62 protein-coding genes and 1 pseudogene (2 of these 63 cut by a window edge) are annotated in these 57671 nt (G+C 38.2%); 40 read left to right on the top strand and 23 right to left on the bottom strand.

Annotated elements, in window-relative coordinates:
* A protein-coding gene (locus ACA100_RS07915; RefSeq protein ID WP_481077164.1) for an MATE family efflux transporter crosses the window boundary here: on the bottom strand, positions 1–656 show its 5' end (the start). 706 nt of this gene lie to the left of the window's left edge; 656 of the gene's 1362 nt are visible here — the first part of the coding sequence; it begins with the start codon at positions 654–656; its stop codon lies beyond the left edge, outside the window.
* A gap of 108 nt (positions 657–764) precedes the next feature.
* Between ACA100_RS07915 and ACA100_RS07910 the strand changes: the two genes are divergently transcribed.
* The 4 genes from ACA100_RS07910 to ACA100_RS07895 all read left to right on the top strand — a co-directional run bounded on the left by ACA100_RS07910 (position 765) and on the right by ACA100_RS07895 (position 6167).
* Entirely contained in the window at positions 765–1247 is a 483-nt protein-coding gene (locus ACA100_RS07910; protein WP_481077163.1) for a hypothetical protein, read from the top strand.
* 259 nt (positions 1248–1506) lie between these two features.
* Positions 1507–3774 carry a formate C-acetyltransferase gene (pflB, locus tag ACA100_RS07905; protein WP_481077162.1) on the top strand — a complete coding sequence of 756 codons (2268 nt, stop codon included), beginning with the start codon at positions 1507–1509 and terminating at the stop codon, positions 3772–3774.
* Between the two features lie 77 nt (positions 3775–3851).
* Complete coding sequence (pflA, locus tag ACA100_RS07900) at positions 3852–4730, top strand: pyruvate formate-lyase-activating protein (RefSeq protein WP_481077161.1); 879 nt, start codon at positions 3852–3854, stop codon at positions 4728–4730.
* Positions 4731–4763: 33 nt separating this feature from the next.
* Positions 4764–6167: an alanine/glycine:cation symporter family protein gene (locus ACA100_RS07895; RefSeq protein WP_481077160.1), complete on the top strand. Its 1404-nt coding sequence runs from the start codon at positions 4764–4766 to the stop codon at positions 6165–6167.
* Between the two features lie 68 nt (positions 6168–6235).
* Here ACA100_RS07895 and ACA100_RS07890 read toward each other — a convergent pair whose 3' ends face one another.
* From ACA100_RS07890 to ACA100_RS07880, 3 genes are read right to left on the bottom strand one after another with little or no spacing between them, the layout of a single operon-like run.
* The gene (locus ACA100_RS07890; protein ID WP_481077159.1) at positions 6236–6496 is read right to left on the bottom strand and encodes a hypothetical protein; all 261 of its coding nucleotides are present in this window, start codon (positions 6494–6496) and stop codon (positions 6236–6238) included.
* Positions 6497–6515: 19 nt separating this feature from the next.
* The gene (locus ACA100_RS07885) at positions 6516–7478 is read right to left on the bottom strand and encodes a hypothetical protein (RefSeq protein WP_481077158.1); all 963 of its coding nucleotides are present in this window, start codon (positions 7476–7478) and stop codon (positions 6516–6518) included.
* A complete protein-coding gene (locus ACA100_RS07880; RefSeq protein WP_481077157.1) occupies positions 7471–9327 on the bottom strand; it encodes an AAA family ATPase in 1857 nt (618 codons plus the stop codon). Before ACA100_RS07880 ends, ACA100_RS07885 begins: the two co-directional genes overlap by 8 nt.
* Before the next feature lie 112 nt (positions 9328–9439).
* Here ACA100_RS07880 and ACA100_RS07875 point away from each other — a divergent pair, with 112 nt between their 5' ends.
* Together ACA100_RS07875 and ACA100_RS07870 are read left to right on the top strand one after the other, a co-directional pair.
* The gene (locus tag ACA100_RS07875) at positions 9440–9736 is read left to right on the top strand and encodes a hypothetical protein (RefSeq protein ID WP_481077156.1); all 297 of its coding nucleotides are present in this window, start codon (positions 9440–9442) and stop codon (positions 9734–9736) included.
* 63 nt (positions 9737–9799) lie between these two features.
* Positions 9800–11160 (top strand): IS3 family transposase gene (locus ACA100_RS07870; protein WP_481076906.1). Its coding sequence is split into 2 segments (ribosomal slippage): positions 9800–10280 and positions 10280–11160, totalling 1362 coding nucleotides; the frame shifts between segments, so codons are not numbered across the junction.
* A gap of 43 nt (positions 11161–11203) precedes the next feature.
* Here the strand turns inward: ACA100_RS07870 and ACA100_RS07865 are convergent.
* Complete coding sequence (locus ACA100_RS07865) at positions 11204–11578, bottom strand: hemerythrin domain-containing protein (RefSeq protein ID WP_481077155.1); 375 nt, start codon at positions 11576–11578, stop codon at positions 11204–11206.
* A gap of 2 nt (positions 11579–11580) precedes the next feature.
* Complete coding sequence (locus tag ACA100_RS07860; RefSeq protein ID WP_481077154.1) at positions 11581–13236, bottom strand: formate--tetrahydrofolate ligase; 1656 nt, start codon at positions 13234–13236, stop codon at positions 11581–11583.
* A gap of 367 nt (positions 13237–13603) precedes the next feature.
* On the opposite strand from ACA100_RS07860, the gene ACA100_RS07855 reads away from it, so the two are divergent.
* Positions 13604–14929, top strand: coding sequence for a cytochrome ubiquinol oxidase subunit I (locus ACA100_RS07855; protein WP_481077153.1), 1326 nt, complete (start codon positions 13604–13606; stop codon positions 14927–14929).
* Between the two features lie 2 nt (positions 14930–14931).
* The gene (locus ACA100_RS07850; protein ID WP_481077152.1) at positions 14932–15942 is read left to right on the top strand and encodes a cytochrome d ubiquinol oxidase subunit II; all 1011 of its coding nucleotides are present in this window, start codon (positions 14932–14934) and stop codon (positions 15940–15942) included.
* Positions 15943–16082: 140 nt separating this feature from the next.
* Here ACA100_RS07850 and purU read toward each other — a convergent pair whose 3' ends face one another.
* The 4 genes from purU to ACA100_RS07830 all read right to left on the bottom strand — a co-directional run bounded on the left by purU (position 16083) and on the right by ACA100_RS07830 (position 18950).
* Entirely contained in the window at positions 16083–16931 is an 849-nt protein-coding gene (purU, locus tag ACA100_RS07845; RefSeq protein WP_481077151.1) for a formyltetrahydrofolate deformylase, read from the bottom strand.
* A gap of 155 nt (positions 16932–17086) precedes the next feature.
* Positions 17087–17512: an ExbD/TolR family protein gene (locus ACA100_RS07840; protein ID WP_481077150.1), complete on the bottom strand. Its 426-nt coding sequence runs from the start codon at positions 17510–17512 to the stop codon at positions 17087–17089.
* 9 nt (positions 17513–17521) lie between these two features.
* Positions 17522–18202 (bottom strand): MotA/TolQ/ExbB proton channel family protein, encoded by a 681-nt coding sequence (locus ACA100_RS07835; RefSeq protein ID WP_481077149.1) that lies wholly within the window; start codon positions 18200–18202, stop codon positions 17522–17524.
* 22 nt (positions 18203–18224) lie between these two features.
* Positions 18225–18950, bottom strand: a complete 726-nt coding sequence (locus ACA100_RS07830) for an energy transducer TonB (protein WP_481077148.1) — start codon at positions 18948–18950, stop codon at positions 18225–18227.
* 197 nt (positions 18951–19147) lie between these two features.
* Between ACA100_RS07830 and dapB the strand changes: the two genes are divergently transcribed.
* The 5 genes from dapB to ACA100_RS07805 all read left to right on the top strand — a co-directional run bounded on the left by dapB (position 19148) and on the right by ACA100_RS07805 (position 23133).
* Positions 19148–19948 (top strand): 4-hydroxy-tetrahydrodipicolinate reductase, encoded by an 801-nt coding sequence (dapB, locus tag ACA100_RS07825; RefSeq protein WP_481077147.1) that lies wholly within the window; start codon positions 19148–19150, stop codon positions 19946–19948.
* A 5-nt stretch (positions 19949–19953) separates the two neighbouring features.
* Entirely contained in the window at positions 19954–21483 is a 1530-nt protein-coding gene (locus tag ACA100_RS07820) for a B12-binding domain-containing radical SAM protein (RefSeq protein WP_481077146.1), read from the top strand.
* Positions 21484–21657: 174 nt separating this feature from the next.
* On the top strand, positions 21658–22191 hold the full coding sequence (locus ACA100_RS07815) for a pilin (RefSeq protein WP_481077145.1): 534 nt from the start codon (positions 21658–21660) through the stop codon (positions 22189–22191).
* A 154-nt stretch (positions 22192–22345) separates the two neighbouring features.
* Complete coding sequence (locus tag ACA100_RS07810) at positions 22346–22663, top strand: hypothetical protein (protein ID WP_481077144.1); 318 nt, start codon at positions 22346–22348, stop codon at positions 22661–22663.
* 167 nt (positions 22664–22830) lie between these two features.
* Positions 22831–23133 (top strand): putative quinol monooxygenase, encoded by a 303-nt coding sequence (locus ACA100_RS07805; protein WP_481077143.1) that lies wholly within the window; start codon positions 22831–22833, stop codon positions 23131–23133.
* Position 23134: 1 nt separating this feature from the next.
* Here ACA100_RS07805 and ACA100_RS07800 read toward each other — a convergent pair whose 3' ends face one another.
* The 7 genes from ACA100_RS07800 to ACA100_RS07770 form a co-directional block, all read right to left on the bottom strand.
* Positions 23135–23314 (bottom strand): hypothetical protein, encoded by a 180-nt coding sequence (locus tag ACA100_RS07800; RefSeq protein WP_481077142.1) that lies wholly within the window; start codon positions 23312–23314, stop codon positions 23135–23137.
* Positions 23315–23425: 111 nt separating this feature from the next.
* Complete coding sequence (efpL, locus tag ACA100_RS07795; protein ID WP_481077141.1) at positions 23426–23989, bottom strand: elongation factor P-like protein EfpL; 564 nt, start codon at positions 23987–23989, stop codon at positions 23426–23428.
* A gap of 25 nt (positions 23990–24014) precedes the next feature.
* Positions 24015–24662: a carbonate dehydratase gene (gene can / locus ACA100_RS07790; RefSeq protein WP_481077140.1), complete on the bottom strand. Its 648-nt coding sequence runs from the start codon at positions 24660–24662 to the stop codon at positions 24015–24017.
* A 21-nt stretch (positions 24663–24683) separates the two neighbouring features.
* Entirely contained in the window at positions 24684–24953 is a 270-nt protein-coding gene (locus ACA100_RS07785; RefSeq protein WP_008315064.1) for a helix-turn-helix domain-containing protein, read from the bottom strand.
* 22 nt (positions 24954–24975) lie between these two features.
* Positions 24976–25935, bottom strand: a complete 960-nt coding sequence (gene dusB / locus ACA100_RS07780; RefSeq protein ID WP_481077139.1) for a tRNA dihydrouridine synthase DusB — start codon at positions 25933–25935, stop codon at positions 24976–24978.
* The gene (gene prmA, locus ACA100_RS07775) at positions 25932–26825 is read right to left on the bottom strand and encodes a 50S ribosomal protein L11 methyltransferase (protein WP_481077138.1); all 894 of its coding nucleotides are present in this window, start codon (positions 26823–26825) and stop codon (positions 25932–25934) included. Before prmA ends, dusB begins: the two co-directional genes overlap by 4 nt.
* A 166-nt stretch (positions 26826–26991) precedes the next feature.
* The gene (locus tag ACA100_RS07770; RefSeq protein WP_481077137.1) at positions 26992–27228 is read right to left on the bottom strand and encodes an FAD assembly factor SdhE; all 237 of its coding nucleotides are present in this window, start codon (positions 27226–27228) and stop codon (positions 26992–26994) included.
* 208 nt (positions 27229–27436) lie between these two features.
* Between ACA100_RS07770 and exaC the strand changes: the two genes are divergently transcribed.
* A complete protein-coding gene (gene exaC, locus ACA100_RS07765) occupies positions 27437–28957 on the top strand; it encodes an acetaldehyde dehydrogenase ExaC (RefSeq protein WP_481077136.1) in 1521 nt (506 codons plus the stop codon).
* A gap of 85 nt (positions 28958–29042) precedes the next feature.
* Here the strand turns inward: exaC and ACA100_RS07760 are convergent, their stop codons facing one another.
* The 3 genes from ACA100_RS07760 to ACA100_RS07750 all read right to left on the bottom strand — a co-directional run bounded on the left by ACA100_RS07760 (position 29043) and on the right by ACA100_RS07750 (position 33722).
* Positions 29043–31526, bottom strand: a complete 2484-nt coding sequence (locus ACA100_RS07760) for a peptidoglycan-binding domain-containing protein (RefSeq protein WP_481077135.1) — start codon at positions 31524–31526, stop codon at positions 29043–29045.
* Between the two features lie 2 nt (positions 31527–31528).
* Positions 31529–33421 carry a tRNA uridine-5-carboxymethylaminomethyl(34) synthesis enzyme MnmG gene (gene mnmG / locus ACA100_RS07755; RefSeq protein ID WP_481077134.1) on the bottom strand — a complete coding sequence of 631 codons (1893 nt, stop codon included), beginning with the start codon at positions 33419–33421 and terminating at the stop codon, positions 31529–31531.
* 106 nt (positions 33422–33527) lie between these two features.
* Positions 33528–33722: a hypothetical protein gene (locus ACA100_RS07750; RefSeq protein ID WP_481077133.1), complete on the bottom strand. Its 195-nt coding sequence runs from the start codon at positions 33720–33722 to the stop codon at positions 33528–33530.
* Between the two features lie 72 nt (positions 33723–33794).
* Here ACA100_RS07750 and ACA100_RS07745 point away from each other — a divergent pair, with 72 nt between their 5' ends.
* The 3 genes from ACA100_RS07745 to ACA100_RS07735 are packed head-to-tail and all read left to right on the top strand — an operon-like array spanning position 33795 to position 37140.
* Complete coding sequence (locus ACA100_RS07745; RefSeq protein ID WP_481077132.1) at positions 33795–34736, top strand: ABC transporter ATP-binding protein; 942 nt, start codon at positions 33795–33797, stop codon at positions 34734–34736.
* Between the two features lie 10 nt (positions 34737–34746).
* Positions 34747–36129 carry a hypothetical protein gene (locus tag ACA100_RS07740; protein WP_481077131.1) on the top strand — a complete coding sequence of 461 codons (1383 nt, stop codon included), beginning with the start codon at positions 34747–34749 and terminating at the stop codon, positions 36127–36129.
* A 9-nt stretch (positions 36130–36138) separates the two neighbouring features.
* Positions 36139–37140: an LLM class flavin-dependent oxidoreductase gene (locus ACA100_RS07735; RefSeq protein ID WP_481077130.1), complete on the top strand. Its 1002-nt coding sequence runs from the start codon at positions 36139–36141 to the stop codon at positions 37138–37140.
* A gap of 109 nt (positions 37141–37249) precedes the next feature.
* Here the strand turns inward: ACA100_RS07735 and tehB are convergent.
* Both tehB and ACA100_RS07725 read right to left on the bottom strand, forming a co-directional pair.
* Positions 37250–37834 (bottom strand): annotated as a pseudogene (tehB, locus tag ACA100_RS07730) (SAM-dependent methyltransferase TehB); the annotation flags it as partial.
* A 156-nt stretch (positions 37835–37990) separates the two neighbouring features.
* Complete coding sequence (locus ACA100_RS07725) at positions 37991–39007, bottom strand: cytochrome-c peroxidase (protein WP_481077129.1); 1017 nt, start codon at positions 39005–39007, stop codon at positions 37991–37993.
* Between the two features lie 187 nt (positions 39008–39194).
* On the opposite strand from ACA100_RS07725, the gene serS reads away from it, so the two are divergent.
* From serS to ACA100_RS07665, 12 genes are all read left to right on the top strand, one after another.
* The gene (gene serS / locus ACA100_RS07720) at positions 39195–40466 is read left to right on the top strand and encodes a serine--tRNA ligase (RefSeq protein WP_481077128.1); all 1272 of its coding nucleotides are present in this window, start codon (positions 39195–39197) and stop codon (positions 40464–40466) included.
* Positions 40467–40498: 32 nt separating this feature from the next.
* Positions 40499–40750: a YfhL family 4Fe-4S dicluster ferredoxin gene (locus ACA100_RS07715; protein WP_077925451.1), complete on the top strand. Its 252-nt coding sequence runs from the start codon at positions 40499–40501 to the stop codon at positions 40748–40750.
* A 7-nt stretch (positions 40751–40757) separates the two neighbouring features.
* Positions 40758–41744: a L,D-transpeptidase family protein gene (locus tag ACA100_RS07710; RefSeq protein WP_481077127.1), complete on the top strand. Its 987-nt coding sequence runs from the start codon at positions 40758–40760 to the stop codon at positions 41742–41744.
* Between the two features lie 16 nt (positions 41745–41760).
* Positions 41761–42960: a tyrosine--tRNA ligase gene (tyrS, locus tag ACA100_RS07705; RefSeq protein WP_481077126.1), complete on the top strand. Its 1200-nt coding sequence runs from the start codon at positions 41761–41763 to the stop codon at positions 42958–42960.
* A 15-nt stretch (positions 42961–42975) separates the two neighbouring features.
* Complete coding sequence (gene fdxA / locus ACA100_RS07700; RefSeq protein ID WP_481077125.1) at positions 42976–43299, top strand: ferredoxin FdxA; 324 nt, start codon at positions 42976–42978, stop codon at positions 43297–43299.
* Between the two features lie 6 nt (positions 43300–43305).
* Positions 43306–44271 carry a ribosome small subunit-dependent GTPase A gene (gene rsgA, locus ACA100_RS07695; RefSeq protein ID WP_481077124.1) on the top strand — a complete coding sequence of 322 codons (966 nt, stop codon included), beginning with the start codon at positions 43306–43308 and terminating at the stop codon, positions 44269–44271.
* A 183-nt stretch (positions 44272–44454) separates the two neighbouring features.
* On the top strand, positions 44455–45597 hold the full coding sequence (locus tag ACA100_RS07690) for an ABC transporter ATP-binding protein (RefSeq protein ID WP_481077123.1): 1143 nt from the start codon (positions 44455–44457) through the stop codon (positions 45595–45597).
* A 30-nt stretch (positions 45598–45627) separates the two neighbouring features.
* Positions 45628–46647 (top strand): ABC transporter permease subunit, encoded by a 1020-nt coding sequence (locus ACA100_RS07685; RefSeq protein WP_481077122.1) that lies wholly within the window; start codon positions 45628–45630, stop codon positions 46645–46647.
* A gap of 11 nt (positions 46648–46658) precedes the next feature.
* The gene (locus ACA100_RS07680) at positions 46659–47462 is read left to right on the top strand and encodes an ABC transporter permease (protein WP_481077121.1); all 804 of its coding nucleotides are present in this window, start codon (positions 46659–46661) and stop codon (positions 47460–47462) included.
* Between the two features lie 82 nt (positions 47463–47544).
* On the top strand, positions 47545–48573 hold the full coding sequence (locus tag ACA100_RS07675) for a hypothetical protein (RefSeq protein ID WP_481077120.1): 1029 nt from the start codon (positions 47545–47547) through the stop codon (positions 48571–48573).
* A gap of 91 nt (positions 48574–48664) precedes the next feature.
* Positions 48665–48958, top strand: a complete 294-nt coding sequence (locus ACA100_RS07670; protein WP_481077119.1) for a ComEA family DNA-binding protein — start codon at positions 48665–48667, stop codon at positions 48956–48958.
* Positions 48959–48962: 4 nt separating this feature from the next.
* On the top strand, positions 48963–49517 hold the full coding sequence (locus ACA100_RS07665; RefSeq protein WP_481077118.1) for a GspH/FimT family protein: 555 nt from the start codon (positions 48963–48965) through the stop codon (positions 49515–49517).
* Between the two features lie 8 nt (positions 49518–49525).
* Here ACA100_RS07665 and ACA100_RS07660 read toward each other — a convergent pair whose 3' ends face one another.
* Positions 49526–50599 carry an AI-2E family transporter gene (locus ACA100_RS07660; RefSeq protein WP_481077117.1) on the bottom strand — a complete coding sequence of 358 codons (1074 nt, stop codon included), beginning with the start codon at positions 50597–50599 and terminating at the stop codon, positions 49526–49528.
* A gap of 116 nt (positions 50600–50715) precedes the next feature.
* Here ACA100_RS07660 and ACA100_RS07655 point away from each other — a divergent pair, with 116 nt between their 5' ends.
* The 11 genes in view from ACA100_RS07655 to ACA100_RS07605 are tightly spaced (at most 25 nt apart) and all read left to right on the top strand, a layout consistent with a single transcriptional unit that may run on beyond the window.
* Positions 50716–51045 carry a hypothetical protein gene (locus ACA100_RS07655; RefSeq protein ID WP_481077116.1) on the top strand — a complete coding sequence of 110 codons (330 nt, stop codon included), beginning with the start codon at positions 50716–50718 and terminating at the stop codon, positions 51043–51045.
* A gap of 13 nt (positions 51046–51058) precedes the next feature.
* A complete protein-coding gene (locus ACA100_RS07650) occupies positions 51059–51337 on the top strand; it encodes a rhodanese-like domain-containing protein (protein WP_481077115.1) in 279 nt (92 codons plus the stop codon).
* 23 nt (positions 51338–51360) lie between these two features.
* The gene (locus tag ACA100_RS07645) at positions 51361–51792 is read left to right on the top strand and encodes a hypothetical protein (protein WP_481077114.1); all 432 of its coding nucleotides are present in this window, start codon (positions 51361–51363) and stop codon (positions 51790–51792) included.
* 1 nt (position 51793) lies between these two features.
* Positions 51794–52426, top strand: a complete 633-nt coding sequence (locus ACA100_RS07640; RefSeq protein WP_481077113.1) for an RnfABCDGE type electron transport complex subunit B — start codon at positions 51794–51796, stop codon at positions 52424–52426.
* 25 nt (positions 52427–52451) lie between these two features.
* On the top strand, positions 52452–53084 hold the full coding sequence (gene nth, locus ACA100_RS07635; protein WP_481079120.1) for an endonuclease III: 633 nt from the start codon (positions 52452–52454) through the stop codon (positions 53082–53084).
* Positions 53081–53734, top strand: a complete 654-nt coding sequence (gene lipB, locus ACA100_RS07630) for a lipoyl(octanoyl) transferase LipB (RefSeq protein ID WP_481077112.1) — start codon at positions 53081–53083, stop codon at positions 53732–53734. The genes nth and lipB overlap by 4 nt, the downstream gene beginning before the upstream one ends.
* Positions 53721–54677 carry a lipoyl synthase gene (lipA, locus tag ACA100_RS07625; RefSeq protein WP_481077111.1) on the top strand — a complete coding sequence of 319 codons (957 nt, stop codon included), beginning with the start codon at positions 53721–53723 and terminating at the stop codon, positions 54675–54677. Before lipB ends, lipA begins: the two co-directional genes overlap by 14 nt.
* Positions 54678–54694: 17 nt before the next feature.
* Positions 54695–55717 (top strand): cation diffusion facilitator family transporter, encoded by a 1023-nt coding sequence (locus ACA100_RS07620; protein WP_481077110.1) that lies wholly within the window; start codon positions 54695–54697, stop codon positions 55715–55717.
* Positions 55686–56474, top strand: a complete 789-nt coding sequence (locus tag ACA100_RS07615; RefSeq protein ID WP_481077109.1) for a TatD family hydrolase — start codon at positions 55686–55688, stop codon at positions 56472–56474. The genes ACA100_RS07620 and ACA100_RS07615 overlap by 32 nt, the downstream gene beginning before the upstream one ends.
* Positions 56475–57533, top strand: coding sequence for an NAD(P)H-dependent flavin oxidoreductase (locus ACA100_RS07610; protein WP_481077108.1), 1059 nt, complete (start codon positions 56475–56477; stop codon positions 57531–57533).
* Positions 57524–57671: the 5' end (the start) of an alpha/beta hydrolase gene (locus ACA100_RS07605; RefSeq protein WP_481077107.1), read on the top strand. 617 nt of this gene lie beyond the right edge of the window; the window shows 148 of its 765 coding nt (coding positions 1–148); the start codon lies at positions 57524–57526; its stop codon lies off the right edge, out of view. The genes ACA100_RS07610 and ACA100_RS07605 overlap by 10 nt, the downstream gene beginning before the upstream one ends.

The following is a 57671-nucleotide window of genomic DNA, read 5'->3' as shown; positions in this document are numbered from 1 at the left end:
ATGCCAAAAAACAAAAGGTAAAACAACAATGCAACGCCAACCATTCGACCAAGAAGCGTTGAAAATGCCACACCTGACAAACCAATTTGTGGGAAGCCCAATACGCCATATAAAACAAACACATTGCCCACAACCGTCACTATATTCATGATCAACGAAACATACATGGGTGCTTTAGAATAACCATATACGCGCAAACAAGACGCTAATACGATGGCAATCGCCTCAAAGATCAAACAAATGCCCATGATATGGAAATAATCATAGGACATATCCAAAATATCTTCGGGCGTATTCATTGCGATCAATAAGCCATAGCCGAAAAACCAGATGACCAAAAATGTGATGATGCCCAGTAACGCATTTAACGTGATGGAGATGTGAATGGCTTTACGCGTCACCTCTCGATTGCCTGCACCTAAATATTGTGCCACCACAATGCTACAACCAACACCAATGAAGTTTAAAATGGCAATGCTTGTTTCAAAGAACTGATTACTAGCCGCCGTTGCAGCCACCATTTTCATTGAGACATGACTGATCATCCATGTATTAATTAACAAGGTGACAATGTGCAAAAAGATATCAATGAAGATCGGCCAGCTGATGGAAAAAAGAGATCTTTCCGCCACGCTATGAGTTTGAGAGGATGACATAAATTTTTACTGAGCTTATAAAATGGCGCATTATATACTGTTTTGGCTTTAATGATATAATTGAGTGATCAACATCACAATATATTTTAATGTCATAAAGGAAAAAAAATGAGTGAAGCACCAGCAGCACGTCCCAATATTTTTGCATGCGCCATTGGTTGGTTATTTTTAGTGATCGTCAGTTTTGTATTTTCACGACCATCTTTATTATTTCCGATCTCTTTTATCCCTGTGATTACAGTTTTACTCTCTTATGCACTTTATAATGAGCATCCTTCTTTCAGAAGAATTGCTTTTGGCATTGGCGCATTATCATTCTTCTTTAGCGCATTCACTTTTATCTCATCTTCTTACTTAGATATTCTGCCAAACAACCTATTAAACCTAGAATTTAATTACGGTTTTATGTTGATTTTAACCACATGGTTATTTGTTGTCATCAGCGGCACAATCACAACAGTATTCATATTGATTAAGGTCATTCATAAACATTCATCTGCAATGCTCATGCTATTAACCAATTTCATCGTATTTCTTGCGGGTTTTTATTACCTTCGTTGGTTTATTCCGTACATGTTGCAAGGCTCGTGATTTTCTGAAACAATACTGCAAGAAAGAAAGGGATAATGAAACATTATCCTTTTACTTTTCAGGGGTAAACATATATTTACATTAATAAATATACCTTAACAATAAAATTGCACAAAACAAGGATATTTCACACATTAATTGCGCATACATGTAAATTTATTCAATAAAATCGAAAAGAAAACTTCAGAAAAAGAATATAATAGTGGTCAGGTTAATCAATTTTCCTACAACAAAATTTTACCTTTAATTAGGAGTTATTATGAAAAACAATAATACACACAACATCTCAAACTTTGATCTTGCATGGCGTGATTTTAAAGGCACACAATGGCGAGAAAAAGTAGATGTTCGTGACTTCATACAAAACAACTATACGCCGTATGAAGGTGATGACTCTTTCTTAGCAGGTCCAACACAAAGAACAGAACAATTATGGAAAGAATTATCTGCCTTATTGGCTAAAGAACGTGCTTGTCCAGGCGGTGTTTTAGATGTTGCAGACAATGTGGGTTCGCGCATTGATGCATTTGGTCCTGGTTATATCAATAAAGATTTAGAAAAAATCGTAGGTGTGCAAACAGATGCGCCGTTAAAGCGTGGTTTGTTCCCAAACAGTGGTTTCCGTTTAGTTGCAAACTCTTTAGAAGAGATCGGCCGCACATTAAATCCTGAATTGGAAGACATTTATACCCATTACCGCAAAGACCACAACCAAGCAACATTTGATATGTACAACTCAGTCATCCGTGCTTGCCGTTCTTCTGGCGTCATCACAGGTTTACCAGATGCTTATGGTCGTGGCCGAATCATTGGTGATTATCGTCGTGTTGCGCTGTATGGCATTGACTTCCTAATGAAAGCCAAAGAAGCTGAAAAGGCAGAAACTGATAACTGGGAATTCAACGAAGATACTTTACGTTTGCGCGAAGAGATGTCCGAGCAAATTCGTGCGATGGGCGAATTAAAAATGATGGCAATGTCTTATGGCTTTGACATCAGCCGCCCTGCTGAAACAGCACAAGAAGCGATTCAATGGACATACTTTGCATATTTAGCAGCAACTAAAGAACAAAATGGTGCTGCGATGTCATTCGGCCGTGTTTCAACATTCTTAGATGTTTATATTGAGCGCGATTTACAAGCAGGCAAAATCACAGAGTCAGAAGCACAAGAATTAATTGATGATTTGGTGATCAAATTACGCATCATCCGTTTCTTACGCACAGAAGATTACAACCAATTATTCTCAGGCGATCCAACTTGGGTGACTGAATCAATCGGCGGTATGGGCAAAGATGGCCGTACATTGGTTTCTAAAAACAGCTTCCGTTTCTTACACACTTTGTATAACTTAGGGCCAGCACCAGAGCCAAACTTAACAGTTCTATGGTCAACACAATTACCCAAAGGCTTCAAAGATTTTTGCTCTAAAGTTTCCATTGAAACAAGTGCAATTCAGTACGAATCAGATGATCTCATGATGCCAAAATGGGGCGATGATTATGGCATCGCATGCTGTGTATCTGCAATGGCAATCGGTAAGCAAATGCAATTCTTTGGTGCGCGTGCAAACTTAGCAAAAGCATTGTTATACGCAATCAATGGCGGTGTGGATGAAAAATCAGGCAAGTTAGTTGCAAAAGGTTTCGACGCAATCACTGACGATGTATTAACATATGACAAAGTAATGCCAGCTTATGACAAAATGATGGATTGGTTAGCAGAAACTTATGTGAAAGCATTGAATGCTATCCACTATTCTCATGATCGTTATGCTTATGAGCGCATTGAAATGGCTCTGCATGATCGTGACATTCTCCGCACAATGGCTTGTGGTATCGCAGGTTTATCTGTCGCTGCGGACTCATTGGCTGCCATTAAATATGCAAAAGTTAAACCTGTTCGTAATGAGCAAGGTGTTGCAATTGACTTTGCAATCGAAGGCGACTTCCCTGCTTACGGTAACAATGATGAACGTGCAGATGAAATTGCAGTCATGTTAACTGAATCTTTCATGAATAAAGTGAAAGCACAGAAAACATATCGTAATTCTGTACCAACACAATCTGTATTAACCATCACATCTAACGTTGTTTACGGCAAAAAAACTGGTAATACACCAGATGGCCGCCGCGATGGCGAACCGTTTGCGCCAGGTGCGAATCCAATGAATGGCCGTGATACTTCTGGTTTCGTTGCAGCAGGTGCTTCAGTTGCGAAGATTCCTTACGAAGCAGCATTGGATGGCATCAGCTGGACAGCATCAGCAACGCCAGGTGCATTAGGTAATACATTGGCAGACCGCGTGAATAACTTATCAAACTGCTTAGATGGTTACTGTGGCGCTGATGGCTTCCACATCAACGTGAACGTATTTGATCGTGATACATTAGTGGATGCAATGAATCATCCTGAAAAATACCCACAATTGACAGTGCGCGTATCAGGTTATGCTGTTAACTTCATCAAGTTAACTAAAGAGCAACAAATGGACGTTATTAACCGTACATTCCATATGAAAGCATAATATACTGATCATGGTATAAATATGGGGCATACTACGGTATGCCCTTTTATTGCGACAATAATTATTAAAGGTGACGCATGAGCAGAGACCAAACTTCAATCCCTACTATTTCCCTTGCTGAGCTTGAGAAGCTTGATTTCGACAATGTCACCAAACCTGCGGGCATCATTGCACCCGTTGTCATTAATGAAGACAATAAACTCTCTGGCTTCGTTCATTCTATAGAAACTGGCGCCGCTGTGGATGGTCCTGGTGTTCGTTTCGTGATGTTCAGTGCAGGCTGTCAATTCCGTTGCCTGTATTGTCACAACCCTGATACTTGGAAACTGCACAATGGCAAACTCAAAACTGTCGATGAAATCGTGACTGAAATTGGCAAATATGCACGCTTCTTAAAATTTGCAGGCGGCGTGACTTTTTCTGGCGGTGAACCATTAATGCAAGCGAACTTTATCGGTGAAATTGCTTATCGCGTCAAGCAAGACTATAACTTACACATTGCGTTAGATACTCAAGGCTTTCTAGCAGGACATTTAGATGATGCATGGTTTGATAATATTGATCTAGTGATGCTCGACATCAAGCACATTGATCCTGAAAAATACCAAAAATTAACTGCACAACCATTGCAACCCACATTAGATTTTGCGCATCGTTTAATCAAAATGGGTAAACCCATGTGGATTCGTTATGTGTTAGTGCCAGGCTTAACAGATGATCTTAATGATGTGGAAAAACATGCACAATTTGTGAAATCCCTACAAGATAAAGCCATTGAATTACATGACAAAAAACTCATTGAACGCATTGAGGTTTTGCCCTTCCACAATCTTGGTGAATCCAAATGGCAAGAGCTGAATTTAAAATACACACTGTCCGAAACTGAGCCACCTTCGCCTGAATTTGTGAAAATCATAAAAGAAATATATAAGAAATATGGATTACCTGCTGTATAGTTATGCAGTTTTTTCATATTTTAAGGATTGTTTATGAGCATCATCAATTGGCTAACAGGACCTTTTAATAGCTTCATCTGGACCTACATTCTCATCATTGGCCTATTATCATTAGGATTTTATTTCTCTTTCCGCACTCGTTTTGTTCAGATTCGTCTATTTAAACAGATGCTCAAGCAGACAGTGGAGAAAAAATCTGGCTCAGATGGCGTTTCAGCTTTCCAAGCCTTCACCATCAGTGCCGCAAGTCGTGTTGGTACAGGTAATATTGCAGGCGTTGCCATCGCCATTGCAGTGGGCGGCCCAGGTGCAGTATTTTGGATGTGGGTTATCGCCATCATCGGTATGGCAACAGCCTTTGTCGAAAGTACATTAGCACAGGTTTATAAAGTAAAAGATGGCAATACATTCCGCGGCGGCCCTGCTTACTATATGGAAAAAGCACTAGGCTTGCGCAAACTTGGCATCGTGTTCGCTGTACTTTTGGCCATAACATTCGGCTTTATCTTCAACTCAGTTCAATCCAATACCATTGCTAAATCATTCTCTGATGCTTTTGGCTATGATGTTCAAAACATTGGTATTGTTCTCGTGATTGCAACAGCAATCATCATATTTGGCGGCGTTAAGCGCATCGTGACATTCACGCAAGTGATCGTACCTGTGATGGCAATTTTCTATATTGCTTTAGCCATTTATGTTTTGGGCACAAACATCACTCGAGTGCCTGAAATGTTCATGTTAATTGTCACGAATGCATTCGGTTTTAATGAAGTTGTGGGCGGCGGCATTGGCGTTGCTATCATGCAAGGTGTACGTCGTGGTTTATTCTCAAATGAGGCTGGTATGGGCTCTGTACCCAATGCTGCTGCGGCTGCAAATGTAACGCACCCTGCTAAGCAAGGCTTAGTACAAAGTTTAGGTGTATTCTTTGACACGATCATGGTATGTTCCGCAACTGCATTCATCATCTTGTTATCTGGCTTATACACCAATGTTACGCCTGATACATCTGGTGTTGTATTAACACAACATTCTCTCGCATTACAAATGGGCGAATGGGCAAAATACTTTGTTGCAATCGCAGTGATGTTCTTTGCTTTCAGCTCCATCATTGGTAACTATTACTATGGTGAAACTAACATCGAATTCATCAATGGTAATAAAGCAATGCTGTTAATCTATCGCTTAATTGTATTGGCAATGGTAATGGTTGGCGCATTGATCAAAATGCAAACCGCATGGGATTTAGCGGATGTATTCATGGGCTTAATGACGATCATTAACCTTGTAATCATTTTCAAACTCAGCAAAATCGCATTTGCTGTGAGCGATGACTTCAATAAACAATTGAAAGAAGGTAAAGATCCTGTATTTAAAGCATCAAGCATCAAAGGCTTGAAAAATACAGAATGCTGGGGCGATGAAGAGAAGTAACCTTCCCTAACCTCCAAAACAAACAAAAGCCCAGATTAACTGGGCTTTTTTGTGGCTATTATTTTCATTTAGAAAAAGATCAAAGCTTCTAATATGGCTACTAATACAGCAATGAATCCATTTGTGATCATATATTCCTTTTTATGCCTTAATCTCACACTCGCATGACATACAACTGTAACCATAGGAACCATCAAAGCAATACACGCAAAAAATATATGGGTCTGTTTAGCAGAACCTTTTAAAAACAAACTCAAAATTAAATAAATGATAAATATGATGATTAAATGTATGTCTATTTGTTCTGATAATTTTGTCTTTTCATCCATTGTTTCGTTCCTTTTGTAATTATTTTTTATTTAAATCCAGAATATCATGTGCTAACTTGGATAATGGCTTTTGTTTTAACTCTTCCAAATTACCACTGAAACCAAACAATACTTCCCTGATCTCTTCATCACTCAATTTTGGAAAAAACTCTTTTATTTGAGCAATATAACTCGGATTATATAATCGCTGCCTTTGTAATAATCGCTGAGCAAATACGCTGTGATTTTGATACATATTTTTATGATGTAAAGAATCAGCATGAGATTTCTTATCTGAATCTATAAACGCATAATCGATTTCAGGCGGAACATTGCCACGCAAATGATCTAAATCTTCGCTCTTAATCTTAAAATATGGTTTTTGGTTCTCTTCTTTTGCGTTCTTTGCAAAAGGATAAATCAGTTGATTGGCTTTATCGCTTTTGCCTTGATTACATGATGAACAGCTTGGCACAAAGTTATAAAGTGATAATGCATATAATGAAAATTGCTCTTTTGGATAAAAATGATCAAGCTGAGCAATTGCTTTATATCCTTTACCTGACTTTTGAAACATATCAATATATTGGCGATTACAATAAGGGCAAACCTCAACCTTAGAAGCTTCAATAATATATTCGCGCAATGTTTTATTCTTTTTTGAATAATCCATAAATTGTGAATAATTTAATATGGCTGATATATCAAACTTCTTTGCTGATCCTTTAGTTATCACTAATGGATCTTTCCTATTAAATAATGCAAATTGATAATAAACTTCTAAAAGTTGAAATTGCCCCTTACTCATTTTACTAAATGGATTAATTAGCAATGCCTTTAGAAAATCTTCATGTTTGCCAGAATCAATCCTATATTGAGGGTACTTTTTAACAATGCCATTAATGGTTTCAACTAATTTATCTCCACCATTTAGCTTTTCTTTAATCCAATTAAAATATTCCTCTTCAAAATCTTTATATAAATCATGAGCCAATTTAATCATTATTTAGCTCCATCTTTTTCTGTCGTAATTTTTCTTCTAATTCTGCAATATCTTGTTCTATTTGTTGTTTACGAACAGAATCATCGCCATGAGCCAATAATCGCTGTTTTACAGAATTTGATAGTTGTTGTAATTGCTTCTGTATAAACTTATCACCAACAAGAGCAATAATTTTATTCTGTTCCTCTATCGTTTTTAAGCTGTCTTCCACAAATAATGATAATCCATCATGTAGAATCAATTCATCATTTGCTAATTTATCTAAATCATCTGATATACGATTAATTATTTGAATACAGGTATTAATCTTTTGCTTTGCAAACTCACCAATCGTATCATCCAAGAAAAAGCTATCGTTCATAATGTCATAGTAATTACTCGCAAAGCCATAGTTGGATTTTCTAGCTGTACGTTTGCCTGTTTCTTCATTTTTCTCAAGTAAGATAATATTTTCTTTGGGCAAATCACTGATTAAATATGGTGAATGGGTTGTTAAAATCACTTGAAATTTAATACCTAATCGTTCACCTTCAGCATTTAAAAATTTCAATAAATAAGACAAATATTTTCGCGACCATTCAGGATGTAATCTTGCATCTGGCTCATCTAATAAAATTAATAGACCTTGTGAACTATTTAATAAAACTGTTTGTAATATAGAAAAACCATCTAATAATTGCTGCTCACCTGAACTAAATCGACTAAATTTACATTCAAACAAGCCCTTTATTCCTGTTTTATCAGAAAATTCATCCAATAAGCCTAAAAATTTACTAATCTCAAATTGATCGACAGTATCTACATTTAACTTCAACTCTATACCAAAAAAATCATTTTCTTTCCTATCCCTAATCCATTCTATAATGCTATCAATATTTGTTTTTATATCATGACGAGTTAAAATTTTTCCATATAGCTCTATGTATTTATCCTTTAACTCTAATAAGCCATCCATCTTAATAAAATAATCTTTCATATCAGAAATATTATCATTATATAAATCTAAAAATTCCTTAATTTTATCACGATGAGGTACTATAAAATCACCATCTGACTCATAATAATCAATAAGCTTTATCGCACATCTAAAACATAAATTTTCTAAAAAAACATATAAAAAATGTGTGTTTTTAGTCAGACCCTTATCTTTCTTTGATTTAAAAAGAAATTCAATTGATAACACAGATAATCTTTCTATATTACGATTAATCTCAGGCATCCAATGTTGATATGATGCCTTAAGACTAAAAGAGTCTATCATCTCAAAACGATATCCATGTTCACAATTAATCATTACTTCTTGAGGAAAACCTACCTGAAACACCTCTATAAATGTATCTGAAGTCATAAAATGCCATCTAGATAAGTTATTAATAGTTTTATTTTTTCTTATACCTTTAGTAGAAAATATATATTTCTCTGTATCATTCAGTAACTTAGTAATCATTCTCTGTTGAATATCGACATTTTTACCATTAATACTAATCTGAAGCTTATCAGGATAATCATTTTCAAGAGAATCTATATAAAATATATCATCTAGCTTAAACAGCTGAATCATATATATATTTGAAATACGATCTAAAATAGATGTTTTACCAATGCCATTCTTCCCCGCAATAGCAGTTACATTTAAAATATTCTTACCAAAAAAGTCTTTTGGAATATTTGATTCTTTAGGCTGTAAATCCACGTTAATACAAACTTGATTATCTTCATCACGAGAAAAACATAGTTTAATATCATATTCATTCGTGAATGGAATCTCCAACCGATCTTCAAAATCGTTCGGATTATATTCACAGTAAAAAATTAATTCTGGTGTGCCTTCGTATTGTTCTTTTGTCATTCTTCATACTCAGTTAATCAGTCTTGCCATATCATAAGCCTTTAGAAAAATAAAAACATGCTGTATCCTTAGCCACAATAAAAATGACTATGAAAATATTATTAGGTACAAAATGCTGATTACTTTAATTATTACTTTGATTCTATTTGCAGTTTTAATTCTGCTTAAACTATCCATCGTTATGGCTTCTGTCATTGCATTAATCTTTGCAGTGATTTTATATATTATCATTCAAGCTTTTAAATCGCCCTCTAGCACAGGCAATTATGATGATGGCTATTATCACCATCATTCCAATACGAATGATCGCTATGATGACGATGATCATCATGATAATGACAATCGCTGTGATAACGATTCATATTCAAGTTCAGATAATTCGTCTTGTGATAGCGGTGGTGATGATTAAAAAAGCCCCTTGCGGGGCTGAACTGCACCCCAAAAGTTGGACACAACTTTGGGGTGTTTTTATATGGCGAAGTATTCTTTTGATTTCAAATTAAAAGTTGTTAAGTTTTATCAAAAAGGAAATGGATATAGCTCTACAGCTGATCATTTTAATATTGATCACTCCACCGTTAAAAAGTGGGTCAAAGCTTATCAGTATCATGGTCAATCAGGGATTCAGCCAAGAACAACAAAACGATTATATTCTGCTGAATTCAAATATTATGTATTGAAGTTTATGTCAGATCATTATTACTCTGCCCGCGAAGCGGCTTCATATTTTAATATTCCAGCATTTACTTCTATATTAGAATGGCAATCACTGTTTAAAGAAGGTGGTTTGAGTGCACTTGAACCACGTCAAAAAGGAAGACCTAAAAAGATGAGATTGCCCAAAAAACCTGATAATCGCACTGAACAAGAAAAGTTGATAGATCAACTTCAAGCTGAATTAGCCTATCTTCGTGCGGAGAATGATGTGTTAAAAAAGTTTCAGGAATTGGACGAGAAGGAAGAAGCGCTCAGGCGCAAACAATCATCGCAGAAGAACTCAAAGTAAAGCATTCATTGTCATCGTTACTGAAAATCATGAATCTAGCCAAAAGCACTTATTACTATCATAAGGCAGTATTGGCTAAGCCTGATTCAGATGAAAGCCTTAAAGCAAGGATAACAGCCCTTTTTCATGAGCATAAAGGTCGATATGGTTATCGTCGCATCACTGCGATATTACAAAAAGATTTCCCCATTAACCATAAAAAAGTTCAAAGAATCATGCGATTACTGAATCTTAAATCTTTAGTAAGACCGAAGAAATACCAATCTTATAAAGGAAAAGTTGGAAAAATAGCGAAGAATATTTTGAAGCGTAATTTTAAGGCTCAAAGGCCCAACCAAAAATGGGTAACAGATGTCACAGAGTTTAAAGTGAACGGTGAAAAGCTGTATTTATCTCCGATTTTAGATCTATATAATCAGGAAATTATTAGCTATGAAGTTGCTAAAAACTCCAAATATGAGTTGGTGGGTAAAATGCTGAATAAGGCATTGAAGCATTTAAAGTTACATAAGAAAGGACGCAAGAAACTGATTTTACATTCTGATCAAGGTTGGCAATATCAAATGAAACAGTACCAACAATCTTTAAAAGATCACAAAGTTAGACAAAGCATGTCACGCAAAGGCAATTGCTATGATAATGCTGTGATTGAGAACTTCTTTGGTGTTTTGAAATCAGAGCTATTTCATGTGAAAAAATTTGAATCTATCGATCAATTAGAGAAAGAGATTCATGAGTACATCGATTATTACAATAATGATCGAATTAAGCTCAAACTAAAAGGACTGAGTCCGATAGAATATCGAAATCAGTCCTTGTCTTTATAATTTATAAACTGTCCAAGTTTATGGGGTCAGTTCAGGCTTTAAGTTATTGTTCATCTATTTGAGACCAATAAGCCTGAATGGCTTGAAATAACTCTTGCTCTTCAAATCGTGAATGGCTTGTGAGCAAAGCGCCAAATGCTTTCACATCTTCCAAAGTGAATTCTGATTGATGCAGATAACGCCTTAACTTTTTATGATCATCCTCAAAACGATCCAACAAAGCGGGTTTATCAATCTTTCTCACAAGATGAAGTAGATCAACCTCTTCCTCTGCGAAATGACTCAATAACGTACCTTTGAGCTTTTTGATCTCTTTCGTTAACAGTGCCAAATCATCACTATTTTTGATCAACAAACCCAATTTTAAAGCGCTGTGATGTTCTCTTGAAAACTCAACTAACCTAGGATCTCTTTTCATAATTATAACCCTATAATATTGCCATCCTCATCGATGTCGATATTACGATACGCAGGATTCAAACCTAAGCCTGGCATTGTCATCACATCGCCTAATAACACTTTAATGAATCCTGCACCTTTTGCCAATTGTAATGTTTTAACAGGCAAAATAAATGGCGCAGGCACATTTTTAACTTTAGGATCATGGCTGATGGATGCTGGCGTTTTAGCAATACAGATCGGTAAATTGCCATAACCTTCAGCTTCCAATTTTTGTAAAATCGTCATTGCTTCTGACGAATAATCCACTTCAGTTGCACCATAAGTGCTCGCCACTGCGAGAACTTTCTCTTGTAGACTCAACTCATCGCCATATAGCAATTGCGCCTTGTGATCACCTTCACACGCTTTGACAACTTTTTCTGCCAATGCGCTCGCACCTTTGCCACCTTCTGCATAAGCATTGCTGATTTCACAATCTACTGCACCATTTTCCATCGCAAATGCTTTCACAAATGCCAGCTCTTCCGCAGTATCATTTGGGAATGCATTGATGGCAACAATCACAGGCAAACCATAGCGCTTCGCATTGTGAATGTGCCAACCCAAGTTACGCGCACCACATTCAAGCATTTCCATCGCGGTTGGGTTTTCTGTCACGCAGTTCGCTTTAATGCTTTTCACTGTGCTCACAATCACGATACAAGAAGGATAAACGCCGCTTGCTCGCGCTTTAATATTGAAAAACTTTTCCATGCCCATATCAGAGCCAAAGCCTGCTTCTGTCACCACATAATCAGACAATGACAACGCAATATCATCTGCGATGATGGAAGAGTTGCCATGAGCAATATTCGCAAAAGGCCCTGCATGAATAATCACTGGCGTATTTTCCACCGTTTGCATTAGTGTTGGCTCAATCGCTTTTTGTAAAATCGCCGTCATTGCGCCTGCAACTTCTAAATCTTCTGCTGTGATCTCTTTGCCATTCACATCGTAAGCCAATACGGCTTTGCCAATGCGCTGTCTTAAATCTTGTAGGTTTTTACTGAGGGCTAAAATCGCCATTAACTCGGAAGCGGCTGTAATATCAAAAGATGCAGGATGAACATGCTCTAAGTTCTCCGCCATTTTGCCCACAAAAATCTCACGAAGCGCTCGATCATTATGATCCACAACGCGCGGCCAAACGATGGCATTTTTATCAATGTTTAAACGTGGCAATCCGCTTTTTTCAGTGAAGCGATCACGCAAGCGATTCTCATGAAATAAACGGGCATCTAAAGCTGCTGATGCCAAATTATGCGCTGAAGTTAATGCATGAATATCACCTGTTAAATGGAGATTCAATTGCTCCATAGGCACAACTTCTGCTTGTCCACCGCCCGCAGCTCCGCCCTTTTGACCAAATACAGGCCCTAAACTTGGTTGACGAATACAGGCGATTGCTTTTTCACCGATGTAATTCAACGCTTCACTGATGCCGATTGTGGTCACTGTTTTACCTTCACCTTGTGGCGTTGGTGTTGTGCTAGTTACAAGAATCAGTTTGCCTTGCTTGGCGGTAGGATCAATACTTTTTAAGCTAATTTTGGCGGCGTATTTGCCATGAGATGTGAGATGATCAGATGATAAGTGGATAGTGTTGGCAATTTCTTCAATGGGCAATAACTTCATGCGTCGCTCTCTAGAGTAATGGAAAAATGCGTTGTTACTATATCAGCATCGAAGTAAAAATAAAGCCCAATGAACTCAATCAATTGAAGATTTCTTAAATATATTTAAGATTGATCCAAAGCTGATAACCATCATTAAAGATGCTTTCTATATTGATATTTTCTGACAAATATCTAAAAAGTCATGTTTTATTCACTCTTTCAATCACTAAAAACCTTCATTTTAATTACAAATCGTCATCTTTTAAATTTAAATTTCTATAAAAATCAATAAGTTGTTGTTTTTGTGCTTTTTCTTACCTTAATATTTATAAAAAATCTTTTATAATGAGTTCCCCATTTTACCTCAATAAAAAGGCACATCAATCATGGAACTCGATCCAATAGTCATGGCGCGGATACAATTCGCCATTAATATTACATTCCATATCATCTTCCCAAGCATCAATATCGCACTCGCTTGGATCCTTCTATTTTTTAAACTACGTTATCAAAAAACGCAAGATCAATCTTGGTTAAATGCATATAACTTCTGGGTTAAAATCTTTGCATTAAGCTTTGCGATCGGCGTTGTAACGGGCGTGACTATGAGCTTCCAGTTCGGTACAAACTGGCCAGGATTCATGGAAACCGTCGGTAATATCGCAGGCCCATTATTAGGCTATGAAGTATTGACTGCATTCTTCTTAGAAGCAACATTCTTGGGCGTTATGCTATTTGGTCAAAAACGTGTATCACAGCGTGTTCACAATATTTCAACAGCACTTGTGGCGATCGGAACAACTTTCTCCGCTTTCTGGATCATTGCATTGAACTCATGGATGCAAACCCCAGCAGGTTTTGAGATGATCGATGGACAAGCTCACGTAACAAGTTGGTGGGAAGTGATCTTCAACCCAAGCTTTGTCACTCGTTTAGCTCACATGCTATTGGCATCAGGTTTAACAGCAGCATTCATCGTTGCAGGTATTTCTGCATATAAAGTGATGAAAGGTGATAACTCTAAAGCAACGAAAAGTGCTATGAATGTTGGCGTTATCGTGGCTGCGATTTTAATCCCTGTACAAATCTTCATTGGTGATGCTTCTGGTTTATTGGTACTTAAACATCAACCTGATAAATTGGCTGCAATCGAAGCAATTTGGGAAACAGAGCAACCAGCAGCTTTAACGCTATTTGCAATTCCAAACAATGAAACGCGCTCCAATGACTTTCCAATCGCAATCCCACATTTAGGTAGTTTAATCTTGACTCACAGTTGGGATGGTGAAATTAAAGGTTTGAATGAATTTGATGTTCATCCACCTGTTGCACCAGTATTCTTTAGCTTCCGCGTAATGGTTGGTATCGGCTTCTTGATGTTATTTGCATCTTGGGTGGGCGTTTACCAATTATGGCGTAAAAAAGAGCTTTCTCCATGGATGCATAAACTACTTTTCGGTATGACATTCTCAGGCTGGATCGCTGTAGTTGCTGGCTGGTATGTCACTGAAATCGGTCGTCAACCTTGGATCGTTTACGGCTTATTGAAAACATCTGATGCAGTTGCGCCGCACGGCCCAACAGTGATGATCACTTCATTAACCATGTATATCATCTTATATGCGTTCTTATTGGTGAGCTACTTATCAGTATTGTTCTACATGACCAATAAAACAATCAAAAACAACATTGCAGCGGCAAAAGGAGCATAATCATGGATGCAGTAACACTCTTACCCATCATCTTTGCTGTGTTAATGGCAGTTGCCGTATTCTTTTACATCATCTTCGATGGTTATGATCTTGGCGTGGGCTTATTGTTCCCATTCGTCAAAGATCGTGCTGATCGTGATGCAATGGTGGCAACAATTGATCCATTCTGGGATGCGAATGAAACTTGGATCGTATTAGGCGTTGGCGTTTTATTCATTGCCTTCCCGCAAGCTTATGGTGACATTCTAGTCACTCTTTATATTCCAACAGCAACAATGTTGGGTGGTTTAATTTTGCGTGGTTGTGCATTTGACTTCCGTAATACTGCAAAACAAGAACACCAAGGCATGTGGGACAAACTATTTTGTGTAGGTTCTTACATCGCAACAATGTCACAAGGTGTGATGATCGGCTTATATGTCATGGGATTAGAACAAAACTTGATGACTTGGAGCTTTGCAATCCTAACGGGCATCGCAGTATGTTTTGGTTATGCATTATTAGGTTCAGCTTGGTTGATCTTTAAAGCGAAAGATCACATCCGTCAAATGGCGATCAAAGCAATCCGCAACAGCATTTTCTTAGCATTCTTGGCAATCATCTTGGTTTCCATCGCAACGCCATTCACTAACTCAGCGGTTTATGACAAATGGTTCACAATGCCAAACATCTTGTACTTGGCTCCAGTGCCATTGGCATGTGTTGCATTGGCTGCAATCATCTTCATCATGCTACCAAAAATTGCAAAAGACGAAACTTACAAGCACGATTGGGTTCCATACTTATGCGCAGTATTGATTGTATTGTGTTCATTCATCGGCTTTGGCTACAGCATGTTCCCTGACATCATTCTTGGTAAATTAACAATTTGGGAAGCAAGTAGCGCGCCTGCATCGTTAGAATTTACATTATGGGGCGTTGGCTTAGTATTACCATTGATCTTGATCTACACATTCTATGTACATCGCATCTTCAGAGGTAAAATTGAGCACCATGATCACGAAGGTTATTAATTCCTGATCATTATTCAATACTCATCAGTTCCCTGCTTTGGCAGGGAATTTTTTTGTGCCAATAAAATTCATACAATAAAAAATCCCACGGATATTTCACCCGCAGGATTCTCATTCAACTACAATGATTCTAACTTTCTTTAAAACACCACTGTATGATTACCATGAACCAATACGCGATCTTCAATGTGATGGCGTAAACCGCGCGCCAATACAACACGCTCAATATCACGGCCCAAGCGAATCATATCTTGTACATTATCGGCATGGGAAATTCTTGTGACATCTTGCTCGATGATTGGGCCAGCATCTAAATCTTGCGTTACATAATGGCACGTTGCACCAATCAATTTAACACCGCGTTGCGCTGCTTGGTGATATGGGCGCGCGCCTACAAATGATGGTAAAAAGCTGTGATGAATATTGATGATTTGGTGCTTATAGCGCTCACATAAATCTGGTGGAATGATCTGCATATAGCGTGCCAATACGATTGTATCTGCTTTTAATTCTTCAATTAAGCCATTGACTTGACCAAAACTTTCCATTTTACTCATAGGATTCACTGGCACGTGAAAATATGGCACTTTGTACCATTCAACCAAGCTTCTTAAATCATCATGGTTAGAGATCACCCCCACAATGTCACAATCCAATTCATCTGTATGCCAGCGTGATAACAAATCCACTAAACAGTGTGAATCTTTACTCGCCATTAATACAACACGTTTTTTAACAGAAGTATCTGAAACTTTCCATTTCATATTGAATTGTGCTGCAATCGGCGCAAAGCGCTCTTTAAACTCTTCTAAGCCAAATGGTAAAGATTGAGCCTGAATTTCATGGCGCATAAAGAAATAGCCGCTGCCGAAATCCGAATGGTGATTAGCTTCTGTAATCCAGCCGCCGTGCTCTGCGATGAATCCACTGATTCCTGCAACGATTCCGACACCATCTGGGCATGACATAGTTAAACGATACGCGTTCATGACTTGTTCCTTTAAAATTAAAACACCGTAAAAATTTGATAATCTAGAACAATATCAGATTTATATCGATATACAAAAAATAAATAAAAAAAAGGAAGATTCCGAAGAATCTTCAAAGTGCAGGGAGCTGTAAAATTGAGAATTAAGGGGATTTGTCACTCTTTCAATGTTGTTGTGAATCCTATTTTAGAAAGCCCGACTCTTTTAATCTCAATTAATGTTTTAGCAACTGTATCGTATGGCACACTCTCATCAATATTCAATTGAATGATCGGCTCTTGCTCTGCTGAATGACTCTTAATGGCATTCAATTCCTCATGCAAGTTATCCATCGTGACAGATGTTTTGTTCAATAAAATCCCACCATCTTTTGTGATCTCTATGATCTGTGGCTTTTGTTGTTGCTCAACAGGTACTGCAATGTCTGATGTTTTTGGTAAAGATAAATTCACAGACTGTGTCACCATTGGCGCTGTGATGATAAAAATCACCAATAGCACTAACATTACATCGATCAAAGGCACCATATTGATTTCAGCATTTTCAGTATGCGCACCTTCTCTAATTCGTCCTAATGCCATGTGAATCTCCTATCGTTTCTGCGTGCCACCGAGCACAGTTATGAGCTCAAATGCGAATGTATCTAAACGGCCAAGTGCAACTCTATTACGGCGTGTTAACCAGTTGTACGCCATCACAGCAGGAATCGCCACAGCTAAACCGATGCCCGTCATAATCAATGCTTCACCGACAGGACCAGCCACTTTATCAATCGTACCAGCGCCTGTAGCACTGATGGTAATGAGCGCATGATAAATACCCCAAACTGTACCAAATAGCCCAACAAATGGTGCTGTTGCTGCGATTGTTGCTAACACTGATAAGCCATTTTCCTTAGTCATCTGAATTTCATCGAGCGCTGTTCTTAATGTTACCGTGAGAAAATCTGTGAACGATGTGGATTCCAACAATGGAATGTCGCCGCTCTCTTTATAAAAATGAATCGCATCAACACCTTTTCTTGTGAGCATGGAATAATCTAAATTTGATATTTGATCCGCAACCTTGGAAACATCCTCAACTGTTTTTGCTTGTCTGAAAACTTTAAAAAAGCGTGATACTTTTTGTCGTCTCATCATGCCTTCAAAAAACTTGATCACAATGATGCTCCATGAAATCAACGACATTAAAACCAATATTGCCAGCAGTGTTTTACTTAATAGATCTGACTGTGCAATAAAATGCATAAAACCAATGTTACCTGCGTCCATTATTTTTCCTTATACCTTTGTATTAAAATGCGTAATCTATGCGATGTCTAATGGCAATTTTTTGCCCTTGTTCAATGTATGGATGAATTTTAACACCACGTGCGGCTTCAAGTGCAGCTTTATCTAACACATCATGACCTGAAGAGCGTTCTAATACAACTTTTACTGGCATCCCGCGTTGATCAAGCTCTAAAATTACAACACTATTGCCTGTCCATTGATTTCGGTGGGCAATGCGCGGTCTTTTAGGTGCAGGATTTTTAATGAACTTAATCTGTGAAGATGACACTAAAGGCTTGCCACCTTTCATTTGTTGCTTTGCGGCTTGTTTTGCCACATTTTCACTTTGAACAACTTTTTGAACCTTTTTAACTTCTTTAACTTCTTTAACTGGCTTAATTTCTTTAATTTTTTGAGTCACTTGTTTTTTCTCTGGAATCACAACATCTGCCTGATCCACAGATTGAACCGCGACAATCTCTTGCTCAACAACTTCTTCAATCACAGGATGCTCAAACGCCAAAGATTCTGCTATTTCAACTTTTGCATCCACAATGCTCTCTTCACTTTCACCCAAAAAAGCCATTTCCATCACATTGAAGCTCATTGAATTTTCAGTGGGATCTGCTTGGCGAGCAACAGGCGCCTGATAAATCATCGCTGCGACTGCCATTGTGTGCAAAGCGCCAACGCATATAATTAAAATAACATTGACGATGGCACTTTTTTTGAAAAGCTTATTGTTCATAACAATTATCATTAAGAATTAATTAACGTATGAGAATTATTATCATTTAATATTGCTTTGTCAAATATAATCATGAAATATTTTGATCAGTCCCATTAATTTCCTTTAAGTTATCGGGACAATTTCTCGACTAATAAGCAATACTTTTCCCTGCTTTATCGCTATAATGAAAGCATTTTATTTGAGAGGTTGATATTATGATTCGGATTGGTATTATCGGTGTCGAAGGCAGAATGGGCATGAGCATTCTGCAATTAGTGGCAGAAGCTAATGACTTAACTTTAGGCGCAGCCATTACCCATAAAGGCAGCGACAATATCGGCAAAGATGCTGGCGATTTATTACGCAGTGCACCTTTGAATATTTCATTAACGGATGATGTGGCTACGACAACAAACAATGTGGATGTTTACATTGACTTCACATTACCAGAAGCAACCATGCACAATATCAGCACAATTGCCAAAGCTAAAATCCCAGTTGTGATCGGTACAACAGGTTTATCCAATGATGATTTGGCACAATTACAGGAATACGCAAAAGAGACAGCAATCCTACAAGCACCAAATATGAGCTTGGGTGTGAATTTGGTTTATGCACTGCTTGAACAAGCATCCAAAGTTTTGGGCAAACAAGCAGATATCGAAGTATTAGAAATGCATCATAGATTCAAGAAAGATGCGCCTTCTGGCACTGCATTACAAATGGGTAAAGTGGTTGCCAAAGCCATGAATGAAGACTTTGATAAAGTCGCTGTTTATGATCGACATGATATGGATCGTGAACGTGGTGCTGGTGAAATCGGCTTTGCAACATTGCGCGGTGGCAGCGTTGTGGGTGATCACACTGTAATTTTTGCAACATTGAAAGAGCAGATCGAAATCACACATAAAGCGAAAGATCGTACTTTATTTGCGGATGGCGCAGTTTATGCTGCTCGTTGGTTACATGCTAAACCTGATGGCTTGTATTCAATGCAAGATACATTGGTGATGTAACTGCAATGAATATTTTAATCAGTACTTTAAACGCCCGCTTTTCTCATGCATCTTTAGCAACTCGCTATCTATATGCCAATATGGAAGAGATTCAATCACAAGCTGAAATCTGTGAATTTACCATTCAACAAGATACAGATGACATTCTCACAACGATTCATGAGAAAAATCCAAAAATTCTATTGTTGGGCGTTTATATTTGGAACATCAATGAAACCACAAAGCTTGTACGTGAAATCAAAGCATTAATGCCTGAACTCATCGTTGTGATTGGCGGGCCAGAGGTTTCTCATGAGTATCAAGATACTGTCATTTTTAATGCTGCTGACTATTTAATCACAGGCTGGGGCGATATCAGTGCTTATGAATTATGCCGTGATATTTTGGCAGGCAATGCACCTGAAAACAAAGTCATCACTGGTTTACAGCCAAAGCTTGAACACATCAAAATGCCGTATGATTATTACACGGATTTTGATATTCAGCATCGTACAGTTTATGTAGAGGCTTCTCGCGGTTGCCCTTTTAAATGTGAATTCTGTTTATCGAGCTTGGATAAAACAGCTTGGACATTCCCATTGGATGAATTCCTTGCTGCAATGGATCGCTTATACGAGCGCGGCTTGCGTCAATTTAAGTTCATTGATCGTACCTTTAACTTAAAGCGTGAATTCACTGTCAGTATTTTGAATTTCTTCTTGGGTAAATTGGCGAAAAATCCTGAAGAATCACTCTTCTTGCATTTTGAATTAGTGCCAGATTTCTTACCTGATGAAATTAAAGATCTGATCTTAAAATTCCCTGAAGGTAGCTTACAATTTGAGATCGGGATTCAAACATTGAACCCTGAAACGCAAAAGCTCATTTCACGTAAAACGAATCTCGTGAAAGCTAAAGAGAATATCTCTTGGTTATCTAAACACACAACCGTGCATCTACATGTGGATTTAATTGCAGGTTTGCCAGCGGAAGATTTAGAAAAATTTGCAGATGGCTTCAATGAGCTTTGGTCGTGGGAACCGCAAGAAATCCAATTGGGAATCTTAAAACGTTTAAAAGGCACACCAATCGCGCGTCATACTCAAGAGTTTGATTTCAAATACAGTCCTGAAGCGCCTTATAGCGTTTATGAAAATAAGGATATGGATTTCGCAACCATGAATCAGATGAAACATGCTGCTAAATTCTGGGATTTAATTGCAAACTCAGGGCGCTTTAGCCAAACATTGCCACTGTTATTCAATGAAAAAGCCTTTGAAACTTTATGGGAAATTTCAGAATACATGGTGAGCAAGTTTAAGCGCACACACAGTATTCCATTGGATAAGCTCTTTGCCGAAGTTTATGTGTATTTAACAGAAATCAAACAATTACCATTGGAAGAAGTCCGTGAATTGATGGGGCAAGATTTCTTGCGCATCGGCTTACAAGGCTGGCCGAGATATTTGGGCGATAAACCCGAAGGCTTTGAGGATCGCTTTAAAAACCGTATCCCTAAAACCGCCACACCAAAACGCCAACAGCAACATTTGTAATATTATATAAAAAATTTAAATACACAAAACTAATAACCTTATTATACTTATAGTAAGGTTATGTTTTGTATAAAGAAAACAAAAAATATAAATCATTGATGGATTTTTATAATATACATAGTTAATATATGTAAGAACAATTAACAATAACTAACAATATTATAAGGAGTTGCCATGAAGCGCGGATTTACATTAATTGAGCTTATGATCGTCGTTGCGATTATTGGAATTTTATCCATGATTGCTCTTCCCTCCTATCAAGACTATACCAAAAGAACATATGTATCAGAAGGCTTAGCATTAGCCTCTTCAGTCAAATTATCTGCCATGGAAACTTTTGCTACAACAGGAACCTGGCCTATGAGAAATGCTGATGCAGGCCTACCAAATGGCGATCAAATTTCAGGACAAGCTACCCATTCTATTTGGTTATCACCTTTGGCTATAACCAATGAGAATACACAAGAAAATACAACTATTTCATCTATATTAATTTTTTACAATAAGAAAGTTGTACCCAATGCTGATACCTTCCCTACAAATAACCCTGGATATAATGGCAACAATTTTTTGTCCATGTACCCAAAAAGCTTTGGCCCCCAATCTCAAAGCAATGAAGGCTCCATAGAATGGACATGTTGGTTTACTGGTGATGCTCTATTACACAGATGGGTACCTGCTAATTGCAGAAAACAGATGGAACCTTAAATATAAAATGTTTTTAACAATTATCTTTTTATCCGAATGATTACAATGCCATCATGATAAATCATACTGTAATTAGGCTCGTTATTTATATTATAACTAATACTTTCACTTACTTATGATATAATTCAGCACACTAACGACATAGAGATACCAAATGAACTATCTAGAAAATGCACAAACTGAGATCGATGATTTTGCTTCAGACAACAACGAGCTTGCTCAAGAATTTGCAATCAAATTAAGCCAGCAACTTCATGGGCTTTTTAGAGATGATTGGGACAGTGATATTCACACCAAAGAAGATGTTTTGATGGTGGTTCTCGAAGAGAATGATGTATTACAAAAGTTTTGCGATGATAATAATATCAACATGCAAAATGAAGATGACGATACAGATTTTGATTTGCAATATGCTAGAGAACTACAACATGTCATCATCGATGCTGTCGCTGAATTCTTTGAATTGGAATAAATGATTACAGATCATTCAATCCACAAATATAAAAGGCTGATCATTCAGCCTTTAATTATTGATATATGACAGCGTTCCAAATATATAACAAGCCGTCCTATCATTGGCTATTTTCTGAATGTCATCACTGTGTTTACAATATATTTTTTAATTGCACGAGATAATATATGATCACAGCCATTGTTAAAGCAGCTATTTTACCAGAACGAATTGAAACTCTTCGTAACATTGCCAACATCCTACAACACGAATATGCAGCCAATGAAGAAGGCTGCCAGCGTTATGAATCATTCATTGATGGCGATACATTCATCACAATAGAAATTTGGGAAAATCAGCAACTATTGGATATCCATTTAGAGCAAGAACATGTAAAAACATATGTGCCTCAAATGAAAGAATGCATTGTTGATGGCATTTTTCATGTAACTTTCATCCATAGCGATGACATTACACAGATCACTATTTAAATCAGCAATTGCCTTTCTTAGCTTGTCCTGGTGGACAATGGCGATAAGCACCATTATTTTTATGACTATTATCTATTGTGACAGTACCATCAGAATCAATAGTGACTCGCTTTGGTGGCTGCGCTGTCACAGAACAAGCCGATAAACTCAATGCAATAACGGCGATGACTAAATATCTCATTGATTTCCCTCTTTGACGATCAATTCATGCTAAAACAGCACTATAACAATTCACGATACAATAAAAAAGGCTGATATATTTCAGCCTTTTTAAACTAATTTGGGGGAGAAATTATTCTCTACCCATGAATTCACCTGTTTCTGTATTCACACGAATTTTAGTACCATTTTCGATGTAATCAGGTACTTGAACATCAATACCTGTAGACATGCGTGCTGGCTTCGTGCGTTTTGTTGCACTGCCACCTTTTAATTCAGGCGCTGTATCAACAATTTCCAACACAATGCTTTGTGGTGGTGCTAATGCGATAGGATTTTCATCAATCAAAGAAACATAATAACCTTCTACGCCTTCGACGATATAACCTTTAATATCAGACACAATTTTTGCAGACAAAATATACTGTGTGTAATCTTCCACATCCATGAATACATAATCTTCACCATCCATGTATGAGAAAGTTGCTTCGCGCTTACTTAAATCAACAGATTCTAGATCATCATCTGCTCGCAAAGATAAATCGACTTTGTGTCCATCAGGAATAGAAAACATCTGAATGCGGTAAGTTGTATTACCACCACGCGCTGTCGGAGCTGATTTCTCCACCTCGCGAACCACATAATAAAGCCCATTATGAGCCAAAACCGTATGTTTTTTTACCTCATTTGCTTTCATACATCATTCCTTATTTAACAAATTCTTAACGACATTTCGCATGAATCAACGTAGTTGCATGTTGATATGCTTCTTCTACTTGGTCAGGGCGGCTGACATGGAAATTGAGATCATTCAAATGACCATCAGCTAAACCATAAATACAACCATGAACCGTAAAGCGCTGTCCGCGCTCCCAAGCATCCTGTACGATGGTCGTTTGCGTAATATTATAAGCCTGTTCAATGGCATTTAACTCACATAAACGATCATGACGAGAAGTCACATCTTCACATAAATATAAAGAGTGCTCTTCATACACATTGCGAACATGCAAAAGCCAGTTGTCCGCTAAACCAACGCGTTTGCCTTCCAATGCAGCTTTTACGCCAGAACAGCCATAATGACCAACCACTAATACATGTTTCACTTTAAGGATATCGATGGCAAATTGAATCACTGATAAACAGTTAAAATCACTGTGCACAACAACATTCGCAATGTTACGATGCACAAAAACTTCACCTGGTGCAATGCCCGCAATTTGGTTAGCAGGTACACGAGAATCGGAACAACCAATCCATAAATACTCTGGTGATTGTTGATCCACTAAAGATTCAAAAAATCCTGGTGATTCTTCTTTAACTTTAGCAGCCCAAGCTCTATTCTTTTCAATGATCTTTTCAAATGCCATCTTATGAGTCCTTATGGATGTTTAGCCGATCGATTTCGCATCGATGTCATAATAATCCAATTTCTTTTTCAAAGTTGAACGCGTAATGCCTAAAATTTCAGATGCTTTAGACTGGTTACCATTTGTGTACTCTAACACTTTTTCAAATAATGGGCGCTCAACTTCCGATAATACTAAACGATATAAGTTAGGTGGATATTTTCCATCTAATTGCAGAGAAATCTCATTCAATGCGGTTTTTACAGATTCACGCAATGGGATATGACTTTTGATTCTGCGTTGTGCGATCATTCTTTGTTACTCCTAAAATAAATTACGCAACAATCGGTTGATTGTTAATTAACGATGTCAAAATATGGTGTTGTTCATCCCTGCTCCGCGCAGCCATTAATGTGGTTCGCCAATCTTTCCCATTGTCAAACCAAGATGAATACCATAATAGATGTTTACGTGCGACTCGAACGCCTTTCTCGTCACCATAAAGCTTATATAAACCATCAAGGTGAGTTGTCATCACCTCAAAAATTTCATCTGTCGATGGTTGATATACTGTGTCTTCCACTAAGGAGCGGAAAATCCATGGATTACCAAAAGCGCCACGACCTATCATTAAGCCGTCCGCTTGGGTGACTTCCAATACATGGCGTGCTTTTTCAACGCTTGTAATATCACCATTGGCAATCACAGGGATAGAAATTTGAGATTTAATGTCACGAATGGTTTCATATTCAGCTTCACCTGAAAAACCATCCTGACGTGTTCGGCCATGAATTGTTAATGCTTGAATGCCAACTTTTTCTGCAATTTTGGCAATGTTTAAAGCATTTTTATTCTCATGATCCCAACCTGTACGAATTTTTAATGTGACAGGCACATCCACAGCGCTCACAACGGCGGTTAAAATATCTTTAACCAATGCTTCATCACGCATCAATGCAGATCCTGCAGCTTTTTTACACACTTTTTTTGCAGGACAACCCATATTAATATCAATGATATCTGCACCTAAACTCACGTTATAACGTGCAGCATTCGCCATATCTTCTGGCTCTGTCCCTAAAATTTGAATAGAAATCGGGCCTTGCTCGCCATCTAAGACAACACGATTTTTACTTTTATCTGTGTCCCACAAGTTTTCTTGCGCATTCACCATCTCAGACACCGCTAAACCAGCGCCCTGAGCACGGCATAACTTGCGAAATGGCAAGTCAGTAATGCCTGCCATTGGTGCCATAATGAATGGATTATTGAGAGAAAGCCCGCCTATTTTCATGCACGTTTAATTCCATGCACTAAAGCCCAACCATCAATTGTATTGAAAGGCTCTACAAAATCAAACCAAGGAGAATATGCTTCTTTAATCATATCGATATCAGAGATCAAAATTCCCGCCAAGATAATGTTCGCATTAGGCTTTGCTAATGATGCTAATTTCTCTGCCAAAGCCGTCAAAGGCAAAGCCAAGATATTTGCCATCACCAAATCCACAGGTTCAGCGACAAATTCATTAGATAAAACGCAGTCGATTGTCACGTTATTGCGTTCAGCATTTTCATGGGTTGCTTTAATTGCTTGAGGATCAATATCCGTTGCATCACAACTTGCCGCACCCAAAACACGCGCTGCAATCCCTAAAACACCTGAACCACAACCATAATCGATGGTTGTATGATTAGCCACTTGAGCTTTATGGTTAGATAACCATGTCAAACATAATGCAGTGGAAGGATGCGTGCCTGTACCAAATGCCAAACCTGGATCTAACATCACAGTTGCACATTCTGGTTCTGGTGGTGATAAATGCGTTGGGCAAATCCAAAGATTTTCACCAAATTTCATAGCATGGTAATGATCCATCCATGAGCGTTCCCAATCAGTATTTTGTAAATGATTTTCTTTTACAACTGGCAACGCATTGATTTCTGTTGATAAAACACTCGCCACACACGAGAAAATCTCTTTCTCATCACAAGGTGTTTCAAATAACCCTGTCACTAATGTTTCTGGCCACAATGGCGTTTCACCTGGCAATGGTTCTAATACTGGGTGATCTTCGGCATCGCTGTACGTTACAGCAATCGCGCCTGCAGTTAATAGCGCTTTATCTATTTCATCTGGTGAATATTGACCAGATTTTAGAGTAAGCTCAAACCATTCCTTCACGATGTAACTCCTGAAAAGTGTCTAATAAAAGGGCAATGAATACTATCGAAATTTTTACAGAAGTCAAGAAGGCTCCTCACAATAACGAATAAGTATTGTATATAAATTGCGCAAAAAATCCTATTTAAAATATAATTTCAAAGGAAATTTTTTTCTTAAAAAATTTTTACAAATTAGGATTTAATTTTCTGATGAGCTGTTCTTGTGCATCAGATTTCGCTGGCACTCTTAGCAATAGAAGGTCAAATAGTTCAGGATCTTGCATCTCTAAAAGCTCTACAAGTAGTGCTTTTTCCTCTGCGGGTGCAGTTGGGTAATGGTTATCTAAATATTGATCAAACAAACGGTCCATTTCACGCATGCCTCTGCGCGCACGCCATCTAATCTTAGGTAACTGATCCATAACTAATCCTTATCAAAACAGGGGCGAGTATTCTAGCATGGTTCTATTTGAACTGCCTCATCATTCGGATGGTAATTTATTTCAAATAAAAAATATTTCGAATAATGAACGAAAACTATTAAATTTTGTAATAGAATGAATCCGCATTACCTTATTGTAATGTATTTGTAGTTTATCGGTTTCTCACTATTTTAAATGAGGAGTATGTATGACAACAATTTCACCCGCAACTTATGGTTTTCCTGTTCAACTCAAGAAAAGATATGAAAATTTTATTGGTGGTCAATGGGTTCCTCCTGTCAAAGGCGACTACTTTGAAAATATCACCCCATTAACAGGAAAAGCAATTTGCGAAGTCGCATCATCATCCGTAGAAGACGTAGAAGCTGCCTTAGATGCAGCACATCATGCCCAAAAAACTTGGGGCAAAACATCTCCAGCAGAGCGTGCTTCTATCCTTAATCGAGTAGCAGATCGTTTAGAAGCGAATCTAGAGTTATTAGCCTCTGTTGAAACATGGGATAATGGCAAAGCCATCCGTGAAACACTCGCAGCAGACATCCCTTTAGCCATTGACCATTTCAGATATTTTGCAGGCTGTATCCGCGCACAAGAAGGTGCTTTAAGCCAAATCGATGAAAATACCGTTGCTTATCATTTCCATGAGCCCATCGGCGTTGTTGGGCAGATCATTCCTTGGAACTTTCCGATCTTAATGGCCTGCTGGAAGATAGCACCTGCACTCGCCGCAGGTAACAGTATTGTACTTAAACCTGCAAAATTTACGCCCATCTCTATTCTCGTATTTGCTGAATTAATTCAAGACATTTTACCCCCTGGAACACTCAATATAGTCAATGGTTCTGGTGCTGTCATTGGTGAACATTTAGCAAAATCACCACGCATTGCCAAAGTTGGCTTTACAGGCTCAACAGAAGTTGGGCAAACCATCATGCGTTGCGCTGCTGAAAATGTCATCCCTGTCACATTAGAATTGGGCGGTAAATCCCCAAATATCTTCTTTGAAGATGTTATGGCTAAAGATGATGGCTATTTAGATAAAGCTTTAGAAGGCTTTGCAATGTTCGCTTTAAACCAAGGGGAAATTTGCACTTGCCCAAGTCGAGTATTAATCCAAGAATCCATCTATGATGCATTTATCGAAAAAGCGATCCAGCGTGTCAAAGCCATTCAACAAGGTAACCCGATGGATCGTACAACGATGATGGGTGCACAAGTTTCCATGCAACAAGTCAATACCATTATGAACTACATTCAAATTGGTAAAGATGAAGGCGCAGAACTTTTAACAGGTGGTCATCGCGCAGATCTCGGCGATGATTTATCAGAAGGCTTCTACATTGAACCAACTGTATTTAAAGGCACGAATGATATGCGTATTTTCCAAGAAGAAATTTTCGGCCCTGTATTAGCTGTCACAACCTTTAAAGATGAAGAAGAAGCCTTAGCAATCGCTAATGATACAATTTATGGTTTAGGCTCAGGTGTTTGGAGCCGTAATGGTAATATCGCGTACAGAATGGGACGCGGAATCCAAGCTGGTCGAGTTTGGACAAACTGCTATCACCAATATCCTGCACATGCTGCATTTGGTGGCTATAAAATGTCAGGCTTTGGCCGAGAAACTCACAAAATGATCCTGAATCATTATCAACAAACCAAAAATCTGTTAGTGAGTTATTCAGAACAACCGATGGGATTTTTCTAATAGCTAACAAATTTAAATAGTTTTGCTGATACTAAAAAGCCTGATTCAATATTGAATCAGGCTTTCTTTATACACTACAAACATCTTATCTACGACAAGACACAGATAAAACACGGCCTTTACGATAAACAATACGACATTGCTGGTTATTCTTTGCACTGCCACACATTGCCGCAGAAATACTGATATTATTCACCTTACAGCCAGCCAATGCACCTTTACTATTGTAGATCATGCTCATACGCCCTACAATCGCCTTAGGTGGCGCGGTCAATACAGTTTCACCTTGTGCACCCTTCGCACCCATTTTTGGCATCACACCACGAACAGGCTGATTATTAGCAACACTTGAAGCTGTATCACTACCACTTGGTGCGCGTCGGCTATTTGCAGCGATCCTTGCATTGATCTGATGCAATGTCTCCAAATCAGGCTCACCTGTCACTTTATGACTGTAACGCTTTTGGAATGTTTCAATAGTTTTTTTAGTCGTTGGCCCCATCAAACCATCAGCTTTAAGCTTATAACCCAATTTCGTCAACTCACTTTGAATATGTCGAACGGTCTCTTTCTTAAAGGCCTTGAAAAGATCATCTGTCAATTCTTCATTCACTTTCAACTTAGTTTTTTTCTTAAAGTTTTCAATAGCTTCATTAGTTGCCTTCCCTTGCAAACCATCAATTTTGCCATTAAAGAAACCTAATGCTGTCAAATATTCTTGAGCACTTTGTGTTTTTTCTTTCAAAATTCTCTGTTGTTCAAGGATCTCTAAATATGTTTTCACATAGTCCTGATTATTCATATCACCTAACACAATCAATAAAATGCCAATATCTAATTGATGTGGATCTGTATCGGGCAATTTATGATCTTTACGAAGATTCATAATAATGCGACGAGTTTTCGGCCCTAATGTGCCTGTTGGTGCATCCTCTAATAATCCTTTTTCATTAAAATATCTCTGGATCTTTGTAATGGCCTGAGCATTTAACTTAGCCATTGTTTGGCGACCTGCTTTACCATCTACGCCTAAGTCATTATTAGATTGGAAGGTTTTAATCGCTTCTGTTAATTCTTCACTTGGCTGACCATCCACTTCACCATGGAAACCGCCCAAAATTGCCAACATTAATTGCAACTGTACAGAATCCTCAATACCCTGAGGATTAAAACTAGAAACACCTGTAACCTCTTCTGTCGCTGTCACATCTGTTGTTTCCGTCACAGCCGCACCAGTACCTGATTCATCCTCACTCTCTTCCTCAATGATGCCATCTTCCTCTGAATGATCTATTTCTGTAGTGGCGATATCATCCATTGAGCCATCATTCAGCATTTGCCCTTCATTGAACAACGTACTTAATGTCTCAGGCAACAATTGTCCCTGTGGCTTCAGCCCTGAACTTTCTTCATATGATTTCAACGCATCTACGGTACCAGCGCCTGGAATACCATCAATCTGCTGATCATAAAGCCCTAATTGCTTCAGCTTCTCTTGAACTTTTTTCCAAATAATTTTCTCTAATGGTCCTTCCCATTTAGCACTCATAATACCTGTTGGCTTGACACCGATAGATGTTTCAAAGTCCTTAATGGCTTGGCGAGTCGCTGGCCCCATTTGCCCATCTAAAGTACCTGCGGGGAATCCAGCAACCGTCAACCAAACTTGTAGATTTAACAGTTTACCTGCGGATGCATTACTGTCAATCAAAAAACCCGCTGTCATTGGCTCAGTTGCCACCACCAATTCAGTTTTTTTGATAACTTCTACTGTTTCTGCTGATTTATCCACTTCGGTTGAGATATCTTTGGGTTCAACTTTGATAACTTTAGGTGTTTCTTTAGGAGCTTCCGATGCTGTTACAGGAATACTCACAACTTCCATATCTTCAACGCGCTTAATCTCAGTGGGCTTTTTCACAACATTACGCTGAGCGATTGTATTTGCATAAGCTTGTTTCAAAGCCACAATATCAGCAAGAGATAAATGCCCTGTTGCAGGCAAACCTTCCGATTCTTGGAAATCTTTTAAAGCTATGGCGGATTCATCACTCCAAACGCCTGTAATTTTAGGAGAATTAGCATCAAACAATAATTCTTGCAGATAACGAACCCCATCCTCTTCTAAATCAGCGTACCAATCTGGCGTGATCTGCTTTTGCGGATTCAAACCACGCGTTGTTTGATATTTTAAAATGGCTTCTTCTAAGCCTTTATCATAAACACCTTGTAAGTTGAAATTCTTTGAATTAACGGGAATGTCCAATAACAAAAACCATAAACGAATGCGTTCAATCATCTGAGGCGATACACCAGATGATACATTCTGTGTCACCATCCAGCGTTGAACATCTGAATCATTGTTCAAAACTGCATAGTCATACATTGTAAAACCATGTTTATCTTCTGTATTGAGCAATTTAGGAGATTTTTCAATCTCCTCTTTCACCCCTTCTAAAGCAGACGATGAAACCACTGTAAAAATGTCTTGCTCTGTCTTAGAAAAATTCAGGAAAACTGGGATAATAACCACTACCGCCAGCCAACCATATTTAAGGTATTTATTCATCATTATTCCTTAATTGTTGGAATGAGTCCTTTTCTTAAAAGTACCAATAATAGAGAAATCGCCGCAGGTGTTACACCTTGAATGCGCGAAGCTTGGCCAATTGTTTCAGGTTTTTGACGTGTTAATTTCTCACACTGCTCTCTTGATAAACCTTTAATTGCAGCATAATCAATATTATGTGGCAATTTAGCCTCTTCAAACTTCTTATTACGAGCAATCTCATCCATACCACGCTGAATGTAACCTTCGTATTTCGTTTGAATCACAACATCTTCAATTGCAATGCGAGATAAATCATCAAATTTTGGTGCTTCTGGCAATGATTCTAAAGATTCAAACGTCACTTCTGGGCGCTTCAAAAGCGTTAATGCTCTCATATTGTGTGGCATAACAACAGAAGTTTCTGCCTGCAATTGCTTACCTTGCTCAGATTCTTGAACCACCATCCATTCACGCAAACGTGCTTCCGCTGCGATGCGATCTTCATTTTTCTGCAAATAGTGTTGCCATTGCTCTTCGCTGACCAAACCTAATTCATAACCAATCGGCGTTAAACGCTCATCTGCATTATCTTCGCGTAGGATCAAACGATACTCAGAACGTGATGTAAACATACGATAAGGCTCTTGAACGCCTTGCGTGATCAAATCATCCAACATGACACCAATGTATGATTCATGGCGTAATGGATACCATTCTTCTTTACCCAAGTAATTACGCGCAGCATTTAAGCCTGCAATCAAACCTTGTGCAGCAGCTTCTTCATAGCCTGTCGTACCATTAATTTGACCTGCAAAGTACAAGTTTTTAATCGCTTTAGTTTCCAATGTGAACTTCAAATCACGAGGATCAAAGAAATCATACTCAATCGCATAACCTGGGCGAGTAATATGCGCATTTTCTAGCCCTGGAATACTGTGAACCAAGTTAATTTGAACATCAAATGGCAAGCTTGTTGAAATACCATTTGGATAATATTCATAGGTTGATAAGCCTTCTGGCTCTAAGAATACATGGTGGCGATCTTTATCCGCAAAACGCATGATTTTATCTTCAACCGACGGACAATATCTTGGGCCAATGCCTTCGATCACACCTGCATACATTGGTGAACGATCCAAACCACCACGAATGATATCGTGCGTGCGTTCATTGGTATAAGTTGTCCAACAAGAAATTTGACGCGGATGCTGCAATCTTTCTCTCATGTAAGAGAAATATGGCACAGGATCATCGCCTTTCTGCTCTTCCATGCCTGAAAAATCAATTGTACGACCATCAATTCGTGGCGGTGTACCTGTTTTCAAGCGATGAATATTCAAAGGCAATTCACGCAATCTTTGCGCCAAACTGTTAGATGGTGGATCACCCATACGGCCGCCTTCATAGTTGGACATACCCACATGAATCAAGCCTGATAAGAATGTACCTGCTGTCAATACAACAGAATGACCATGGAAGCGAATGCCTGATTGCGTCACAACGCCAGTGATTTTATCGCCTTCAACAATGAAATCATCAGCCGCTTGTTGAAAAATAAAGAGGTTTTCTTGCTCTTCCACATATTTACGAACAGCTGCGCGATACAAAGCACGATCCGCTTGTGCACGTGATGAACGAACCGCTGGACCTTTCGATGCATTCAAAATACGGAATTGAATACCACCTAAGTCTGTCGCTTTTGCCATTAAACCGCCAAGTGCATCGATCTCTTTAACGATCTGCCCTTTCCCAATCCCGCCGATTGCTGGGTTACAGCTCATCTGCCCGATTGTTTCAATGTTATGTGTTAATAGTAATGTGGGAACACCTAATCTTGCTGAAGCCATCGCTGCTTCTGTGCCAGCATGTCCGCCACCGACGATAATTACGCCAAAATGTCTAGGAAAGTCCATAAATACACTTATATCTTAAAGAAAAGCAAAAGAGCTATATTATCAGTTTTGCACTAAAATCCCAATAATTCATGCATAGATTTACATAATTACCGATTATGAAAAATTACTCAAAGACTTTCGGTAAAATCACCACCGTACCTGTGTTTTGTTCTGGATATTCATAAGTCAGCTCAATGGATTCAATTTTCTGCCAACTTGGTACAACTGTTCTCATCGTTAATTTGGCTGCCGACCATTCTCCTGCTGTTATTTCTTGTGCAATATTAACAATCCTTTTTTCATACACAACTTCCTTCATTAAGGTTTCAAGAGATTTCGGATATAATAATCTAACTGATTATTCATAAATTTAAAATCCAATGAGCACATAATGATAAAAGTCGAAAATCTCTATTATGATTACCCAGAAACACGCGCACTGAACAACATCAATGTCGAATTACCTAAAGGCTCCATTACAGCATTAATTGGCCCAAATGGTGCGGGTAAAACAACACTTCTAAGAGCGATCGCAGGCTTGGATGAACCTATTCACGGCAATATTTATATTGATGACCTTAATGTTTGGGAGCAACCTGATCAGGCCCGCAAAATCATCAGCTATCTCCCTGATCATTTTGGGTTATATGATCATCTCAACCTGATACAAAATCTCACATATGCAGGATGGGCACATGGTTTACGCGATGACAAACTAAACAATGCCATTCAATGGGCGCTCGGCAAAGTTCAATTAGATATGAACGGAAATACATTGGCAAGAAACTTATCTCGCGGACAAAAACAGCGACTTGCATTAGCACAGGTATTAATCCATCGCCCCAAAATTGTACTCTTAGATGAACCTGCATCAGGCTTAGACCCACAATCTCGACATGCTCTATCGAGATTTATTCTGGAGCTTGCCACAGAAGGCATGACATTCATTGTGTCATCGCATATTTTGGATGAACTGGAAGATTATTGCTCGGGCATTTTGATTTTAGAGAAAGGTAAAATGCTCTCTTACCAAACTTATCAATCCAAAGGTCATATTCAACCCAATACAGTATCGGAGCGAATGATAGAAATCGCCCTTGTGAATACTGAAGATCACCCTGCGCTCCTCGCGTATCTACAAAACCAACTCATTCATGCAAAAATGGGAGATGGCGTGATTGAATGCACAATGACTGTAGATAATCATGCGCTATACAAACTTCATAAAGCATTAATGCAAGATTGGCAAATCATCCATTTCGCCATCAGCAGCCAAACATTACAAAATACCTATCTCAATATTTTGGATCAACATCAACAGCAAGGTATTTAAAGGAATCTGAATGATGAAACGCTATTCACTATTTTTAAACAACCCTGAATTCACTCGGAATTTGTGGTCCAATTTTTCTTTAATCGGCATTGGCTTATCGCTATTTTTATCAGCCAATCTATTACTGTTTGCACATTACAACCTCGATTCTTTTACCGCTATTTTAAATGTTTATTTAGGATTATTTCTTTGCATTGTGGGTTTCTGGGGCTCTAATAATGTGATCAATGCTTTTTTACAAGAGTTCAAACAAGGTACTTGGGATTACCAGCGCCTCAGTAGTATTTCCCCGATGCAAATGCTGTTGGGTAAATTATTCGGCGCATCCTGTATGCAATGGTTAATTGGACTCATTCTATTTATGACCATGCAAATTCATTTCTCATTTTTATCTATTACACCAGCCTATTTCGCACGATCTGCTTTTATTTATTGGGCAATTCTTTCATTAATCATCCTCACCATTCAAAGCAATGTATTGATGAATTTCTTATTGATGTGGAGAAAAGGCAGTACGAAAACAACACGCAAAATAAGATCTTCTTCTGCCACTTGGATTTTTCTTATCATTGCCATATTTTTCATGCCTTGGGGAAGCCACGATTTCTGGTCCTCCATGCTCGCAGCAAAAACGATACGCTTCTTCGGCTTATACATTAATGAAGTGCAATATATTTTGATCATCACTATATCTTTAAGCATATGGTGCATGATCGGTTTATATAACCTGTTTCGTAGTGAATTTGGGCAAAAGGTTTCACCCTTATGGTGGGCAGGATTTTTATTATTTTCCATCATCATGTTTGGATGCACTCAATTTTCAACCCAAGATTTTTTTGGTAAAAATGCCTCACTGTCATTTTTCAGTATCACAGCAATGTTTTGTGCAGCATCCATTTATCTCACGCTTTATTACACAAATAAAGATGCATCCACTTGGATTCGTTTAGGTCGCTATTGGCAATACAATGCGCGTGAAAAACTGTTTTACAGCATACCTACTTGGTTAACGAGCTATTTATTCACCATTATTTTTGCCATCATCGCTTGTATTATTATTTACACCGAAGAATCAGCTCATGATGCAACACGCGCACTACTTATTACACTTTCATTTCTACTGTTCATTACTCGCGATATTGTGATCGTACTCTATTTTAACCTTGCACGTAAAAACACCTATTTAATATTTATTTTCTTACTACTATACCTCAGCTATCCACTTAATCTTAATATTATTCCTGCGGGGCTATTTTTCCCCAGTTTAAGTACAGGTATGAGCTCATTGATATTGGCCATTTTCTCCCCCATGATACAAACAGCGATATTCATCTTACTCTTTAAAATGAATTGGCATAAATTCATGCCGAGCTTTAAAGAACAAAATGCGTAAGGAGCGATTATGCAGAAGAAAATTCCGATGTCATTATTGGATTTAGTGCCCGTTGGCGAAGGGCAAACCATTGCAACAGCAATTCATCAATCTGTTGAACTAGCACAATGCGCTGAAAATGTAGGTTTTAAAAGATTCTGGTTAGCTGAGCACCATAATATGGCTGGCATTGCGAGTGCGGCAACCTCCCTTTTACTGTGCCACATTGGTAATCACACACAGACAATCAGAATTGGTGCAGGTGGAATCATGCTGCCTAACCATTCACCTTTAGTGATTGCAGAGCAATTTGGCACATTGGCAACACTCTTCCCTAATCGCATTGACTTAGGATTAGGTCGAGCACCTGGCAGCGATATGACAACAGCAACTGCACTGCGCCGTAATCAACAAAAATCTGATCATTTCCCAAGCGATGTTGTAGAACTGCAATATTATTTAAATTCGGATGATGAGACTGATCTAGTTAAAGCATTTCCTGGCCGTGGCACGAAAATTCCGTTATGGATACTAGGCTCTAGTCTATTTGGCGCACAATTGGCGGCACATTTGGGTTTACCCTATGCATTTGCTTCACATTTTGCACCACAAGCTTTGAAACAAGCAGTAGACATTTACCGCAAGCAATTTAAGCCATCGAAACAATTGGCTAAACCTTATGTTAGCATTGCGGCAAATCTAGTCTTAAGTGAAACTGTTGAAGATGCTGAATATCATTTCACATCTAAACAGCAAGCTTTCACAAATTTACGACGCAACCAAGCAGGCTTAACACCAAAGCCAATCAAAGATATCAATGCTTTCTGGTCGCCAGCTGAAAAACAGAGCACAAGCACCGCATTAGCTTGCTCATTCGTTGGCACAGTAGATTCTGCCTCACCTCAAATTGATGAGTTTCTAGCTGAGTATCAACCTGATGAATTAATTGTTACTTGTGGCATTTACGAACAAGCTGCACGCTTGAAAACTTTGAAACTTGCTAAAGAATTACCACAGTTTCAATTTGTGTGATTTAACTAACAATAAGATCTAAAATCACCCCAAAGTTGTGTCCAACTTTTGGGGTGCAGTTCAGTAGGACGAAATGGCTTTATGAATATAACAGTACCATCTAAGTTAATTATTTAAGGCGCTTGGCCAACATCGTCGCAAACTGTAATTTCACGCGATTGCCATTGGCATCTAAACGGTGTAATTCACCCACATCTTCGTTATAAGTGACAATTTCCCAATCTTTATAATATTCCTGTAATTCACCTTCTTTAAATGTGAATGAAAAGCCTTGATCACATGGATATTGTGCTGTATCCATTGCAGATACAATCAAGTTATAACCGTTCACATTAGTATGCTCTTGCATGTTATGGATAATATCTGGCACACAATCTGAATTCAAAAACATGAATACAACAGTCGAAAAAATAAAATCATATTGCCCTTCAATTTTAGCTGAGTTAATGTCATAAACCGAAGGCTCTATATTTGTTAAACCTTCTTTGGCAATCACATCTTTTAAAAAAGCAATACTATTAGAATTCACATCCACAGAAGTTAAATCAAATCCTAATGAATTCAAATATAAACTATTACGACCTTGACCACAGCCCAAATCAAATGTTTTACATGGCTTCACTTTTTCAGTTGCCGCTATAACATCTGTATGTGGCATCGTTAAATCATAATTGTGATGATAATAGTCAACTGCGCGAATCTTACTCATAATAGCTTTCTCATATTCTTATAGTGGATCAATGCTCATTATTATAACCATGTTACTGAATAAAACAGATAGGATAAAAAAAGCTCAGCCAAAATATGACTGAGCTGAACCCCCTACACTTTTATTATTGCCCCATCTTTATTATTTTTGATCAAATGGCGCTGGTTTTGGTGTTTCATTCACCGATGGTGGTAAAATTGGCATCATTAATTGTGGTTGATCGCCCGTTAAAGTTTTCAAGAATGCAACAATGTTTGCCACTTCTTCATCGTTATAATTACGCTTCAATTGCAAGCGCCCCATAATCGCAACGGCATCTTCTAATGATTCCGCAGCACCATCGTGGAAGTACGGATAAGTTAATTCAACATTACGCAATGTTGGTACTTTAAACATAAAACGATCAGAATCTTTACCCGTCACTTCAACTCGACCTTGCGCAGGATTTTCTGTCACATATTCTTCCATCAAGCCCATTTTTTGAAATGAACTTCCGCCCATCGCGGTACCATAGTGACATGCAATACAACCAGATGTCGTAAACAAGTCATAGCCTGCTAATTCTTGTTCGTTTAATGCACCATCATCACCTTTCAACCATTGATCAAAACGTGAATTGGGCGTTACTAAAGTCTCTTCAAAACCTGCAATTGCATCTGTAATTTCATCAATCGTAATAGTATCAGTGCCATAGACAGCTTTAAATTCTGTCACGTAACCAGGAATCGACTCGATCACTTCCACTGCTAAATCATGTGTAAAACCCATCTCTTTAGGATTAGCAATTGGGCCGCCTGCTTGTTCTTTTAAGTCTTTTGCTCGGCCATCCCAGAATTGCACAAAGTTATATTTAGAGTTCAACACCGTTGGCGAGTTAATTGGGCCTTCCTGCCAATTATGACCAATGGATGTTTTTAAATTATCACTGCCACCCATAGATAAGTTATGACATGAGTTACATGAAATAAAGCCTGATTTTGATAGACGTGGATCGAACCATAACTTTTTACCCAATTCTACTTTTGCTGAGTTTTCAATCACAACATCACCAATGGGCTGAATAATTGCATCACGTTTTGCTTGAGCAAATGCTGATCCCCCGATCACCATAGAAATGGATACACCCATAGTTACCCAAAATTTATTTCTACTTAACATTATAGATTTACTCCCTTTTATAAAGTTCTCACCGATTAACCACACCGAGCTATCATTCAAGAATTTGATCGCTAGTCTAATACATATGCTTCAATGAAAGTAACCACCCCATTTTATGGCTTTGTTATTCCCTTCGTTATTCGTTATAATGGGGGGTATTTTCTAATAATATTTCAAGGGGTCATCAATGTTAGACATCCAGTTACTTCGTCACAATCTCGATGATGTTGTAACCCGTCTTCAAACACGCGGTTATGAATTTGATAAAGCACAATTTATTGAATTAGATGAACGTCGTAAGGGTTTACAAATTGAAGTTCAGGAACTTCAAAATTTACGCAACGTTAATGCTAAACGTATTGGCCAAGCTAAAGCAAAAGGCGAAAATATTGATGAAATTTTGAAAGAAGTTTCCAACAATACTGAGAAATTAGAGTCCTTAGAAAAAGAATTAAATGCAATTTTATCTGACTTGAATCAACTTCTCATGTCGATCCCTAATTTACCTGATGAATCTGTACCTGCTGGTAAAAATGAAGATGATAATGTCGAAATTCGTCGCTGGGGAACACCACGCGAATTCACATTTGAAGTCAAAGATCACGTTGCATTAGGTGCAGCAAATCAAGGCATTAACTCTGAAGCGGGCGTAAAAATTACAGGCTCACGTTTTACAGTACTACATGCAGGCGTAGCTCGTTTACATCGTGCGTTAGCTCAATTCATGTTAGATCTTCATACAGAAGAGCATGGTTATACTGAATTAAACGTACCGATGATCGTTAACAGCGACAGCTTAAAAGGCACAGGACAATTGCCTAAATTTGAAGAAGACTTATTCAAATTAACAGGTGAAGATCAATATTATTTGATCCCAACGGCTGAAGTACCTATCACAAATTTAGTGCGTGATGAAATCATCCCTGAAAACGAATTACCATTATCTTATGTCGCACACAGCGGATGTTTCAGATCAGAAGCTGGTAGTTACGGTCGCGATACTCGCGGCTTGATCCGTATGCATCAATTTGAAAAAGTGGAAATGGTTCACTTAGCGCATCCTTCTAAGTCTTTTGAACAATTAGAATTGATGACTCGTCATGCTGAAACTGTGTTAGAAAAGTTGGGTTTACCTTATCGCACAATCGTACTATGTACAGGTGATATGGGCTTTGGCGCAACAAAAACATATGACATCGAAGTATGGTTGCCTGGTCAAGAGAAATATAGAGAAATCTCCTCTTGCTCTAACTGTGGTGATTTCCAAGCTCGCCGTATGCAAGCACGTTTCCGTAATAGCGAAACAAACAAACCTGAGTTATTGCATACATTGAATGGCTCTGGTTTAGCTGTGGGTAGAACTTTAGTTGCAGTAATGGAAAACTATCAAGAAGAAGATGGTAGAATACGCATTCCTGAAGTATTGATTCCATATATGAACGGTAAAACTCACATTTAGAGTTTATTTATATAGTCAAAGAGGTTTTAGCTATGTCATTAGAGATAACAGATGAATGCATCAATTGCGATGTTTGTGAGCCAGAATGCCCAAATGAAGCAATTTCAATGGGTCCTGAAATTTATGTTATCGATCCAAACTTATGTACAGAGTGCGTGGGACATTTTGACACGCCACAATGTATGGAAGTGTGCCCTGTTGAATGTATCAACAAGGATCCCGCTAAGCCAGAAACTCAAGATGAGTTAATGGCAAAATACGAGAAACTTCAAGCTGGAAAGTAAAAAGTTTATGAAAAAAACTTCTCTTTTGTGTCTTATGGTAACAATAGGGTTCTTCAGTAATGCTAATGCAAGACAATATCCAATGCCTGAAAAAGGCTCGGATGTTGTTGGCTATACAGAAGTCATCTACCCTGAAACAGGCGAATCATTTGTTGATTTAAGTGTACGATATGAAGCAGGCTATGATGAGCTCAAATGGGCAAATCCGAATGCTAATTATTGGACGCCATCATCACAAATGCCTGTCATTTTGCCTTTCGAATACATTTTGCCAGGTAAAAAACGCACAGGGATCGTATCCAACATCCCAGAAATGCGCACTTACTACTTCCCAAAGGACGAAGATGTTGTGTATGTCTATCCCGTTGGTGTTGGCCGAATGGATTGGAAAACACCATTAGGCACATGGAAAGTTACAATTAAACAAGAAGCGCCGCCTTGGTATCCACCTGAAAGTATTCGCCGCGAACATCAGGAAATGGGTAAAGGCATTCTACCAAGAGTTGTACCAGCTGGCCCCGACAATCCTTTAGGCAATCATGTATTAAGATTGAACATTCCAAGCTATCTGTTACATGGCACTAACGATGTTACAGGCATCGGCATGCGCGTTACTCATGGTTGCATGCGCTTCTTCCCTCAAAATATTGAAGAGTTACACAGAATTGTACCAAATGGCACATCTGTTTCATTCATTAATGAACCCGTTAAAGTGGGCTGGAAAGGTGATGAGCTTTTGATCGAAGTCCACCCTCCTTTAGAAGAAGATAATTTAGATACTGAAGGCTTAAAACAAATTGCCTATGGTGTTTTAGCGCCCTATCTAAATGATCCAAACATTCAAATGGTTGATCGTCGTTTACTGGATCTCACAATCGAGAAAATGTCAGGTTTACCAACACATGTCGGTCAAAAAATTGACCCCAACAACCAAAATCCTCAACCACAAGAAAGTGGCAGTGCAATTAATATTGACTGGGATAAATTTAAATAAATAGCAGGAGAGTTTGATGGCATCTATCGAAGAAAGTTTGGCGTTATTAGAACGTGGAACTGACGAAATTATTTCAATTGAAGGTTTAACTGAGAAGTTAAAAGAAAACCGTCCGCTTCGAATTAAAGTGGGTTTCGACCCAACTGCCCCTGATCTTCATTTAGGTCATACTGTTGTTATCAATAAGATGAAACACTTCCAAATGCTTGGGCATGAAGTCAACTTCTTGATTGGTGACTTCACAGGCATGATCGGTGATCCATCAGGCAAAGATACAACACGTAAACCTTTAACGCGCGAGCAAGTTGTTGAAAATGCAAAAACTTATCAAGAGCAGATCTTTAAAATCTTAGATCCAGAATTGACTAAAGTAGTATTCAACTCATCATGGTTAGGTGAGCTAGGTACAGTTGGTATGATTCAATTAGCATCGCACTACACTGTCGCAAGAATGCTGGAACGTGATGATTTTGAAAAACGCTACAAAGGCCATCAACCCATTGCTCTACATGAATTCATCTATCCTTTATTACAAGGCTATGATTCAGTCAGCTTAAATACGGATGTGGAATTAGGCGGTACAGATCAGAAGTTCAACTTATTAGTGGGACGCGATCTGCAAAAAGCTTATGGCAAAGCATCACAAAGCGTCATCACAATGCCTTTATTGGAAGGCTTAGATGGCGTCAATAAAATGTCTAAATCTTTGGGCAATTATATTGGTGTTGACGACACTCCTGTTGAGCAGTTTGGCAAATTAATGTCTGTGTCAGACACTTTGATGTGGCGCTATTTTGATCTACTGAGCTTTGAATCTACAGCAACCATCGAAGGCTATAAAAAATCTGTTGCTGAAGGCATGAATCCTCGTGATATCAAATTCTTATTATGTAAAGAGATCATTTCTCGCTTCCATTCAGAATCTGATTATGAAATGGCTCATCGTGATTTTATCGAACGCTTCCAAAAAGGTAATTTACCTGAAAATATCGAAGAGATCACGGTAACTGCGCCAGAAGGTGAAATTCAGATCGCTGCACTATTGAAAGAAGCAGGTTTAGTAACATCTGTTTCCGAAGGTAATCGTTCAATTGATGGCGGTGCTGTTCGTATTGATCAAGAGAAAATTTCTGATCGCGGTTTGAAAATTGCAAAAGGCACAACAGCAGTATTCCAAGTGGGTAAACGTCGTTTTGCTAAAATTACAGTTAACTAATTTCTAGAGGTTATTATGACTTTCGTTGTTACCGAAAATTGCATTAAATGCAAATACACAGACTGTGTAGAAGTTTGTCCCGTGGATTGTTTTCACGAAGGCCCAAACTTTTTGGTGATCGATCCTGAAGAGTGCATTGACTGTACATTGTGCGAGCCAGAATGTCCTGCGAATGCAATTTTCTCGGAAGATGATCTACCTGATGATCAAGTTCAATTCTTAGATTTGAATGCCGAATTGGCACAACAATGGCCTGTGATTACTCAAATGACTGAGCACGCTGATGATGCCAAAGAGTGGGACGGCAAACCTAACAAACTAGAATTACTTGAGCGATAATAACTGATGGCGCGTCGATTAACCAAAAAACAGCACGAACGTATTTCCAACAAAAAAGTCGAGCAGATCGACGCGTTAAAGAGTTTAGATCCAGACTCTCTCTTTAAAGGGAGAGTGATCGCTCAGCATGGTCCACACTTAATGGTGGAAGATGCCGAGCATCAAATCTATAAGGCCAATATTCGTCAAAATCTAGAAACCATTGTGTGTGGTGATTATGTCTATTTCACTTTTGAGAATGACATCCCTGTAGTTTTACAATCCATCGAGCGAAATAATGAACTTGCTCGCGTCTCTTATGGTCAACGCAAAAAGTTAATTGCAGCGAATCTAGATCAGATCATCATTGTGCTTGCACCCAAACCTGAGCCAAGCCCATCTTTAGTGGACCGTTATTTGATTGCTATTCGTCAGTTTAATATCCCTGTGCTATTCATCATCAATAAAATTGATATGCTCGAAGAGAGTGACGACTTCTCTTTCGTAGATGAATATCAAAAAATATTCGACTGCCGAGTCATTAAAACATCACAAACTGATCCTGCATCTTTAACTAAATTAAAAGAAGAGCTGTATCACAAAACCTCTATTTTTGTTGGACAATCAGGTGTAGGCAAATCATCCCTCACCAATGCCATGATCCCTGAGTTATCACTACAAACTCAACGCATCAGTGCAACAACAGGTTTAGGCAACCATACAACATCCGCCACCACTTTGTACCATATGGAGAATCATCAAGGTGCATTAATCGACTCTCCAGGCGTTCGCAGTTTTAATATTGATCATTTAACTGTAGAATCCATTCAACATGGTTTCCCAGATATAATGCCTTTCGTTGCGCAATGTAAATTTAGCAATTGTCGTCATTTACAAGATCCAGGTTGTGCCGTTGAATCTGCCTTAGAGGAACATTTAATATCAGAACGCCGCATTCAAAGTTATTTGCAAATCATGCAAACTGCATTATAAATGCTAGATTTTTGGCAAAATTCTCTTGCTATTTCTCTCAATCGCTATAAAATGCATTGCCTTTATCATTTGATATAACTTACATAATTCAACGAGCGGCAGCACTCAAGATTCTTCTGAACAAAAAGATTGCAACCAATCGCCTTGATCTTTCACTTAACGGTACTGAATTAAGGAGCTGTGATGTCACCTATTCTTACAAAAAAATCTTACGAACCTTGGCGCGATCCAAACTCTGTTCCATATATTGAAATCATTGATTTGGTTAAAGTATTTGATGAATATATCGCGGTCAATAATATCTCTTTGGATATTTACAAAGGAGAATTCTTCTCTCTTTTAGGTCCTTCTGGCTGTGGCAAAACCACTTTACTACGCATGTTGGCAGGCTTTGAAACACCGACTTCTGGAAAGATATTACTAGATGGTGAAGATATTTCATTGATTCCACCTTATGAGCGCCCTATCAACATGATGTTCCAAAGCTACGCTCTTTTCCCTCACATGACGGTAGAAGACAACATTGCTTTTGGCCTGAAACAGGAAAAAGTGGCAAAGCCTGAAATCAAAAAGCGTGTAGATCAAATGCTAGAATTGGTACAAATGGGGAAATTTGCTAAACGTAAACCACACCAGTTATCAGGTGGCCAACGTCAACGCGTTGCGCTTGCACGAAGCATTGTAAAAAAACCAAAGCTACTTTTATTGGACGAACCACTCGGCGCATTGGATAAACGTTTACGCGAACAAACTCAGTTTGAACTGATGACCATTCAAGAAGAATTGGGCATCACTTTTGTGATCGTAACGCATGACCAAGAGGAAGCAATGACGGTTTCCAGCCGAATTGCCGTTATGGATAGCGGTGAATTGACGCAAGTGGCAACACCAACTGAAATTTATGAATACCCAAATTCACTCTATGTTGCCGAATTTGTTGGTGATGTGAACGTATTTGAAGGTGTCATCGCGGATTTATCGCCAACGCATACAACTGTCAATAGCTTTGAAACCGAAACGCCTTTATTGTGTAATCAAGGTGTTGGTGCAGTTGTTGGCTCACAAGCATGGATTGCTGTTCGTCCTGAAAAACTAGATATTTCTTTAACTCCGCCTGAAAATCCAGAAATCAACTGTATGCAGGGTGAAGTTTGGGATATTGGTTATTTGGGTGATATGTCCATTTATCACGTTAAAATGGATAATGGCAAAATGATCACCGCCGCACAAATGAACCATCGTCGCGCAGTAGAGCTCCCCATTAATTATGAGGACCGTGTTTACGTCAGCTTTGATGCTGATTCTGCCGTTGTTTTGATCTCTTAATTGAGATTTAAATGACTTAAGGAGGTCAACATGAAGCATCCCCAACAACAACTGGGTTCGATGAGCGGCCGCGCTGCCGAGCTAATGTCACGCTTAAATTTCATCCATCGTAATTTATTAAGATTTTGGATTTATCGAAAGTTTCTTAGCTTATTCAACAGCAGCCGAGTCATCATTGGTATACCTTATTTATGGCTTTTCTGCTTTTTCATCATTCCATTTCTAATCATATTACGCATCAGCTTTACAGAGGCTGAAATTGCATCACCGCCTTACTCTGCTGTATTAAGTTGGGTGGATGATGGCATTTTGCAGATTAAACTCAATCTGCAAAATTATATGACGTTATGGCAAGATGATATCTACATTTCCGCCTATCTTAGTAGCATTAAAATCGCATCCATTGCAACATTTCTAACATTCTTAATTGGCTTCCCAATTGCCTTAGGTCTAGCTAGACTACCCAAAAGATGGCGCCTATTTGGTTTAATGATGGTCATTTTACCTTTTTGGACATCCTTTCTCATTCGTATTTATGCATGGATGACCATTTTGTCACCTTCTGGTGTGTTGAATAATTTTATCAATTTCATCGGTCAAGGGATTGGCTTAATTGATCCTGCATCACCTGTACAACTACAATTACTAGGTACTGAATTTGCTGTCTACATTGGCATTGTTTATTGTTATCTACCATTTATGATTTTACCCATTTATGCAACACTCGACAAAATGGATCATACATTAGTAGAAGCTGCATTAGATTTAGGTTGCCCGCCCCTTAAAACTTTTTGGGTCATCACAGCAAGAATTTCTCTTCCTGGCATTTTAGCGGGCTGTTTTCTAGTCTTTATTCCTGCAATGGGAGAGTTTGTTATTCCAGACTTATTGGGCGGATCCGATGTCTTAATGATTGGCAAAGTGCTGTACGATACTTATCTTCAAGGCATGGATTTGCCATTAGTTTCTGCAATTTCTGTATCATTACTATTGATTGTGATCATCCCAATCTATCTCTTTCAACGCGTTCAGCAGAAACAGTTTGAATAAAGGAGGCAATCATGCAGCAGCAATTAACACGTTTTAATAAAATATCATTAGTGATTGGATTTGCCTTCCTTTATGTACCCATATTAATCTTGATCGCATACAGCTTCAATGAATCCAAATTAGTGACAGTTTGGGGAGGATTTTCTCTGAAATGGTATCCAGAGCTATTCAAAACTAAAGGATTATGGGATGCCACCAAAACGACTTTATGGCTCGCCGTATTCACTTCCACCATTTCTGTTGTACTTGGTACAATGACAGCTTTTGCCCTTGTAAAATTTAAACGCTTTCGTGGCCGCGTTCTGTTTGCGGGCATCACCTATGCACCAATGGTCATGCCAGAAATTATCATGGGTACATCATTAGCATTGACATTTCTTGCCATGAATATATCTAAAGGTTTCTTCACTATTTTGCTAGCTCATATCACATTTACAATGTGTTACGTCACTGTTGTCATTCAATCTCGTTTAATTGGGTTTGATCGACACATTGAAGAGGCTGCGATGGATTTAGGGGCTGATCGCTTTAAAACATTCATATACATCACATTGCCTATGATTTTACCGGGCATTGTATCAGGCTGGTTACTATCCTTCACATTGTCACTGGATGATTTAATCATAGCAACATTTACAACGGGTCCAGGTGCAACCACGTTACCGATTTGGATTTACTCCAAAGCTAGATTAGGCATCAGCCCTAATATTAATGCATTATCTACAATCATTATTGGCGTTGTCGCAACCATCGTATTTTTAATCACACTTTATTCGCATCACAGAGAAAAGGTAGAGAAAAGAAACGAGGAATAACCGATAAAAGCACTAGGATTTAAAGATTGCCTAACTTATACTGTTAGGCAATTGTTCATTATTTATTAGCTAGGTATAAAACATGAAAAGAATTCTAATAACTGTTTTTTTAGGCATACTCACTTGTCAACCTCTAATATTGGCAGATACTCTAGAACAACAGCAGGAAGAGTTCAGAAAAATTCTTAGCTTAAGATTTAAATATGAGAACTTAAAGTCCATTCGTGACAACTATGAAAAAGAACTCAATGTTCTAGAAGCACAATATGAACGCAACAAACAAATTGAAGACTTCCAAAAAAGACAACGACCAGATGTGATTAGAATGGCAGTTTACACAACCGCCTTTAACTTCATCTCTAGCGAAGAGTGGAATAAAAATATCACCAATTATGCAGATGAACTGACAGTCACTAAAATCCCTCGTAGATCATCTACAGATGTTGTATTTCATTTCCCAACTCTCTCTGCAAAAATCAAAAGTCAATTTGATACTTATAAAATCGAAATTCCCACATTAAAAGTAGTATCTGTATTACTTTCATCTGGCAAATTAGTACCGATTGACCAAATCATTTCTTCTAAAATAGATGAACAATCCATTACCGTCGAAACTGATAATGCCTCCATTTTAAAAATTAACTTAATTATGAATTATGAAATTCCAGCAGAAGACAATATCAAGACAACGTTGACAGAAATGAACCCAAATTCTCATGGCATCATGCTATTACCAACATTTGAGAACACCACATTGCTTCAATTAGATCAAGATACAGCAGATAACATCATTCAAATCGATGCAATGGACGATAAAGGCAATATTTTAGCCGCGCGTGGATCTGAAAAAATAGTCAATATTAATGATTTATCAACACAAGCTATTCGCATTGATATGATCAAAAGCTTTTTAAAAGCAATGGATAATAAAGAAATTAAAAATCAAAAAGATGCTGTGAACTTTTTAGTAGACAATTCTGAGTCTTATTTACTTTCTGCCAATAATACAACACGACATTTGTCTAAAGCCTTTTCTGGCAAAATTGCACAAGTCATTATTTACACGACTGGAACGCCAATCAAAAAACAGTATGAGTTCTCGATTTACTAAATTATAATTTATTTTATTAATGTAAATTTACATAAATAAATGTAAATGATAAAAATATAACTCCTATCACAAATAGAGGAGTTATATTTTTATGAAAACATTTCCAAAAATTATTGCGGTTGTTTTAACTTCACTGAGTATTCTTTCATTTGCATCAGCTTTAAACATCAACACTGCAGATGCACCAACATTAAGTGCAGAACTCAAAGGTATTGGCATGACAAAGGCCGAAGCCATTGTGAATTTCCGCACAGAACATGGTCCATTTTCTGAGCCAAATGATTTGATCGCTGTACCTGGCATTGGTCCTAAGATCGTTGAAATGATCCAAGATCAACTCACTTTTGATGCGCCAGAAACAGCAACGTCAGTAATCCAAGAATAAACTCATGAAGAAGACGATGGTGATTAAACGAGGTATGTCCTTAATTGAAATCATCATCGTTTTATCTATTATTAGCATAGCCGCATCACTTGCTATCCCAACATTTTCCGAAACCATCCAAAACTATCGAATGAAATCCGCCATATTAGCACTGGATAAAGATTTAAGATTTGCTAAATACACCGCCAATCAAAAGAAAACTAGAGTTGCGATATGCATTTCAGAAAACCATACTAGCTGCATTACAACAACTTCAAATCGCTGGCATAAAGGCTGGATTGTATTCATAGATTCAGACAATAATTTCACACCAAAACCAGAAAATATTCTGCGTCAACACGATGCATTTCATCCATCCATTAAAATCATTAGCAGTACGAATATTCAACATGGTGTGCAATTTAATACAGGAAAAAAGCCAGGCAAAAGTTTGGGATCTGGTTTAGCCAATGGCCATTTTATTATTTGCCATCCTAATCAAAAAAACGCCCATAAATTAATTCTCAACATTTATGGACGTTTACGCAAAGAACAAAGTGATACTTGCGATCTAGGATAACTCAATGATTAAGATTTAGAGCCAATATAAAACTGACTAGATGTATAAACAGCATAAGCCTCTCTTAAACCCACCATCAATACAGCACATACAGGCAATGCCAATAAAATTCCAAAGAAGCCGAATAAAGTACCACCTGCCATTAAGGCAAAAATAACAGCGACAGGATGCATTCCTAATTTATCCCCCACTAATTTTGGCGTTAACACGAAACTTTCTAGCGTTTGCCCTATACCAAAAACAATGCCCACTAAAATTAACAATTTGTAATCATGAGTTTGGAACCAAGCCATCGCCAAACCTGCGATGATCCCCGTTGATGCACCTAAATATGGAATAAAACTGATCAAACCTGCGACCATGCCAATCAACAAGCCAAATTCTAATCCCACCAATGTTAAACCCAAGCTATACACAACGGCTAGCGCAAACATCACTGATAACTGCCCTCTCATAAAACTACCGAGCATTTCATTGGCATCCGCTAGAAATGCAACCACCTTGTTACGAATCATCAAAGGAATTAAATTTATGATTTTACCGTTAATCAATTCCCAATCACGCATAAAATAGAACGTCAACATTGGGATTAAAAATAAACTGGTAACAAACCCGATAATTGCTAATGTAGAAGATGTCAGCGAACCGATAATCTTTTTCAATGTTTCACCAATCACACTGCCATAATTACTCAGCGCATCTTGTACAGTCGTCAAATTCAACTTCATAAACTCAGGCGATAAATCTTTACCCAATGGTTTAAATACATTGTCCTGCAACCAATTCAAAATCAACGGCAGCTTATTCAACAACAGAATGACTTGATTAATCAACATTGGAATAAAAATCAACAGCAGCAAAAAAAAGATCACGACAAGCACTGTAAAAACCAAAGTCACCGCCCACATTCTGGACATTTTGGAAAAACGTTGCTGGACTTTTGTCACAATCGGATTACCAATATAAGCCAATCCGAATGCGATGATAAATGGTGTTAGCACCGATCTTAATAAAAATACCAGCCAACAGAAAAAAATCACACCCAACCATGTAATAATTTGTCGATTAGTTACTAAGCTCATAAAGTTCCTATAGGATAATTCAATAATGTAGAGATTTTACATCAAAAGTCTGTCAATGATTCGTTTTTAAAGTACAATAAGCAACTTAATATTTATTTGATAGGAATTTTTTGATAGTGCGCAAATTGTCAAAAAACTTAATGATCTTATTGTTGGGTGTTTTCACACTTTTCATCTTTGCTCATGCAGAGCTAGACAACGACTCTGATCCCATCGAGGCAGACAATAATGCTTTAATTGGTCGCTGGATACCTGATGGCGCTGCAATTAAAGAATATCCTGTTTGTTATCAACTTTGGAAATGTGAAAGCGGTAAACCTATGACAGGCGAATCCATCACTTTACCCAAGGGCGAATGGGGTTTATGCGAAAATTACGCTGATTTATCCTCCAACAACATTTGCACAAAATGCGATGCTCCTCCTCCTATAGAAGTTTGTGAATAATTGAATTTTAATTATGTTCTATTTAATTGATGTCAGAACCACAGAAGAATTCAATATGGGGCATTTAGATAATGCAATCCATATTGATTACCGAGAAATCCTCCAAGAGATTGACAACGTCACCGATGACAAAGAAGTTGATATTTATCTCTATTGTAAATCTGGTGTAAGATCTGCCATTGCAGCACAATTACTGCATAGCCGTGGATACTACAAAGCACAAAACATTGGCGGGTATGAAGCTTTAAAAGCACATATAGAATCCCAAAGCCAAGAGCCAAATTCTTTTTAACTACCATTATGTTGAGGTCTTTTATGAAAAAAATCCTACTCACATTGCCTGTGATCGCTATTTTGTCAGCATGTGTTACAACACAAAGCACAACTGAAGAGAATACTACTGCACAATCCACTCAATATAGTGATCAATGGACTGCAAACTTGGCTAATAATAAAAATGTATTAAGAAGTTGCATTATCTCTAATAAAGATATCCAAGCTATTATGTATATGGACACAAAACCAAATGCAACAGTTTTAACCGTTAGCACAAAAAATGGTGCGATTTTAGATTGCTCAGTGAATCCACAAACTAACAAAGTCATTTCTATCACACCTCGCGTAGAAAGTTTTCCACAAAACATCAGCAAGTTCTATCCTGTAGGTAAGCGTTTACCAAACACTTGTAAAGGTAAAGAAACAATTCGTGATGATGAAGACCGTTTAATGGGAACAGTTTGTTACTAGCATGACCTTAGTAGAAAAAATTGATCAATTACTCCCTCAAACTCAATGCGAACAGTGTGGATTTGAGGGATGTTTACCTTATGCGGAATCATTGAGCAAAGGTGAATCACAAATCAATCGCTGTCCTCCTGGTGGATTACCTGTGATGAAATCATTGGCAACATTATTGAATCAGCCCGAGCTCCCCATTGATCCAGAATGTGGCCTGCCCCAACCTGTTCATACTGTTTATATTGACGAAACTTTATGTATTGGTTGCACTAAATGCATTCAAGCTTGTCCTGTGGATGCGATTGTTGGTACTAAGAAAAAGATGCATACTGTGATTCAATCTGAATGTACAGGCTGTGATTTATGCATTCCACCCTGCCCGTTAGATTGCATATACATTAAACCGAGTGAGGAAGAGTTTTTCCCTGAAGTAGGTTTATCAGAAATGCAAAAAATTCGTGCAGATAAGTCACGTGCGCGTCACCAAGCAAGACAAAAACGTGATGAGAATCGCACAACAATCACAAAAACATTACCACCACAAGAAAAACCTCTAGCTAACCGTTCTAGCGATGCAGATATGCTATCATTGATCGCTATGGCAAAGGCTAAGACACAAGCGAAACATCAAGAGAGAGAGTAAAATGGCAAAGTTGTATCAACGTAAAATGAATAAAGCGGAAATCCTTTCGTTTTTCACAATATTACGCGATGACAACCCCCATCCTACAACCGAATTGATCTATTCAACGCCTTTTGAATTATTAGTTGCTGTATTGCTCTCTGCTCAAGCAACAGATAAAGGCGTCAACAAAGCTACTGTGCCTATGTTTAAAGTTGCCAATACACCTGAAGCGATTGCAGCATTGGGTGTGGATGGTATTAAAGGCTATATCAAAACCATTGGCCTATTCAACACAAAAGCTGAAAATCTTTATAAAACCTGTCAAATACTCGTGGAGAAGTTTGATAGCATTGTGCCTGACAATCGCAAAGATCTAGAATCACTCCCTGGCGTTGGTCGGAAAACAGCCAATGTCATTTTAAACACTGCATTTAAACAGCCAACAATGGCAGTGGATACACATATTTTTCGAGTTGGCAATCGAACAGGTTTAGCACCAGGTAAAGATGTTATAGAAGTTGAACAAGAACTATTAAAACGCATTCCAAAAGATTTTATGCTAGATGCCCATCATTGGTTAATTCTACTCGGCCGTTATGTTTGTGTGGCAAGATCTCCTAAATGTGCTGCATGCTTGGTTTACAATGAATGTCAATTTAAGGATAAAACAGCATGATCATAAAAGATTTGGGATTGACCCATTATGATCATGTGTATGAAGCCATGAAGGCATTAACAGATCAACGCACACCAGAAACACCTGATGAATGCTGGATCACTGAACATTATCCTGTTTTTACACAAGGTCTAGCAGGAAAAGAAGAACACATATTACAAGTGAGTGATATTCCTATTGTGCCAACTGATCGCGGTGGGCAAGTCACTTATCATGGTCCTAAACAATTAGTCTTTTATCCACTATTAGACATTAAAAAACATCGCTTATCACCAAGGCCATTGGTTTCTCTTTTAGAAAAAACAGCCATACAAGTTTTGGCAGACTTAGATATTGACAGTTATGCAAAACCTGATGCACCAGGTATTTATGTGCAACACAATGATGAAGAGAAAAAAATATCATCCCTCGGCCTAAGAATTCGCAAAGGGTGTTGTTACCATGGCATCTCACTCAATGTAGATATGGACTTAACACCTTTTTCTTACATTAATCCTTGTGGTTATCAAGGATTAAAAATGATTAATGTTAGCGATTTAAACAAAAACTTTGATTTTGACATGATAAAATCCAAGTTTGCTGAGTATTTTGTCACAAGTTTTAATGAACTTGTGAAACTGTCACCAAGGAGAACACATGCAAACGAATAAACCTGTACAGGGTGAAAAACTGAGAGGCGCTGATAAAGTCGCTCGAATCCCAGTTAAAATTGAACCAACAACCCCTGAAACGCGTTTGAAAAAACCGACGTGGATTCGTGCAACTTATTCTGGTGGCAAACGCGTGATGGAACTCAAAGAGATTCTTCGTGGCGCTAAATTATCAACTGTATGTGAAGAAGCGGCCTGCCCAAATCTCGGCGAATGCTTTGGTAAAGGCACCGCAACTTTCATGATCATGGGGGCAATTTGTACTCGTCGCTGCCCTTTTTGTGATGTTGGTCACGGTCGCCCTAATCCTTTAGATACTGATGAACCTAAAAACTTAGCAGAAACAGTTTCTGCAATGAGCTTACGTTATGTAGTTATCACATCTGTAGATCGTGATGATCTACGTGATGGTGGCGCACAACATTTCTCAGATTGCATTACTGAATCACGCGCTATGAACCCTAATCTTAAAATTGAAATATTAACACCTGATTTCCGTGGCAGAATGGATGTAGCCATTGAAATTTTAGCGAAAAATCCACCTGATGTTTTCAACCACAATATGGAAACTGCACCACGTTTATATAAAGCTGCTCGCCCAGGTGCAGACTATCAATATTCATTAGATTTATTGAAAAACTTCAAAGCATCGTGCCCTACTGTACCTACTAAGTCAGGCTTAATGGTTGGTTTAGGTGAAACCGATGAGGAAATTTTAGAAGTGATGCGTGATTTACGTGCACACAATGTAGATATGTTAACCATTGGTCAATATCTGCAACCAAGCCCACATCATTTACCTGTACTTCGTTATGTGACACCAGAAACATTTGCCATGTATAAAGAAGAAGGCTTAAAAATGGGCTTTAAAGAAGTGGCATCTGGCCCAATGGTTCGATCTTCTTACCATGCAGATGTTCAAGCCTCATCGCTCATATCATAAAACTAAAATCTTCATCCATGACTAATAACGCAAAAGAAATCATCCAACTGCAAAAAATCGTGTTCATTGTGAGCACGCTTTTGTTTGTCATCAAAGTATTTGCATGGTGGATTACAAGCTCTGTGGCAATTTTGACGGATGCTTTAGAGAGTATCATCAATGTTGTTGCTGGTGGTTTCACGTTATATAGTTTATATGTATCTTCTCTACCCAAAGATCATAATCACCCTTATGGACATGGAAAAATTGAGTTCATAGCAGCTGGTATCGAAGGCACATTGATTGCTTTAGCTGGTATCTATATCTTCTATGAAGCCATTGCGCAATTAATTGATCAGAAACATACGATCCAAAAATTGGGGAGCGGTATTTTCTTAGTGGGATTTGCAGGTGCCATTAACTATGTTTTAGGCTATATCACAGTTAAAAAAGGCAAAGAACAAAAATCTTTACCGCTCATTGCTGGTGGCAAACATTTAATGTCAGATAGCTACTCATCCATCGCATTGATTGTAGGTTTAGGCTTAGTGCTAATCACGGGATGGCTTTGGTTAGACAGCGTCATTGCCATCTGCTTTAGTATTTTTATTGCTTATACTGGCTTTCACATTATTCGTGAAGCCATTGCTGGCATTATGGATGAAGCAGATGAAGAACTCTTAGAAGAGTATTTAGAAGTATTAAACAAACATCGCACGCCGAATTGGATCGATATTCACAACATTCGTTTCATTAAATATGGCAGTAATCTTCATTTAGATTGCCACTTAACAGTCCCTTGGTTCTTCAATACACGAGAAGCCCATAAAGAGTATGAAAAACTGCGCGAAGTTACCAATGAATACTTTGACAATCAGGTGGAACTTTTTGTTCACATTGATGACTGCGTACCAGAATCTTGCGAAGTGTGCGAGCGTTATGAATGCCCTCTCAGACAGAAAAAATTCATTAAACGTGTCGTTTGGGACATTGATAACACTACGCAGATCCCAAGACATAGAATTGAAAATGTCCAGCAACAGCAAAATACAACTATTTGACTCTCATATTCATCTAGATGATGAACGCTTTGCTGAAAACTTAGATCAGCTTTTGTCAAATGCCATGAATCATCATGTCACAGAATGGATGATTCCTGCGACAACTGCGAATACTTTTGGAAACATTCAATCGATTACACAACAACATAAAGGCTGTTACGCTGCCTTTGGTTTACATCCTTATTTTATTCATGATCATACAGAACAAGATCTCATGACACTGAAAGATGCGATCATTCATCATCGCCCAGCTGCTATAGGAGAATGTGGATTAGATAATATGATTGCTGAGCCTGATCTTGAAAAACAGTTAAAACTATTCAAAGCTCACGTCCAATTCGCGCTAGAATTTGATTTACCACTGATCATTCATGCCCGTAAAACAGAAGACCTAATATTAAAAGAAATTCGCAAATATCCTACATTGCGTGGTGTATTCCACAGTTTTTCAGGCAGTTTACAGCAAGCTGAAATCGCATTGAGACACAATTTCTTATTAGGATTTGGTGGTACAATAACCTTCGAGCGCGCGCGAAAATTGCGCACCATTCTCAAACATCTCTCTTTAAATGATTTTATCATTGAGACAGATGCCCCATTTCAACGTGGCGCTTATCGTGATAATGGGTTAAATTATCCAGCAGACTTACTAGAAATTGCTAAAAGCATCGCCATTATACGTGAAGAGCCATTAGAAACAATTGCACATGCAACCAAAACTAATGCACAAAAATTATTTAAGTTAAAGGATCGTTAAATGATTATTCCTAAACATTTGTCTGAGTTACTTGGCATTGAATATCCAATCATTCAAGCAGCAATGGCGGGAGGATATGTTTCTGCTGAATTAACAGCAGCTGTATCGAACGCTGGTGGTTTAGGATCCATTGCCGCTGGTTATTCAAAACCAGAACAACTCAAAGAACAAATTCAAGCGGTGAAAGCATTCACAAATCGCCCATATTTGGTGAATTTATTTGTGCCACAACGCACTTATGTCAGCCGTGAACAGATGGATGAATTTGTCATTAAAGCTTCGGACATGAATCCTGATATTAAAATCAATGAAGCAACCAACTTATACAATGAGAATCTATGGGAAATTAGCAGCATTGAATCCATGGTAGATATCATCATTGAAGAGGAAGTGCCAATTGTTAGCTTCACTTTTGGCGTACCAAGCGATGAAATGATTCAGCGCCTACGTGAACACAATATCTTAATCATTGGTAATGCAACCCATTTATTAGAAGCATTTGTATGGCAAGACAAAGGTGCAGATGCATTGATTTTGCAAGGCAGTGAAGCTGGTGGACATCGTGCGACATTTATCGGTGATCCTATGCAAGTGGCACAATCCTCCTTCACGCTATTACAACAAGGCATTAGAGAATTAGAAATACCTGTCATTTCGGCAGGTGGTTACTTCAATTCAAAATCGATGGGCGCTGCTTTCTGTTTAGGTGCATCTGCTGTTGTCGTGGGCACTGCATTTTTGACAACTTATGAAGCTAATACCACTGAAGCGCATAAAAAAGCATTACTCAACAGCAATGAACTTGATAGTAAATTCACAAAAGATCTCAGCGGTGCTTGGGCCCGTGCCATTCGTTCAGAAGGCTTAAAAACATTAGAAGAAAGCGAATTACCACAATTACCTTTTCCCGCTCATGGTTTCTTTGTAAAATCGTTGGTTGGCCAAAAAGAGCCTGAAAAATATCGTGCACTTTATGCAGGCGTCAATGCGCAGTTTTGCGAAGAAATCTCGGCTGCAACATTAATGAGCCGTTGGATCTCTGAATTGCAATGTCTATAAAATATTTGAATGTATCATCTCATGGCAATACTCGTAAGATTGCATATTGCCATGACATTCCAAACAAAGCCGATCTTTCTATCTTATGGCTGAGTGGTTACTATTCAGTCATGAATAGTACTAAAGCTAATGCCATCA

Source organism: Wohlfahrtiimonas sp. XWW7 (genome assembly GCF_056716055.1).
This window is presented reverse-complemented; position numbering and strand designations above follow the sequence as displayed.

Coding starts and splice junctions, on each gene's coding strand:
- nth (WP_481079120.1), top strand. CDS start 52,452: ATGAATAAAGCGGAAATCCTTTCGTTTTTCACAATATTACGCGATGAC.
- ACA100_RS07685 (WP_481077122.1), top strand. CDS start 45,628: ATGAAGCATCCCCAACAACAACTGGGTTCGATGAGCGGCCGCGCTGCC.
- ACA100_RS07875 (WP_481077156.1), top strand. CDS start 9,440: ATGCTGATTACTTTAATTATTACTTTGATTCTATTTGCAGTTTTAATT.
- ACA100_RS07750 (WP_481077133.1), bottom strand. CDS start 33,722: ATGAAGGAAGTTGTGTATGAAAAAAGGATTGTTAATATTGCACAAGAA.
- ACA100_RS07800 (WP_481077142.1), bottom strand. CDS start 23,314: ATGAGATATTTAGTCATCGCCGTTATTGCATTGAGTTTATCGGCTTGT.
- ACA100_RS07820 (WP_481077146.1), top strand. CDS start 19,954: ATGAATATTTTAATCAGTACTTTAAACGCCCGCTTTTCTCATGCATCT.
- ACA100_RS07855 (WP_481077153.1), top strand. CDS start 13,604: ATGGAACTCGATCCAATAGTCATGGCGCGGATACAATTCGCCATTAAT.
- ACA100_RS07760 (WP_481077135.1), bottom strand. CDS start 31,526: ATGAATAAATACCTTAAATATGGTTGGCTGGCGGTAGTGGTTATTATC.
- can (WP_481077140.1), bottom strand. CDS start 24,662: ATGGCATTTGAAAAGATCATTGAAAAGAATAGAGCTTGGGCTGCTAAA.
- ACA100_RS07660 (WP_481077117.1), bottom strand. CDS start 50,599: ATGAGCTTAGTAACTAATCGACAAATTATTACATGGTTGGGTGTGATT.
- ACA100_RS07910 (WP_481077163.1), top strand. CDS start 765: ATGAGTGAAGCACCAGCAGCACGTCCCAATATTTTTGCATGCGCCATT.
- purU (WP_481077151.1), bottom strand. CDS start 16,931: ATGAACGCGTATCGTTTAACTATGTCATGCCCAGATGGTGTCGGAATC.
- ACA100_RS07645 (WP_481077114.1), top strand. CDS start 51,361: ATGAAAAAAATCCTACTCACATTGCCTGTGATCGCTATTTTGTCAGCA.
- ACA100_RS07810 (WP_481077144.1), top strand. CDS start 22,346: ATGAACTATCTAGAAAATGCACAAACTGAGATCGATGATTTTGCTTCA.
- ACA100_RS07725 (WP_481077129.1), bottom strand. CDS start 39,007: ATGTTAAGTAGAAATAAATTTTGGGTAACTATGGGTGTATCCATTTCT.
- fdxA (WP_481077125.1), top strand. CDS start 42,976: ATGACTTTCGTTGTTACCGAAAATTGCATTAAATGCAAATACACAGAC.
- pflA (WP_481077161.1), top strand. CDS start 3,852: ATGAGCAGAGACCAAACTTCAATCCCTACTATTTCCCTTGCTGAGCTT.
- ACA100_RS07615 (WP_481077109.1), top strand. CDS start 55,686: ATGTCCAGCAACAGCAAAATACAACTATTTGACTCTCATATTCATCTA.
- ACA100_RS07850 (WP_481077152.1), top strand. CDS start 14,932: ATGGATGCAGTAACACTCTTACCCATCATCTTTGCTGTGTTAATGGCA.
- ACA100_RS07690 (WP_481077123.1), top strand. CDS start 44,455: ATGTCACCTATTCTTACAAAAAAATCTTACGAACCTTGGCGCGATCCA.
- ACA100_RS07890 (WP_481077159.1), bottom strand. CDS start 6,496: ATGGATGAAAAGACAAAATTATCAGAACAAATAGACATACATTTAATC.
- efpL (WP_481077141.1), bottom strand. CDS start 23,989: ATGAAAGCAAATGAGGTAAAAAAACATACGGTTTTGGCTCATAATGGG.
- lipB (WP_481077112.1), top strand. CDS start 53,081: ATGATCATAAAAGATTTGGGATTGACCCATTATGATCATGTGTATGAA.
- ACA100_RS07650 (WP_481077115.1), top strand. CDS start 51,059: ATGTTCTATTTAATTGATGTCAGAACCACAGAAGAATTCAATATGGGG.
- ACA100_RS07740 (WP_481077131.1), top strand. CDS start 34,747: ATGATGAAACGCTATTCACTATTTTTAAACAACCCTGAATTCACTCGG.
- serS (WP_481077128.1), top strand. CDS start 39,195: ATGTTAGACATCCAGTTACTTCGTCACAATCTCGATGATGTTGTAACC.
- ACA100_RS07830 (WP_481077148.1), bottom strand. CDS start 18,950: ATGAACAATAAGCTTTTCAAAAAAAGTGCCATCGTCAATGTTATTTTA.
- ACA100_RS07895 (WP_481077160.1), top strand. CDS start 4,764: ATGAGCATCATCAATTGGCTAACAGGACCTTTTAATAGCTTCATCTGG.
- ACA100_RS07885 (WP_481077158.1), bottom strand. CDS start 7,478: ATGATTAAATTGGCTCATGATTTATATAAAGATTTTGAAGAGGAATAT.
- ACA100_RS07610 (WP_481077108.1), top strand. CDS start 56,475: ATGATTATTCCTAAACATTTGTCTGAGTTACTTGGCATTGAATATCCA.
- exaC (WP_481077136.1), top strand. CDS start 27,437: ATGACAACAATTTCACCCGCAACTTATGGTTTTCCTGTTCAACTCAAG.
- ACA100_RS07840 (WP_481077150.1), bottom strand. CDS start 17,512: ATGGCATTAGGACGAATTAGAGAAGGTGCGCATACTGAAAATGCTGAA.
- ACA100_RS07745 (WP_481077132.1), top strand. CDS start 33,795: ATGATAAAAGTCGAAAATCTCTATTATGATTACCCAGAAACACGCGCA.
- pflB (WP_481077162.1), top strand. CDS start 1,507: ATGAAAAACAATAATACACACAACATCTCAAACTTTGATCTTGCATGG.
- tyrS (WP_481077126.1), top strand. CDS start 41,761: ATGGCATCTATCGAAGAAAGTTTGGCGTTATTAGAACGTGGAACTGAC.
- ACA100_RS07815 (WP_481077145.1), top strand. CDS start 21,658: ATGAAGCGCGGATTTACATTAATTGAGCTTATGATCGTCGTTGCGATT.
- ACA100_RS07710 (WP_481077127.1), top strand. CDS start 40,758: ATGAAAAAAACTTCTCTTTTGTGTCTTATGGTAACAATAGGGTTCTTC.
- ACA100_RS07680 (WP_481077121.1), top strand. CDS start 46,659: ATGCAGCAGCAATTAACACGTTTTAATAAAATATCATTAGTGATTGGA.
- ACA100_RS07860 (WP_481077154.1), bottom strand. CDS start 13,236: ATGAAGTTATTGCCCATTGAAGAAATTGCCAACACTATCCACTTATCA.
- ACA100_RS07785 (WP_008315064.1), bottom strand. CDS start 24,953: ATGATCGCACAACGCAGAATCAAAAGTCATATCCCATTGCGTGAATCT.
- ACA100_RS07640 (WP_481077113.1), top strand. CDS start 51,794: ATGACCTTAGTAGAAAAAATTGATCAATTACTCCCTCAAACTCAATGC.
- lipA (WP_481077111.1), top strand. CDS start 53,721: ATGCAAACGAATAAACCTGTACAGGGTGAAAAACTGAGAGGCGCTGAT.
- ACA100_RS07770 (WP_481077137.1), bottom strand. CDS start 27,228: ATGGATCAGTTACCTAAGATTAGATGGCGTGCGCGCAGAGGCATGCGT.
- dusB (WP_481077139.1), bottom strand. CDS start 25,935: ATGAAAATAGGCGGGCTTTCTCTCAATAATCCATTCATTATGGCACCA.
- ACA100_RS07865 (WP_481077155.1), bottom strand. CDS start 11,578: ATGAAAAGAGATCCTAGGTTAGTTGAGTTTTCAAGAGAACATCACAGC.
- rsgA (WP_481077124.1), top strand. CDS start 43,306: ATGGCGCGTCGATTAACCAAAAAACAGCACGAACGTATTTCCAACAAA.
- ACA100_RS07805 (WP_481077143.1), top strand. CDS start 22,831: ATGATCACAGCCATTGTTAAAGCAGCTATTTTACCAGAACGAATTGAA.
- mnmG (WP_481077134.1), bottom strand. CDS start 33,421: ATGGACTTTCCTAGACATTTTGGCGTAATTATCGTCGGTGGCGGACAT.
- ACA100_RS07835 (WP_481077149.1), bottom strand. CDS start 18,202: ATGGACGCAGGTAACATTGGTTTTATGCATTTTATTGCACAGTCAGAT.
- ACA100_RS07715 (WP_077925451.1), top strand. CDS start 40,499: ATGTCATTAGAGATAACAGATGAATGCATCAATTGCGATGTTTGTGAG.
- ACA100_RS07620 (WP_481077110.1), top strand. CDS start 54,695: ATGACTAATAACGCAAAAGAAATCATCCAACTGCAAAAAATCGTGTTC.
- ACA100_RS07665 (WP_481077118.1), top strand. CDS start 48,963: ATGAAGAAGACGATGGTGATTAAACGAGGTATGTCCTTAATTGAAATC.
- ACA100_RS07675 (WP_481077120.1), top strand. CDS start 47,545: ATGAAAAGAATTCTAATAACTGTTTTTTTAGGCATACTCACTTGTCAA.
- dapB (WP_481077147.1), top strand. CDS start 19,148: ATGATTCGGATTGGTATTATCGGTGTCGAAGGCAGAATGGGCATGAGC.
- ACA100_RS07735 (WP_481077130.1), top strand. CDS start 36,139: ATGCAGAAGAAAATTCCGATGTCATTATTGGATTTAGTGCCCGTTGGC.
- ACA100_RS07880 (WP_481077157.1), bottom strand. CDS start 9,327: ATGACAAAAGAACAATACGAAGGCACACCAGAATTAATTTTTTACTGT.
- ACA100_RS07670 (WP_481077119.1), top strand. CDS start 48,665: ATGAAAACATTTCCAAAAATTATTGCGGTTGTTTTAACTTCACTGAGT.